Origin of the sequence: Pelagicoccus sp. SDUM812005 (assembly GCF_031127875.1) — a bacterium.
Taxonomy (GTDB): domain Bacteria; phylum Verrucomicrobiota; class Verrucomicrobiia; order Opitutales; family Opitutaceae; genus Pelagicoccus.
This window is the reverse complement of record NZ_JARXIA010000008.1, coordinates 1-57,671: the sequence shown is the minus strand read 5'-3', so window position 1 is coordinate 57,671 and position 57,671 is coordinate 1. Positions and strand designations below refer to the sequence as shown.

37 protein-coding genes and 1 pseudogene (1 of these 38 running past the window's edge) are annotated in these 57,671 nt (G+C 60.7%); 14 read left to right on the top strand and 24 right to left on the bottom strand.

From position 1 onward, the window contains the following. From QEH57_RS11050 to QEH57_RS11025, 6 genes are all read right to left on the bottom strand, one after another. Positions 1-567, bottom strand: partial view of a hypothetical protein gene (locus QEH57_RS11050; protein ID WP_309006787.1) — the 5' portion only. Its footprint begins 48 nt before the window's first position; the window shows 567 of its 615 coding nt (coding positions 1-567); its start codon is at positions 565-567; its stop codon lies beyond the left edge, outside the window. Between the two features lie 269 nt (positions 568-836). Further along, positions 837-1,934, bottom strand: a complete 1,098-nt coding sequence (locus QEH57_RS11045; protein WP_309006786.1) for a PepSY-associated TM helix domain-containing protein — start codon at positions 1,932-1,934, stop codon at positions 837-839. A gap of 80 nt (positions 1,935-2,014) precedes the next feature. After that, on the bottom strand, positions 2,015-4,174 hold the full coding sequence (locus QEH57_RS11040; RefSeq protein WP_309006785.1) for a TonB-dependent siderophore receptor: 2,160 nt from the start codon (positions 4,172-4,174) through the stop codon (positions 2,015-2,017). Positions 4,175-4,531: 357 nt separating this feature from the next. Then, complete coding sequence (locus tag QEH57_RS11035) at positions 4,532-5,452, bottom strand: hypothetical protein (protein ID WP_309006784.1); 921 nt, start codon at positions 5,450-5,452, stop codon at positions 4,532-4,534. Then, positions 5,437-6,117 (bottom strand): Fe2+-dependent dioxygenase, encoded by a 681-nt coding sequence (locus QEH57_RS11030; protein ID WP_309006783.1) that lies wholly within the window; start codon positions 6,115-6,117, stop codon positions 5,437-5,439. Before QEH57_RS11030 ends, QEH57_RS11035 begins: the two co-directional genes overlap by 16 nt. A 121-nt stretch (positions 6,118-6,238) precedes the next feature. Beyond that, the gene (locus QEH57_RS11025; RefSeq protein ID WP_309006782.1) at positions 6,239-8,389 is read right to left on the bottom strand and encodes a TonB-dependent siderophore receptor; all 2,151 of its coding nucleotides are present in this window, start codon (positions 8,387-8,389) and stop codon (positions 6,239-6,241) included. Positions 8,390-8,661: 272 nt separating this feature from the next. Here QEH57_RS11025 and QEH57_RS11020 point away from each other — a divergent pair, with 272 nt between their 5' ends. After that, on the top strand, positions 8,662-11,430 hold the full coding sequence (locus QEH57_RS11020; protein WP_343224770.1) for a bifunctional aconitate hydratase 2/2-methylisocitrate dehydratase: 2,769 nt from the start codon (positions 8,662-8,664) through the stop codon (positions 11,428-11,430). Between the two features lie 106 nt (positions 11,431-11,536). Here the strand turns inward: QEH57_RS11020 and QEH57_RS11015 are convergent, their stop codons facing one another. Beyond that, on the bottom strand, positions 11,537-13,705 hold the full coding sequence (locus tag QEH57_RS11015) for a TonB-dependent receptor (protein ID WP_309006780.1): 2,169 nt from the start codon (positions 13,703-13,705) through the stop codon (positions 11,537-11,539). 242 nt (positions 13,706-13,947) lie between these two features. On the opposite strand from QEH57_RS11015, the gene QEH57_RS11010 reads away from it, so the two are divergent. From QEH57_RS11010 to QEH57_RS10990, 5 genes are all read left to right on the top strand, one after another. Continuing rightward, entirely contained in the window at positions 13,948-14,418 is a 471-nt protein-coding gene (locus QEH57_RS11010) for a redoxin domain-containing protein (protein ID WP_309006779.1), read from the top strand. Between the two features lie 105 nt (positions 14,419-14,523). Continuing rightward, positions 14,524-17,250 carry an aconitate hydratase AcnA gene (acnA, locus tag QEH57_RS11005; RefSeq protein WP_309006778.1) on the top strand — a complete coding sequence of 909 codons (2,727 nt, stop codon included), beginning with the start codon at positions 14,524-14,526 and terminating at the stop codon, positions 17,248-17,250. Between the two features lie 52 nt (positions 17,251-17,302). Then, positions 17,303-17,815 carry an STAS domain-containing protein gene (locus tag QEH57_RS11000; RefSeq protein WP_309006777.1) on the top strand — a complete coding sequence of 171 codons (513 nt, stop codon included), beginning with the start codon at positions 17,303-17,305 and terminating at the stop codon, positions 17,813-17,815. 183 nt (positions 17,816-17,998) lie between these two features. After that, on the top strand, positions 17,999-19,441 hold the full coding sequence (locus tag QEH57_RS10995) for a SpoIIE family protein phosphatase (protein ID WP_309006776.1): 1,443 nt from the start codon (positions 17,999-18,001) through the stop codon (positions 19,439-19,441). Between the two features lie 46 nt (positions 19,442-19,487). Next, complete coding sequence (locus tag QEH57_RS10990; protein WP_309006775.1) at positions 19,488-20,573, top strand: hypothetical protein; 1,086 nt, start codon at positions 19,488-19,490, stop codon at positions 20,571-20,573. Positions 20,574-20,610: 37 nt separating this feature from the next. On the opposite strand, the pseudogene QEH57_RS10985 reads toward QEH57_RS10990, so the two are convergent. The 4 genes and pseudogenes from QEH57_RS10985 to QEH57_RS10970 form a co-directional block, all read right to left on the bottom strand. Next, positions 20,611-20,973: pseudogene (locus tag QEH57_RS10985) on the bottom strand (GNAT family protein); the annotation flags it as partial. 221 nt (positions 20,974-21,194) lie between these two features. Continuing rightward, positions 21,195-21,560 (bottom strand): hypothetical protein, encoded by a 366-nt coding sequence (locus QEH57_RS10980; RefSeq protein WP_309006774.1) that lies wholly within the window; start codon positions 21,558-21,560, stop codon positions 21,195-21,197. A 66-nt stretch (positions 21,561-21,626) separates the two neighbouring features. Beyond that, positions 21,627-22,064 carry a DUF1801 domain-containing protein gene (locus QEH57_RS10975; protein ID WP_309006773.1) on the bottom strand — a complete coding sequence of 146 codons (438 nt, stop codon included), beginning with the start codon at positions 22,062-22,064 and terminating at the stop codon, positions 21,627-21,629. Between the two features lie 77 nt (positions 22,065-22,141). Then, the gene (locus QEH57_RS10970) at positions 22,142-22,870 is read right to left on the bottom strand and encodes an energy transducer TonB (protein WP_309006772.1); all 729 of its coding nucleotides are present in this window, start codon (positions 22,868-22,870) and stop codon (positions 22,142-22,144) included. A gap of 106 nt (positions 22,871-22,976) precedes the next feature. On the opposite strand from QEH57_RS10970, the gene QEH57_RS10965 reads away from it, so the two are divergent. After that, positions 22,977-23,258 (top strand): Smr/MutS family protein, encoded by a 282-nt coding sequence (locus tag QEH57_RS10965; RefSeq protein WP_309006771.1) that lies wholly within the window; start codon positions 22,977-22,979, stop codon positions 23,256-23,258. Between the two features lie 39 nt (positions 23,259-23,297). On the opposite strand, the gene QEH57_RS10960 is transcribed toward QEH57_RS10965, so the two are convergent. Beyond that, complete coding sequence (locus QEH57_RS10960) at positions 23,298-23,909, bottom strand: response regulator (RefSeq protein WP_309006770.1); 612 nt, start codon at positions 23,907-23,909, stop codon at positions 23,298-23,300. A gap of 283 nt (positions 23,910-24,192) precedes the next feature. On the opposite strand from QEH57_RS10960, the gene QEH57_RS10955 reads away from it, so the two are divergent. The 3 genes from QEH57_RS10955 (at position 24,193) to map (ending at position 27,082) form a co-directional block, all read left to right on the top strand. Next, on the top strand, positions 24,193-24,867 hold the full coding sequence (locus tag QEH57_RS10955; RefSeq protein ID WP_309006769.1) for a metal-dependent transcriptional regulator: 675 nt from the start codon (positions 24,193-24,195) through the stop codon (positions 24,865-24,867). Further along, entirely contained in the window at positions 24,864-26,234 is a 1,371-nt protein-coding gene (gene rmuC / locus QEH57_RS10950) for a DNA recombination protein RmuC (RefSeq protein ID WP_309006768.1), read from the top strand. Before QEH57_RS10955 ends, rmuC begins: the two co-directional genes overlap by 4 nt. A 62-nt stretch (positions 26,235-26,296) precedes the next feature. Further along, a complete protein-coding gene (map, locus tag QEH57_RS10945) occupies positions 26,297-27,082 on the top strand; it encodes a type I methionyl aminopeptidase (protein WP_309006767.1) in 786 nt (261 codons plus the stop codon). A gap of 78 nt (positions 27,083-27,160) precedes the next feature. On the opposite strand, the gene QEH57_RS10940 is transcribed toward map, so the two are convergent. The 5 genes from QEH57_RS10940 to QEH57_RS10920 all read right to left on the bottom strand — a co-directional run bounded on the left by QEH57_RS10940 (position 27,161) and on the right by QEH57_RS10920 (position 39,477). Beyond that, complete coding sequence (locus QEH57_RS10940; RefSeq protein WP_309006766.1) at positions 27,161-34,603, bottom strand: cadherin-like beta sandwich domain-containing protein; 7,443 nt, start codon at positions 34,601-34,603, stop codon at positions 27,161-27,163. 438 nt (positions 34,604-35,041) lie between these two features. Further along, positions 35,042-35,902: an MYG1 family protein gene (locus tag QEH57_RS10935; RefSeq protein ID WP_309006765.1), complete on the bottom strand. Its 861-nt coding sequence runs from the start codon at positions 35,900-35,902 to the stop codon at positions 35,042-35,044. 132 nt (positions 35,903-36,034) lie between these two features. Further along, positions 36,035-36,874: a hypothetical protein gene (locus tag QEH57_RS10930; RefSeq protein ID WP_309006764.1), complete on the bottom strand. Its 840-nt coding sequence runs from the start codon at positions 36,872-36,874 to the stop codon at positions 36,035-36,037. A 230-nt stretch (positions 36,875-37,104) separates the two neighbouring features. Continuing rightward, the gene (locus tag QEH57_RS10925) at positions 37,105-37,710 is read right to left on the bottom strand and encodes a hypothetical protein (protein WP_309006763.1); all 606 of its coding nucleotides are present in this window, start codon (positions 37,708-37,710) and stop codon (positions 37,105-37,107) included. Positions 37,711-38,034: 324 nt separating this feature from the next. Further along, positions 38,035-39,477: a hypothetical protein gene (locus QEH57_RS10920; RefSeq protein ID WP_309006762.1), complete on the bottom strand. Its 1,443-nt coding sequence runs from the start codon at positions 39,475-39,477 to the stop codon at positions 38,035-38,037. A 346-nt stretch (positions 39,478-39,823) separates the two neighbouring features. Between QEH57_RS10920 and QEH57_RS10915 the strand changes: the two genes are divergently transcribed. Further along, a complete protein-coding gene (locus QEH57_RS10915) occupies positions 39,824-41,908 on the top strand; it encodes a TonB-dependent receptor (RefSeq protein ID WP_309006761.1) in 2,085 nt (694 codons plus the stop codon). Positions 41,909-41,948: 40 nt separating this feature from the next. Here the strand turns inward: QEH57_RS10915 and QEH57_RS10910 are convergent, their stop codons facing one another. The 6 genes from QEH57_RS10910 to QEH57_RS10885 all read right to left on the bottom strand — a co-directional run bounded on the left by QEH57_RS10910 (position 41,949) and on the right by QEH57_RS10885 (position 51,404). After that, positions 41,949-43,859 (bottom strand): ATP-binding protein, encoded by a 1,911-nt coding sequence (locus QEH57_RS10910; RefSeq protein ID WP_309006760.1) that lies wholly within the window; start codon positions 43,857-43,859, stop codon positions 41,949-41,951. Continuing rightward, positions 43,856-44,416 (bottom strand): YfiR family protein, encoded by a 561-nt coding sequence (locus tag QEH57_RS10905; protein ID WP_309006759.1) that lies wholly within the window; start codon positions 44,414-44,416, stop codon positions 43,856-43,858. The genes QEH57_RS10910 and QEH57_RS10905 overlap by 4 nt, the downstream gene beginning before the upstream one ends. A 119-nt stretch (positions 44,417-44,535) precedes the next feature. Further along, positions 44,536-45,531, bottom strand: coding sequence for a PmoA family protein (locus QEH57_RS10900; protein WP_309006758.1), 996 nt, complete (start codon positions 45,529-45,531; stop codon positions 44,536-44,538). A 64-nt stretch (positions 45,532-45,595) separates the two neighbouring features. Then, positions 45,596-47,155 carry a TolC family protein gene (locus QEH57_RS10895; protein WP_309006757.1) on the bottom strand — a complete coding sequence of 520 codons (1,560 nt, stop codon included), beginning with the start codon at positions 47,153-47,155 and terminating at the stop codon, positions 45,596-45,598. Next, positions 47,152-50,223, bottom strand: coding sequence for an efflux RND transporter permease subunit (locus tag QEH57_RS10890; protein ID WP_309006756.1), 3,072 nt, complete (start codon positions 50,221-50,223; stop codon positions 47,152-47,154). The genes QEH57_RS10895 and QEH57_RS10890 overlap by 4 nt, the downstream gene beginning before the upstream one ends. Before the next feature lie 8 nt (positions 50,224-50,231). Then, complete coding sequence (locus QEH57_RS10885) at positions 50,232-51,404, bottom strand: efflux RND transporter periplasmic adaptor subunit (RefSeq protein ID WP_309006755.1); 1,173 nt, start codon at positions 51,402-51,404, stop codon at positions 50,232-50,234. 171 nt (positions 51,405-51,575) lie between these two features. Between QEH57_RS10885 and QEH57_RS10880 the strand changes: the two genes are divergently transcribed. Next, positions 51,576-52,652, top strand: a complete 1,077-nt coding sequence (locus tag QEH57_RS10880) for an amidohydrolase family protein (protein WP_309006754.1) — start codon at positions 51,576-51,578, stop codon at positions 52,650-52,652. Positions 52,653-52,688: 36 nt separating this feature from the next. On the opposite strand, the gene QEH57_RS10875 is transcribed toward QEH57_RS10880, so the two are convergent. Then, on the bottom strand, positions 52,689-53,939 hold the full coding sequence (locus QEH57_RS10875; protein ID WP_309006753.1) for a GTP-binding protein: 1,251 nt from the start codon (positions 53,937-53,939) through the stop codon (positions 52,689-52,691). Between the two features lie 145 nt (positions 53,940-54,084). Between QEH57_RS10875 and QEH57_RS10870 the strand changes: the two genes are divergently transcribed. Both QEH57_RS10870 and QEH57_RS10865 read left to right on the top strand, forming a co-directional pair. Continuing rightward, positions 54,085-56,913, top strand: coding sequence for an insulinase family protein (locus QEH57_RS10870; RefSeq protein WP_309006752.1), 2,829 nt, complete (start codon positions 54,085-54,087; stop codon positions 56,911-56,913). A 122-nt stretch (positions 56,914-57,035) separates the two neighbouring features. Next, entirely contained in the window at positions 57,036-57,320 is a 285-nt protein-coding gene (locus QEH57_RS10865; RefSeq protein ID WP_309006751.1) for a hypothetical protein, read from the top strand. Positions 57,321-57,671 lie beyond the last annotated feature (351 nt).

The following is a 57,671-nucleotide window of genomic DNA, read 5'->3' as shown; positions in this document are numbered from 1 at the left end:
TGAGCAAAGGTCGAGTGGGGCGAGCTGGCGGGCGATGGCTTCGAGGTCGTCCATGCCGCGGCTGGGGCCGGCGTGTCCTCGGGATGCGGTCATGCCGCCTTGGAAGCGGAGGTGGCCGTCGGGATCGTAGGCGATGGTGGCTCCGGAGACGTGGGTGCCGAGCAGGGAGGCGAGTTCGCCGTCGATGTCGGCCACGGCGCGGGCGTGGGGCATGGCTTGCAGGCGTTTCCAGTAGCTGTTGTCGCGCAGCTCGGCGTCGGGAGCGCTGCGAACGAGGCCGACGACTTGGATGGAGTCGGGGTTGCGGGCGATGAGGCGGTCGACTTGTTCGAGGCTGGCGCCGGTGCAGGGGCAATCCGGGTGTACGGCCATGAAGAGGGTGAGCGGTTTTTGGGGGGAAGCGAAGGGGGCGAGTTGCGCGGGAAGGGCGACGGGGGCTTCGTTGGGCTGGCCGGCGGCGAATTCATGGTCCAAAAGCGCGAGGGAGCCGGCTCCGATGCCTCCGAGCCACAGGGTGGCGACGAGCAGCAGGGCGCTCTTGGGTTTCCTCTTCGATTCTTCGGTCATGACGTGGCGTTCTTGTCCGGCTAGGCATGCCTACTTTTTGGCGCTCAGTAGCTTGACGGATGTCGTCGAAACAAGGCCTCCCCGGGTTTTTGGAATCGGTGTCTACGGCCCGAAATTTAGCCGAATTTGCCCCTTCCTAGGGGCATTACCTGGCAACTGGCCTTGAATAAATAGGCGCGGCTCGAAATTTCGGCGAAAGGGCGAGGTGCGGGCGCGAAAAAGGCGTCCCTTTTGGGGGGACGCCGTGAAGCTGGGATCTTCGTTTGGTTTCAGCCTTGCGGTGGTATGCGCTTCTTTTTGCGGCGGCCGCGCTTGAAGAACATGATGGTGCCGGTGAGGGAGAGGGCGGCGGGGCTGAGTCCGGCGAGGCACCAGAGGACTTGCGAGCCGAGGCCGGCGAAGCTGCCGAAGTGCAGGGGTTCGAAGGAGTCGAGGACTTGGGCCCAGAAGCCCGCTTGGCTGAGGTCGGAGGAATGGGTGACCTCGCCGCTCTCGGCTTTGACCCAGACGGAGCTGCCGTAGGGGCTGTTGAGGACGCCGGCGCCGGGGTGTTGGCCGTAGAGGTAGAAGGTGGGATCTTCTGCGGTGGGGAAGTAGATGTAGTTGAGGGAGTAGCCGGGGATGCTGTGGTCCGCGATGGAAGCGAGCGCGTCGAGCTGGTCGGCCCGGCCGGGATATTCGCTGGCGTTGGCGTGCTCGTCCTCGTGGTCGTGCTCGATGAGGTCGTGCAGTACGTGGCTGATGTTCCAGTAGGCGCCGGTGATCCCGAAGATGAGGTTCATGGGAATGGTGGCGATGCCGATGGCCTTGTGGAGGTCGGAGCAGAAGATGCGGGCGCTGGCGCCCCAGCGGAGCTTGAGGAGGTTTTTGAAGAAGGGGCGGTGCAGGTAGATGCCGGTGATCGCTAAGAAGAGGAAGCCGAGGGCGAAGATGCCGGCGATGGCCATGCCGAAGTGGTCGGCGAAGAAGGTGTAGTGCAGATTGACGAACCAGCCGTAGAGGGTTTCGTTGTAGCCGTAGGGGCGCTCGGCGGTTTCGCCGGTGTAGGGGTCGACGTAGAGGATGTGCCACTCGTCTCCGCCGCGTTCCATGAGGTAGGCTTTGTCGCGGTGGGGGGACTGGTGGTTGAAGAGCCAGCCGCGTATCCAGAAGTTGGGGAACTTTGACTCGACCGTTTGGGTGAGCTGGCTGACGGGGAGGCGTTGGACGTCCGGGCTGTAGTTTTGGTTGAGGGTGGTCTCGGGGGCGAGGGCGTCGGAGATTTCCTGGTGGAAGACGAGCACGCTGCCGGTGAGTCCGATGACTGTGAGGGCGAGGGCGCAACAGAGGCCGATCCAGGAATGGAGTTTCCAGATTCTTTTTTTCATGCGTTTTCGGAATACAGAAGAGTCCACCCGCGGAGGACGCGGGTGGACTTTTTTTGATCAATGAAGGTGTCGCGAGAGGGCTAGTACTTCCACTTGAGGGAGAGCAGCAGGTTGCGCGGCTCGCCGAATTGCGGGTAGTCGAGGTTGGCGAGGTAGATTTCGTCGAGGGCGTTCTTGGCGCTGAGGGTGGCGGAGAATCGTTCGTTGATGGCGTAGTTGAGGTGGAAGTTGAGCAGGGTGTAGGCGCCTTGGCTGATCTCTACGTTTCCTTGGCCGGGGATGTATTGGCTGCCGATGATCTCGCTTTGCCAGGTGGCTCCGCCGCCGATGGCGAGGCGGCTCCACTCGCCGGGGAACTGGTAGTGGGTGGAGAGCTGCACGAGGTCGTCGGGAAGGTTGGTCCAGATGGGGTCGCCTTCGTGGCGGCTGGTATCGTTATGGGTGTATCCAAAAATCATGGACCAGTCGTCGGTGACCTTGCCGCTGAGCTGCAGCTCGAGGCCTTCGGCCTTGGTGCCGTCGACTCCGATGCTGGGGAACTTGCCGCTTTCGAGGGGATCGGGGTTGAGCGGGTCGGCGACGGCGAAGTTGTCTTGCTCGGTTTGGAAGAGGGCAGCGGTAAAGGTGGCGCGGCCTTCGGCGAAGCTGGACTTGAGGCCGATCTCGTAGTTGTTGCCTTGGACGGGATCGAGGATGTTTCCGAGCGCGTCCACGCTGTCCTGCGGTTCGAAGATGGTGGTGTAGCTGCCGTAGAAGGTGAGGTTTTGATTGAGGTCGTAGGTAAAGCCGACGTAGGGGGTGAACTCGTTTTCGATCTCGTATTGGCTGTTCAGATACGCGGTTGCACCGGTATCGTCGCGGGCGTAGTCGATGGTATCCCATTTCGTGATACGGCCGCCGAGGATGGCGGAGAAGGCCTCGGTGAGGCGGAGGCGGGTGGAGGAGTAGAGGCCGGTTTGCTTGGTGCGGACGACGCCTTGGCCGGGGAGGTAGGCGAGTTCCATGGCGGGCTCGGCGCTGCCGTCCCAGGTATAGAAGTTGTCGATAGCGAAGTTCCAGGGAGTGCCGGAGAAGCCGGACGCGGTGTTGAGGGCTACGCTTTCGTAGTCGGCGTGGCTGGCGCCGAAGACGATGTCGTGCTCGCGCTCGAAGAGGTCGAACTTGCCGTTGAGGTAGAGGTCGAGGCTGTTGCGTTCGTCGGAGCTGTCCCAGGAGTAGCCGGTGATGATGACGCCGGAACCGTCGTCCTTGTTGAGCCAAGTGGCGGCGTAGGCGTTGGCGTAGGTGCTGAGGCTTTCTTCGTCGCCGGTGGTGTGGTTGACGGCGGCCTTGAGTTGCCAGCGCTCGTTGAGGGCGTGCTCGAGATTGACGAAGGCGGTGCTGGAGTGACGGTGCCAGTAGGCCCAGTCGGTAGCGAAGTTGGTGGTGTGCGGAAGCTCGGAGGGGGTACCATCGGCCGCGAGGGGCGGGATGGTGCCCCAGACGGAGGCGGTGGGCTCGTTATCTTGGCGTTGGAAGCCGAAGGTGAGGGTGGAGTTTTCGGCGAGGTCGGCGGAGAAGGTGGCGAGGTAGGCGAGCTTGTCCTCGTGGTAGCGGTCGCGGAAGCTGTCGCGGTCGGTGAGGGCGGCGACGAAGCGGCTACGGAATTTGCCGTCCGCGGTGATGGGGGCGTTCACGTCCACTTGGGTGCGGAAGTAGTCCCAGGAGCCGACGGTTTGGGTGACGGAGGCGGCGAAGGTTTTGCCCGCTTGCTTGCGGTGGAGGTTAACGGTGCCGGAGGGCTTGCCGGAGCCGCTGAAGAGGCCGTTGGCGCCGCGGAGGATTTCTACGCGTTGGTAGAGGGCGGTGTCGAATTCCTGGTTGGTGTCGCCGCTGTAGGTGGGGATGCCGTCGACTTGGAAGTCGGTGATCTGGAAGCCGCGGGAGAAGTAGAGCGGGCGTTGCGTGTCGTACATGGATACGTTGACGCCGGTGACGTTGCGCATGACGTCGTCCATGTTGTACATGGATTCCGCTTCGAGGCGGGAGCTGTCGATCAGGCTGATCGTTTGGGGCGTTTCGCGGTCGGAGAGGGGGAGGCGAGTGGCGGCGCCGATGGAATCGTAGTGGTCGCCGAAGACGGTGAAACCGCTGAGCTCGAAGGCTTGGTCGCCGGTGACGGGCGTATCGACGCTGTTTTGGGCGCTGGCGGCGGCGAGGCCGAGGGCGCTTCCTGCGAGGAGAGTATTCAGGTAGTTCATTTCTGTATCCGGTTTGGGTTTGCGTGGGGCCGGCGTCGCTGGCGCGCGCAGGCTTCCACGTGGCGGGAGGATAGCAGAAAGGGAGGCTGGCTTGCCGCCCCGTCAGGGATTCCGAATGCTCCGAGCGGGATTTTTAAGAGTCGGTAGTTGGCGCAGGGTGCCGTCGTGACTCCTGCGCCTACCGGCTAGCGGGAGCGGATTTGCGCTGGGGGGCGCGAGTGGTCGTCGAGGATGCCGTTAAGGATGCAGGTGGCGATGACGGTGGGTGAACGTTATGAACGAGTTGAATCCTTTGCGGAGCTTGCGGCCTTTCTAGGCGGGTTGGGATGGGCTGTTGCCTGGTATTGTTGTTCGGTTCTAGAGGGTGGGGAGCTCTTGGTGGAGCTCTCCGAGTTGTTGGGAAAGGGCGGCGAGCTGGTCTTGCTCCTGTGGGGTGGTGCCGGCGTTGCGGGCAGCGAGGCTGATTTGAGTGATGGCGCTCTTTATGGCTTCGCGAGCGGTTTCGATAAGGTGGATACGAATGGATTCGTCTTGGAGGTTTTGGAAGTGGCTGACGATTAGGGCGGGAAGGTTCTCGGGGCAGTGGGTAGCGAAGAGGAGGCAACCGAAGTGGAAGAGGCGTTTGCTCGCTTCGGCGAAGGGTTCTTGGTTGAGGTAAGGACGAAGGGCTCGGATGTGGACGAGGGCTGTTTGCAGGTGGAATCCGGCTTGCTGGGCGAGGGGTTCTTGCTCGTGGGCGGGGAGGGTGGGAAGCAGCTGTCCGGCGGCGTCGCAGTAGGCGCGGGCGGCGAGGACGGCTAGCTCGGTGTCGGTGGGATCGGCGAGGCGTTCGAAGCGATTGGCTTCGATGGCGGTGTTCGCGGCTTGGAGGGCGGCTGGGTGTTGCTCGAGGTCGAGGAGGAGGTTGGCCTGGTTGATGAGGGAGCCGACGCGGTTGCGGCGGGGCCAGGGAAAGCCGGGGGCATCGAGCTTTTCGAGCAGGTTTGCGGCTCGCTGGAAATCGCCTAGGGCAAGGTCGGCTTGGGCGAGGCCGTGGAGTTGATGGCGGAGTTGCCCGCGGTTTGAGAGGGCGGCTCCGAGGGAGTTGGCGGTTTCGGAGGTGCGAGGCAGCGTATCGAGAATTTGGATAGCCTTGGAGTAGGCGGCGATTGCGACGTCTAGGGAGTCGCTAGCTGCGGACGCGGCGAGGCTGTGTCCGCGGTTCATGGCGGATTTGGCGCGTTGGTAGGCGCTGTTGGGCTGCTCGTGGCCGCGCGGTTCGTTTACATCTCGGCCCATTGGCGGAGGAGGTTGTGGTAGACTCCGGTGAGCTGGACGTTGGAGGGGTGCTCGGGGTGGTCGGCTCCGAGGCGTTGGATGGCTAGGTCCATGTCGAAGAGCAGGGAGCGCTGGGTGTCGTCGCGGAGCATGCTTTGTATCCAGAAAAAGGAACAGAGGCGGGTGCCTTTGGTGACGGGGGTGACGTGGTGGAGGCTGGTGGAGGGGTAGAGGATGGCGTGGCCGGCGGGGAGCTTGACGCGTTGGGTGCCGTAGGTGTCTTCGATGCAGAGCTCTCCGCCTTCGTATTCGTGGGGTTCGGCGAAGAAGAGGGTGCAGGAGAGGTCGGTGCGGATTTGCTTTTGGGTGCCGGGGATGACGCGGATGGATCCGTCGACGTGGGTGCCGAAGGTTTGGCCGCCGGAGTAGCTGTTGAACATGGGCGGCAGGATGTGCAGCGGCATGGCGGCGGACATGAAGAGGGGATTGCTGCCGAGGGCGCGGAGGATGAGGTCGCCGACTTGCTGGGCGGCGGGGTCTTCCGGGAGGAGCTGGGCGTTGTCCTTGACTTTGGCGCCTTGGTGGCCGGCGGATGCTTTTCCGTCTACCCAGTTGGCCGCTTCGAGGATGCGGCGGGAGTGGGTGACTTGTTCGGGAGTCAGGAGGTTGGGAATGGAGATGAGCATGTGGTTGGGGAGGTAGGGAGGCGGGTCAGGTTAAAGAACAGGATGAGGAGCCGTGGGGATGAAAGGGGCGCCCTGAAGGATCAGGGCGCCCGGAGCTTTCTCAGATATGAATTTGTACAGCCTAGAACTTGTAGTAGGCGGTGAGTTTGGCGGAGCGGGAGGCTCCGGGGACGGAGCGGTTGGAGCTGCCGCGCTCGATGTATTTCTCGTCGGCGACGTTGTCGACGTTGAGGCGGAAGGAGAGCTGCTCGTTGAGCACGTAGCTAGCGGTGAGGTCCATGAGCCAGAAGGAGGCGTCGGCTGGAGCTTCGACCGTGGAGCTATAGGCTTGCGAGCCGGAGTAGCTGGCTCCGCCGCCGAAGCTGAGCCTGCTGGTGGCTTGGTAGTCGAGCCAGAGGTTGAAGGACTCGGAGGGGGAGTAGCTGAGCTCGGCGCCGACTTCGTCGAGGTTGGGCGAGTCCTTGATCTCGGTGTCGAGCTGGCTGTATCCACCGTACACTGACAGGCGATCGGTAATGTTGCCGGAGAGGCCGAGCTCGAATCCTTTTACGGTTTGCTTGCCGAGGTTGGTGTATTCGGTGCCGCGTCCGCCGAGGCTTGCTCGGGCGTTGTTTTTGTCGGATTGGAATACGGCAGCTGCGAAGGAGGCGCGGCTTTCGAAGAGGTCCCACTTGGTGCCGAGCTCGAGGGTTTTGGTCTCTTCTGGCTCGAGGTTCAGGCTGGCGCTGGAGGTTTCGCTGTCGCTGAGGGAGAAGTTTTCAGCGGTCGGGTTGAAGGAATTTCCGGCGCCGAAGTAGATACTGCCTTCGCGGACGGGCTTGTAGACGAGTCCGAAGCGGTAGCTGGTCATTTCTTCCTTTTGGGAGAGTTCGGAGGTGGCGACTCCGTCGGTAGCGTCGACGTAGTCGGAGTCGAAGCTTTCCCAGCGAAGGCCGGCGTTGACTTGCCACTTTTCCCCGATGGAGAGGGTGTCGAAGGCGTAGAGGGCGACTGTATCCGATGTTCCGCTACGGACGCGACCGCTACGTTCGTCAGCAGAGAAGGTGAAGGGACCGTCGGAGTAGGGATCGATGGCGTTGCGGACGGGATCGGGCGAGATGGAGTTATGGGAGTAGTTGTCCGCTGTCTCTGTGTTGAGCTCGAGTCCGGTGGAGAAGGAGTGGGTGAGTTCGCCGACCTTGAAGGACCCGGAGAGGGTGGTGTGGTTGGCGATGTTTTCGTTGTACTTGTCCTTGGCCTTGTCGCTGGTGCGGATGTAGCCTTCGGGGGTGCTGTCGTTGGGGCCGGCGGGGGCGGTGTAGATGGCGTCCGACTTGGAGGTGTAGTAGGATGAGACGTTGCGCAGGGTGAGTCCGTTGGCGAAGTTGTGTCCGACGGAGAGGGTGGCCCGGTCGTTGTCGACTTCTGCGAAGTCGCGTTCGGGGTAGCCATAGAAATTTGAATACGAGACGAGCGGGTTGCCGAAGAGGCCGGTCCACATGCCGTAGTCGCCCATGTCGTCTTGCTTGAGCTTTTCGTAGCTGAGGGTGACTTGGGTGTCCTGGCCGAGGCCGAAGGAGAGGCTGGGGTTGAGGGCCCAGGAGCTCTTGTAGACGAAGTCGCGTCCGGCCACGTCCTCGTCGGTAGCCATGCCGGTGAGGCGGAAGGCGATGCCCTTTTCGCCGTCGATGACGGAATTGGAATCGAAGACGAGGCGCTTGTGGTTATGGGTGCCGATGGAGAGGGAAGCGGTGTCGGTTTCGCTGAGGTTGGCTTGCTTGGTTACGAGGTTGACGGAGCCTCCGGTGGAGCCGCGGCCGTAGGTGGCGGAGGCGGGGCCTTTTGAGACCTCGACTTGCTCGAGGTTGTATGCGTCGCGTGAATACTCGCCGCGGTCTCGTACGCCGTTTACGAAGATGTCGTTGGCTGCGGAGAAGCCGCGTACGAAGAGGTTGTCGCCGGGAGCGGCTCCGCCTTCGCCGGCGCGGAAGGTGATGCCGGGGGAGTTGCGCAGGACGTCCTGTAGGCTGGTGGCGCCTTGGGCTTCGAGGATTTCTTCGGGGATGACGTTGATTGTCTGAGGGGTGTCGCGGAGGGCGACGGTGAACTTGGGGGAGGAGAGGGCGAAGTTGTCGCCCTTGACGGCGAAGGGGTCGAGCTCGACGGCGTCGGTGTCTTCGACGGCTGCGTTCGACTGGGCGTTGACGCTACCGGCCACGAGGAAAGTCTGGGCGATAGCGGCGGCGCGAAGTCCGAAGTTTTGAGAGGGAGAGGATGGTTGGGTTGAGTTCATAGGATCTGTCATCTGCGGGGCCTTTCAGAGGGAAGGCTTGTCCGTTGGATTAGGAGTCGGACTATAGGGCGATTTGCGGAAGGGATCCGCCCCGAACGGGATTTTGGGCGCTCCGAGAGGGATTTTTGGAAACGCGGTTGGGAGCTCGGCGGAGCGGTCGATGTTGGCGAGCTCTTTGCGCGGTGGGGGACTGCCTCGGTTCTCCCCTGCGTGATCCCTCTCAGAATCTTCTTGAAATGACTGAGCTGCAGGAGCCATTTTTCCTACTAGATATGAGCTTGTATTCAGACTACTTAAAAGAGATCGAAGAGCGTAAGGGCCAAGGCTTGAGCCCAAAGCCGATAGATGGGAGCGATCTCCTTTCCGAGATTATCTCGCAGATCAAGGATCTCGGGCACAAAGACCGTGAGGATTCTCTTAAGTTTCTCATTTACAATACCTTGCCAGGGACTACGAGCGCGGCTGGCGTTAAGGCGAAGTTTCTCAAGGAGATCATCCTTGGGGAATCGGTGGTGGAGGAGATCTCTCCGGAGTTCGCTTTCGAGTTGTTGTCGCACATGAAGGGGGGGCCTTCGGTGGAGGTTTTGCTCGACCTCGCTTTGGGCGAGGATGCGGCGATCGCGAGCTCCGCGGCGGAAGTTCTGAAGACGCAGGTGTTTTTGTACGAAGCCGATACGCAGCGGCTGGAAGAGGCCTACAAGGCGGGGAACGAGGTCGCGAAGGACCTGTTGGAGAGCTACGCGAAGGCCGAGTTTTTCACGAAGTTGCCGGACGTCGAGGAGAAGATCGATGTCGTCACCTATATCGCCGCGGAAGGCGATATCTCGACCGATTTGCTGTCGCCGGGCAACCAGGCGCACTCCCGCTCCGACCGCGAGTTGCACGGTAAGTGCATGATTTCCGAGGCGGCGCAGAAGGAAATCCAGGCTTTGCAAGCGGCCCATCCCGGCAAGCGCGTGATGTTGATCGCCGAGAAGGGCACGATGGGGGTGGGTTCCTCTCGCATGTCCGGCGTGAACAACGTCGCTCTTTGGACCGGCAAGCCTGCGAGCCCGTACGTTCCTTTCGTGAACATCGCTCCGATCGTAGCTGGCACCAACGGGATTTCTCCCATCTTCCTGACGACCGTGAGCGTAACGGGAGGTATCGGGATCGACCTGAAGAACTGGGTCAAGAAGCTCGACGCCAACGGCAAGCCGGTGCTCGACGACAATGGCGACCCCATTCTCGAGCAAAAGTACTCGGTCGAAACGGGCACGGTACTGACCATCAACACCAAGACCAAGAAGCTCTACAAGGGCGACGAGGAGCTGGTCGACATTTCTTCGGCCCTGACGCCGCAGAAGCTCGAGTTCATCAAGGCTGAAGGCTCTTACGCGATCGTATTCGGAAAGAAACTACAGAATTTCGCGGCCCAAACTTTGGGGGTTCCCGTGGCGCCGGTTTACGCGCCTTCGAAGGAGATCTCTCACGAAGGGCAGGGGCTGACGGCGGTCGAAAAGATCTTTAACAAGAATGCGGTCGGCGTGACGGACGGCAAGGTCTTGCACGCGGGATCGGACGTACGCGTTAAGGTGAACATCGTAGGTTCGCAGGACACGACCGGCTTGATGACGGCCCAGGAGCTGGAGTCGATGGCGGCCACCGTGATATCTCCGACGGTCGATGGCGCTTATCAGTCCGGCTGCCACACTGCCTCGGTTTGGGACAAGAAAGCTCAGGCGAACATTCCGAAGCTGATGCAGTTCATGCATGGCTTTGGCCTGATCACCGCTCGCGACCCGAAGGGCAAGTATCATGCCATGACGGACGTTATCCACAAGGTTCTGAACGACCTGACGGTGGACGAGTGGGCGATTATCATCGGCGGCGATTCGCATACTCGCATGTCCAAGGGCGTGGCCTTTGGCGCGGATTCCGGCACGGTGGCGCTGGCCCTGGCAACGGGCGAAGCGACGATGCCGATTCCGGAATCGGTCAAGGTTACCTTCAAGGGCGACCTGAAGGACCACATGGACTTCCGTGACGTCGTTCACGCGACGCAGGCCCAGATGCTGCAGCAGTTCGGAGACAACGTTTTCCAAGGCAGGATCATCGAGGTGCACATCGGCACCTTGCCAGCGGACCAGGCCTTTACCTTCACGGACTGGACTGCGGAAATGAAGGCCAAGGCGTCTATTTGCATTTCCCAGGACGAGACTTTGATCGAGTCGCTCGAGATCGCGAAGAGCAGAATCCAGATCATGATCGACAAGGGCATGGATAACGATGCCCAGGTGCTGCAGGGATTGGTCGACAAGGCGAACAAGAGAATCGCGGAAATCAAGTCCGGCGAGAAGCCTGCTTTGACTCCGGACGCGAACGCGAAGTACTCTGCGGAGTTCGTGGTGGATCTCGATCAGATCGTCGAGCCGATGATCGCCGACCCGGACGTGCACAACGAAGATGTATCCAAACGCTACACACACGACACGATTCGTCCAGTTTCCTACTACGGTGGGGAGAAGAAGGTCGACCTCGGTTTCGTCGGTTCCTGCATGGTGCACAAGGGCGACTTGAAGATCGTCTCCCAGATGTTGCGCAACTTGGAGGAGCAGCAAGGAAAGGTGGAGTTCAAGGCTCCGCTCGTGGTTGCGGCTCCGACTTACAATATCATCGACGAGCTCAAGGCGGAAGGAGACTGGAACATGTTGCAGAAGTACTCCGGTTTCGAATTCAACGACGAGGCTCCCAAGGGCGCGGCTCGCACGGAGTACGAAAACATGATGTACCTCGAGCGTCCCGGCTGTAACCTCTGTATGGGCAACCAGGAGAAGGCGGCCAAGGGCGACACCGTGATGGCGACCTCGACCCGCCTCTTCCAAGGGCGCGTGGTGGAGGACTCCGAGCGCAAGAAGGGCGAGTCCCTGCTCGCATCTACGCCAGTCGTAGTGCTTTCGGCAATACTGGGACGGACTCCAACCATGGACGAGTACAGGGCCGCAGTGGAAGGCATCAGCTTGACGAAGTTCGCCCCGCCTCGCGAAGCGATGTTGAGCTAAGGCTTCTAGATAATTACAACAAAGTCCGCGGCACCTTGGTTGCCGCGGACTTTTTTTGCGCTCCGCCCTGCGTTGGGGCGAGCGGTCGCGACGGGAGGGGGCTCGACTACCAGTTCAAGCCGGCCCGGAGGACGAAGCGACGGGGGTATCTCGGACCGTAGAAGTAGGTCGTATCTCGTTCGGGGCCGGAGGTGAGGTCCGGCTGGCGGTGGTCGAAGAGGTTCTTTACCCCTGCCATGAGGTCGATGTGTAGTTGTTTTCCTCCTACGGTGCGGTGGAGGTGTTTAGTGGCGGTGATGTCGAACACGAAGAACTCCTGGGTGGAGGGGTTGAGGCTGCCTTCCACTTCGCGAGCGGCGATCATGGGGCCGGTGTAGACGAGTCCGAAGAAGAGGTCTAGGAAGTCGTCGTTCTCGTATTTGAGCTGGGCGACGCCGCTCCATTGCGGGGTTTCGAGGTAGCGGCTTTCGAAGATCCCCGGCAGGACTTCTTGGGGGGCGTCGAAGGTTGCGTCCACATGGGTGAGGCCGATATCGGCTTTCCAGCGTTGGCTGAGGCGGTAGGCGGCGTTCAGCTCGAAGCCTTGCACGGTGGAGCCGCCGGAGTTGACCCGTTCCTTGTAGGCGTTGCCATGGGAATCGGTGTATACGATATCGGATACGTTGAAGGTATCGCGCAGATCGGTGCGGTAGAGCTCCCCTTCGAGCTGGAAGCGGCTTTGCTGTTCGGGCGAGGGGGTCCAGACGAAACCGGCGGAGTAGGAGGTGGAATTTTCCTCTTTGAGGTCGCTGGCGTTGCGGGTGCGGGTGGGGTCGTCGAGGATTTCGATATGGAAGTCTTCGTCGAAAATTTCGGGGGCGCGGAAGCCGGTGGTGATGGAGGCTCGCCAGGTCCAAGCCGGGCTGGTGGTGTGGCGCAGGGCGATGCGGGGCGAGAGGATCCAGCTTGAGAGTTCCGAATGCCGGTCGGCGCGAAGGCCGGTGATCAGGGTGGTGGACTGCTGGGGCATCCATTCGTCTTGGAAGAAGAGCCCGAAGTTCTCGAAGGCGCCGTCGGCGATGGGGTCTTGTCGGCTGAAGGTGGCTTGGGAGCCGTCGGTGCGAAGGGCTAGGCCGCGCTCGTTGCGCTTTTCGTCGAAGACTTCGTCGACTTGGAATTGGGCTCCCCAGGAGAAGTGGTGTTGGCCGACGCTTTTGGAGAAGAGGGAGTCGAGGTAGTAGCGCATCGTATCCGAATATCCATACAGAAGCTTGGAGTCTTCGAGAGCGGCTTGGTAGGCTACGGGGTCGTAGTCGGGGCTTTCGGGCAGGGCGACGGCGCCGACTCCGCCATAGTAGCTGTCGCGGGTGACGTAGGAGGCGGAGGCGCTGAGGCGGTAGTCGACCTCGCTGGGGAGGGAGCTTTCCCAAGCGATGCCTCCGCGGTGCCAATGGTGCTCGAGCTGTTCGGTGGTTTGGGATTCGTGGGGGAGGAGGTGGAGGGCGTTGCCTCCGCGTCGCTTTTCCCAGCTGTAGGAGTAGTTGGCGCTGAGCTTGCCGTTTTCGGTGGGGTAGATCCAGCCGTTGGCTCCTGCGGTGTAGAACTGCTTTCGCGTGATTTCGGTGAAGCCATCGCCATTGAGGTCGACGGCGTCGTTGTCGTTGAATTGTCCATACAAGGAGAGGGCTAGGTCGCCGGTCGGCGAGGACCAGTCGCGGAGCAGGGAGGCGCTGCGGAAAAGCTTGCCGGAGACGCTTTCCAGCGAGCTGTCGTAGCGTTGCTTGTCGACGACCGGTTCGTTGGGGAGGATGTTGATGACCCCGGCGACGGCGCCGGGGCCGTAGAGGCTGGAGGCGCCGCCCTTGACGACTTCGACGCGGGAGATGAAGGCGGTGGGGATGTGCTCGATGCCGTAGACGGAGGCGAGTCCGGAGAAAAGGGGCTGGCTGTCGAAGAGGAGGCGGTTGTAGCCGGAGCCCAGGCCGAGCATCTTGATCTCGGAGGTGCCGCAGTTTTGGCAGTTCGCCTCGGTGCGGATGCCGTTCATGTACTCCAGGGCGGAGGCGAGGTCGCGGGCGCCGGATGCTAGGAAGAGGTCGGCCCCGAGCAGTTCGGTGCGGATGGGTAGCTCGCGGGCGAGGCGTTCGGTGCGGGTGCCGGTGGAGACGACTTGGAAGGCGTCCAGATCCACGACCCGCTCCGGGGAGGCGTGGGAATGCGAGTCGGAGGCGAAGCCGCCGGTGGAAAGGGCGGCGGCGACGCTTGCTGCGAGGGTTCTAAAAACTTTGTTCGTCATTTCAAATACTAGACTTTGATCAATCAAAGTAAGAGGAGCGAAGGTCAAGCTTGGATTTGCGGCGAGGTCTTGGGGCGGGGCGCTATCGGTTCTGCTAATGCGAAACCCTTGGGTGATTCGGTTTCGCCGAGAAAACCGGCGGATTTAGCTGAATTGGGCCCACTTTCGATTTGCCCCGATTGGGGATTGTACAATGCTCGTCGGCTCCTCGTTAAACCATCCAAGGAAAACACATCAAGACTATGGCAATCGCGACTGGCACCAAGGCCCCTGATTTCACTTTGAAGAGCAAAAACGACGAAGGCTTGGCTGACGTCACCTTGAGCGCGAACTACGGTTCTTCCGCGACGGTGCTCCTCTTTTTCCCGCTCGCTTTCACGAGCGTTTGCGAGTCGGAGCTTTGCGGCATCCGCGACTCGCTTTCCGAATACAACGATCTAGACGCCAAGGTTTACGGCATCAGCGTCGACAGCCCCTTCGCGCAGGAAGCCTTCGCGAAGGCGAACGGCTTGAACTTCCCGTTGCTGAGCGACTTCAACAAGGAAGTTTCCACGGCTTACGACGTGCTTTTCGAGGACCTGATTGGCCTCAAGGGCGTTTCCAAGCGCGCTGCCTTCGTCATCAGCAAGGACGGCGAAGTGATCTATTCGGAGTCGAGCGACGATCCGAAGCAGTTGCCGGACTTCGGCGCGATTAAAGCTGCCCTCGCTTAGTCGGGGCTTTTGTTTTCAACCGGGTCGGTCCGCTTCCGGGATCGGCCTGTTTTGTTTGGCCTACGTCAGTAGAACCAGTTTCCGGAAAGACAGATACGTATAATTATGAGCGAACTTCCGAATCCGTTGAACTCACTTAGGACTTTCGACTCGGGCCTCGAGGGAGAGTCGTATTATTACTCGCTGCCTTCTCTTGAGGAGAGCGGAGTGGGTCCGATATCCAAGCTTCCGGTATCCATCCGGGTGGTACTCGAGTCCGTCTTGCGCAATTGCGACGGCAAGCGGGTCAAGCAGGGTGACGTGGAGGCGCTCGCGAACTGGAAGGCCAAGGACCCGGCCAAGGTCGAGATCCCCTTCGTGCTGTCTCGCATCGTGTTGCAGGATTTCACGGGAGTGCCGCTTTTGGTGGATCTGGCGGCCATGCGTTCCGCGGTAGCGGACCTGGGCAAGGACTCGTCCATGATCGAGCCGCTGGTGCCGGTGGACTTGGTGGTGGACCACTCGGTGCAGGTCGACAAGTCCGGCACGGCGGATTCCTTCCTGCAGAACATGGCCATCGAATTCCAGCGCAACATGGAGCGCTACGAGTTCCTCAAGTGGGGCCAGCAAGCTTTCGACACTTTCCAGGTGGTGCCTCCGGGCATCGGCATCGTGCACCAGGTCAATCTCGAGTACTTGGCCAAGGTGGTGCACGCCAAGCCAGTGGCGGGCGGCAACGTCTTTTATCCGGATACCTTGGTGGGCACCGATTCCCACACTACTATGATCAACGGCCTCGGCGTAGTGGGCTGGGGCGTGGGCGGCATCGAGGCGGAGTCCGGCATGCTGGGCCAGCCCGTTTATTTCCTCACGCCGGAGGTGATCGGCGTTAATCTTACCGGTGCCCTCAAGGAAGGGGTGACCGCCACGGACCTGACCCTCCGCATCACGGAAGTCTTGCGCGAGAAGAAGGTAGTCGGAAAGTTCGTGGAGTTCCATGGCGAAGGCGCTCGCAAGCTCTCTCTCGCGGACCGTGCCACCATCGCCAACATGGCTCCCGAGTACGGCGCCACCATGGGTTATTTTCCGGTCGACGAAAAGTCGCTGCAGTACCTCGAGGCGACCGGTCGCGAACCGGAGCACGTGGCAGCGGTGAAGGCTTACCTCGAGGCCCAAAACCTTTTCGGCATCCCTGCCGCGGGCGAGCTCGAGTACACCGACGTGGTGGATCTCGACATGAGCAGCATCGAGCCGAGCGTAGCGGGCCCCAAGCGCCCGCAGGACCGGATCGTGGTGAGGGAGCTGAAGAGCTCCTTCAACGACCTGTTCACGCGCGCCACTTCCGACGGCGGTTTCGGCCGCCCAGCGGCGGAGCGGGCGACCCAGGTTACGGTCGAGTCGGACGACGCCATGAACGGCCAGCAGATCGGGCACGGTTCCGTGCTCATCGCGGCGATCACTTCCTGCACCAACACTTCCAACCCGAGCGTCATGCTCGCCGCCGGCTTGCTGGCCAAGAAGGCGGTCGAGAAGGGGCTTTCCGTCAATCCGACGGTCAAGACTTCACTGGCTCCCGGCTCGCGCGTGGTGACCGACTACCTTGCGGAGACGGGATTGCAGTCGTCCCTCGACGCGCTCGGTTTCAACCTCGTCGGCTACGGTTGCACCACTTGTATCGGCAACTCCGGCCCCTTGGCGGATCCGATCGAGGCGGCCATCGCCGAGGGCGACCTAGTGGCGGCGTCGGTACTTTCCGGCAACCGCAACTTCGAAGCCCGCGTGCACGGCTCCATCAAGGCGAACTTCCTGATGTCGCCTCCTTTGGTGGTCGCCTACGCTCTGGCCGGCCGCGTGGATATCGATCTTTTGACCGATCCGCTCGGCGAGGACCGGGAGGGCAATCCCGTCTATCTTAAGGACGTCTGGCCCAGCAACGCCGAGATCGAGGCTGCCATCGTCAAGGGTCTGAAGCCCGAGATGTTCCGCCGCCAATATTCCGACGTGGCCAGCGCCAATCCCGAGTGGCTTAAGATCGAGTCCTCCACGGGGGACCTCTACGAGTGGGACGACAGCTCTACCTACATCCACCGTCCGCCTTTCTTCGACGGTTTCTCCATGGAGGTCGGGTCGATCCAGCCGATCGTCGGCATGCGTCCGCTCGCCATTCTCGGCGACTCCGTCACTACCGACCACATTTCGCCCGCCGGTTCCTTCAAGCCCGAGACGCCTGCTGGCCAGTTCCTGCAGTCCCGCGGGGTGGAGCCGAAGGACTTCAATTCCTACGGCAGCCGTCGCGGCAACGACTTGATCATGACCCGCGGCACCTTCGCCAACGTTCGGGTGAGGAACCTCATGGCCGACGGCAAGGAAGGCGGCTTCACCAAGGTCATGCCGGAAGGCGAGCCCGCGACCATCTTCGACGCCTGCCAGGTCTACAAGGAGCGCGGCACTCCGCTGATTATATTCTCCGGCATCGACTACGGCATGGGCAGCTCGCGCGACTGGGCGGCCAAGGGCACCAACCTGCTCGGCGTCAAAGCCGTGGTGGCTCGCAGCTACGAGCGTATCCACCGTTCCAATCTGATCGGCATGGGCGTGCTTCCGCTCGAGTTCCTCGACGGCCAAAGCGCCCTATCGCTCGGCCTGGACGGCAGCGAGATCGTTTCCTTGCCGGGGCTCGGCGACGACCTCAAGCCAGGCCAGTCGCTCACTGCAGTGATCGAGCGCGCCAACGGGGAAACCGACGAGGTGGAAATGAAGGTGCGCGTTGATACAGATATCGAAGTAGAATATATTCGCAACGGTGGTATTCTCCCTTATGTTTTGCGGGATATCATCAAGTCTGCGAAGTAAACCGTGGCCTATCACAATCCAAGCGTCATCCTTTCAAGCGCGTTCCGAAGTCATGTCTGAAGACACTCCTGTTTTTTTAGTCGATCCTTATTCCAATCCCGTCGCAGTGCGGATCGCTGGTCGTGCCTCCTTTCAGAACGTCGTGCCGCTCAAGGAATTCCTCAAGAACTCCTACGCCGCCGGCAAGCGGGACTTCGTCTTCGACTTCAGCCAGTGCACGGGGATGGACAGCACGGTGCTCGGCGTCTTGGCCGGCTGCGCCTTGGAGTTGCGACGCTTGGAGCCTAAGGGCTCCCTCGTTCTTTCGCGCCTCAACGACCGCAACCTCGAGCTGGTCAAAAACCTTGGCCTGCACCGCATCGCGACGGTGGATGCCGGTGAGGAGACCTTGGCATCTGGGGTCGGCGCCACCACGGCCCTGAACGCCAAGCAGCTCAACGAGCTGGAGAACGCTCGCCTTTGCTTGGAGGCCCACGAGAACCTCGTCGCCGCGGATTCCGACAACCAGGAGAAGTTCCAGGACGTCATCGCCTACCTCAAGAATCGGGTAGAGGACGAGGGCTAAGCCGAGGGGCTATCGCGTCGCCTCTTTCGAAACATCCGTCATGAGGGGTCTTGCCGCAGAGCCGTTTGCGAGCCCGAAACGGGAGGAATTGAGCCTTCGGGCATCCATCGACACGCTGGGCCCGCCGTGGCTGCGGCCTCTCGAGCGACGATCCGCCGCTCCCTAGCCGTTGTCCCTTGCCCCATGAGCCTGCTGTTTCCCCTCGTATTGCTGTTGGTCGGATGCCTCTTCGGTTGGCTCTATTTCCGAGAGGTGAAGCGCAGTTCCGAATACTTGGAGCGGGCTCAGCTCGCCCACCAGGAAAAGCTGATCGTGGCCGACTTCATGCACGACATGGTGCAGGCCTTGGGCGACGAGCTGAGCAAGGAGGCGCTCTTCCAGCGGATCGTGCATGCGGCGGTGGTGAGCACGGGGGCATTGAGCGCCTGCGTATTTGAAAAGACGGAGCAGGGAACGCTGAGGAGCGTCGCCGTGGAAGGCCTCTTTCCGCCGCACCGCCCGCTGCCGCCCGACGTGCAGGACCAGATTGCCACTCGGGCCAAGTTCATTGAAAGCGTGCTGAAGACCGAAGAGTTTCCGCTCAGCGAAGGAGTGGCCGGCGAGGCCGCACGCAGCAAGAGACCGATCCTTGTCAAGGACGGGAGAACGGATCCGCGTATCGTGCGGCACAGCGATTCCGCGCTGCGGGTGACCACCACGATCTGCGCTCCGATCCTCTTTCGCGACGAGGTGCTAGGCGTCTTGGCGGTCTGCAATTCGGCCGACGGGGCGCCCTTTACGGAGACGGACCAGTCCGTGGTGCAATCCTTGGCGGAGCAGGCCGGCATCGCCATCCGCAACAACACCTTCCTGACCCTCATGCTCGAGCGCAAGCAGATCGACATCGACCTCGGGCTCGCTCGCAGCATCCAGCTCATGCTGCTGCCCCAGCAGTTGCCGCAGATCGAGGGGCTGGAGATCGACGCCCAATACGTGTCTTCCCATACGATCGGCGGCGACTTGTACGACGTGATTCCCTTGGGCGAGCGGAAGCTCGGCGTTGCCGTAGCGGACGTATCGGGAAAAGGGATACCGGCTTCCATCGTGATGGCGATTTGCCGTACCAACCTGCACCGCATCGCCCAGGTCGAAGATTCCCCATACGAGGTGCTTCGCGAGTTGAACCGAGTGGTGGCGGACGAGATCAAAGGTGATACTTACGTGACGGTGCTCTACGCAGTCATCGATTTGGACGCAGGGCAGATCACCTACGCCCGAGCGGGCCACGAGCGTCCCTTGCTTTGCTCCTACGATAACGCCCGGGGCGTTTGCCAAGCCAGCTTTCCGGACAGCGACGGCTTTCCTGTGGGCATGGTTCCGGACGAGGCGTTCAAGGAATTCTTGGAAGAGAAGACGGTTCCGTTCCGGGAAGGGGATGTCTTCTTGGCCTTTACGGATGGAGTCATCGAAACGTCGAACGCGAGCGGCAAGGAATTTTCCGCAGCTCGGGTGGCCGACTCCGTCAAGTCGAACCGCAAGGGAAGCGCGGCGGAAATCAGCCAGCGCCTCCTCGGGTCGCTCCGCAGTTTCAGCGGCAAGAAGACTTACGACGACGACTTGACGCTGGTCACGGTCAAGCGGGTTTGAGCTTTCTGAGGTTGTGCCCGCAGCCTGAATACCTCAGCAATTGCCTATGAAACGAGTCTGTCCACTCTTCGTTGCAGCAGCATTAGCAGGCGCTCCGATCGCCTTCGCCCAACAGCAGGCGAACGGGATCGAGCCGGAAGCCACCACGCCGGACCCGCCTTCCTGGAAGGACGTGGTGCGCACCTACGAGCCCTTGTACGTCGGGTACACCTTCGACGAGGGAGACCAAGCCTACCTTGACTTCTCCCTTTCCGTCATCACGCCCTCTTCCATCCTTTTCCCCTGGGAATCGTGGAATCCCAGCAACAAGTTTCCGGTGGAGGGGCGGGACTACGACACCCCCAAGCTTTTCCCCTACCAGCCGCGCCTCTACCTCGCGTTTAGCGGTCGGGCGGGGCAGTACATGGGCACCCGCGAGTCCTCGCCAGTGGTGGGCAAGCGCTTCAATCCGCTGCTCAGCGCCCGTTGGTGGCAGAAGCGCCGCGACCTTACTTCCTCGGCGGAGCAAGGCTACAGCTTGCACGACTACTTCGAGTTGTCCTACGGGCACGAGTCCAATGGCCAACGCATCGGAGACCTGGAGGATCCGCAAACTCCCGAGGAGGCGGCCTTGGGGCGGACGCGTTTCGAGGCTTTGCAGGCGGAATATCTTTTGGTGGACGGGGACGCCAGCATCGCTCGCGACGAGCTCAGTCGCGGCTGGGACTATCTCGGTGCCCGTTGGTCCAGTAGTTGGCAGCTCGATACAGGGAAGGTTTTCCTCATGTTCGACGGACGGTATTACTTGAAGGACGGGCTTCTGCAGAACGGGGCGGAGGAGTATAACCTCTGGGAAGAGGACAGGGATTGGCTCGCTGAGTACGACGGCGAGATTCGCCGCAACAAGGTCGACGGCCTGCGAGCCAGCGTGCGTTACCAATCCAAAAGCTTGGACTGGTTCTTTGACGCGAACGAAATCATGCTAGAGCTTCGCACCGGCTACAAGGATCCCTTCCAGCGTATCACGGCCCGCTTGGAGCTCGGCTTCAAGTATACCTCGCTGTGGTACCGTTATGGATACAACAGCGACCTAGTCGACTACTACCGCAAGGATAGCTCCTGGGGCGTGGCCATCAAGATCCGCTCCTTCTAGTTCGCAGCATAAAGGGAGGCTGGGGGAATGGACGTCGTTAAGCGGAGCGGCGGCGTTCCCAGTTTTCCCGCGTTATCTCGAGCTGGTTTTCTTCCACCCAACGACCGTTCTTTTTGAAGCCTTCTGGGACGTGCCGGACGAAGCTCAGTCCGTTGCGCTTCAATACTTTCTCGCTGGATTTGTTCCAGAGAGCGTGGCAGGCGACGAGTTTGGAAGCGTTGAGTTCGGCGAAGCAAAATTCGATCACTCGGGCGACGCTCTCGCTCATGAATCCTTGGGATTGGTGCGCTGGGTGGGTCCAGAAGCCGATATCCCATATCTGTTCACCCGGTTGCTTGCGGGTCGCGATGCGTCCGATGAACTCGCCTTTTTCTTTCGATTCGATAGTGAAGGTGTAGCTGAGCCCTTCGTTCCATGCCTCACATTTCGCTCAAAGGGTTCCTGTAATTCGTCTTCGCTTTGCGGCGGCTCCCAGAGCATGCCGTCGTTGAATCCCTCGTATCGGGTCGCGCTGAAGATGTGAGGTATGTCCTCTTGGGTGATGAAGCGCAGCAAGCACCGCTCCGTTTCAAGCTTGATGGTGGTGGGGATCTTCATGGAAGGCGGGGCGGCCTTTCGCCGCTAGGGGGCGAGGGTTTTGAGGTCTGTGGCGATCCAGTAACCCAGCAGGCCCATGCCGATCGACAGCAGGTTTCCGATGAGGTAGACGTTGTCGGAGGGGGACACCCTTGATTGCTGGGCCCTCCAGCCAACGGCAACCTTCATGGCGAGGTAGACGCCGATCCAGGCGGGGTGCCCCATGAGCAGGGCGGTGGTATAGGAGGCCCGTTCAAGGATACCCAGCAGAAGGGAGAAGGATAAGGGCTTTTTCCCGCCGCCTTCTTTTTCCATCATCTTCCACAGGACCTTGTCGATGACGAGCCACAGCAAGAGGGCGCCGCCGAGCGTAGAGGTCGCGTAGCCGATAATGATTGAGCTTAGGTTCATGTCCGATCGAGCGTGGTTGCGAGTGAGGGCAGGGGCGTGGGCCAGCAGGATCGACGGGAAAAAGGCTTATCGGTTCTTTGCGGCGCCAAGTAGGGGAAGGTTTTTTATGCGATGATAGGAATGCGCGAGTTCGAGGCAGTGTTCTAGTTCTTTTGCAGGGATAGGGTCGTTTTTATGAAATCGGATCTCTCGATTTCCCACGAAGGTGAAGCTCTTTGGATACAGCGCTCGAAAGGTGCGGACCAGCTTGGTCTGGCAGTGGAAGTAGAGGCTGATGGTTTCGGGTGATTTCCTGTCCCAGCCCAAGCGAATCGAGCTGCCTGAAAGGCACGAGTAGCTTGGCTGTCCCCATTTGAGCGACTCCTCTACGGCGACGATCCCATCGATGCGTTTTCCGACTGCTAAGATTAGGCTTCTCAGCTCCAGGAGGCGCTGCCGCGGTTCGGGGGGATATGAATCGAAGACCGCTGCGACCTCGGGATTATCGATATGACGAGAAGTCATTTTTATGCTGAGGGCGCGGTAGCGGGTGAGGGAGTGCGATTAGCGTTATTCCGCCTGTGTCGGTGGGTGCCCGAGCTTTAGGGGGAGAACTGGATGGGCATCATGATGGAAACGTAGACGGGTTGGCCCTGGACGCGGATGGTGTTGTACTGGATGTGGGCGATGGCTCGCAGAGCGGCTTCTTCGAAGCCGGGGGTGGAAATGGATACGATGCGGGGATTGATGACGTTGCCGTCGGGGTTGACGATGAACTCGACGCTGACGGCGGCGCTTTTGCCGGTGTTGGCGAATTCTTCGGGGTAGAAGGCGTCGAAGGCGGGGATGAACTTGGGCATGGGGGCCTGGTCGAGCTCGAAGGAGGGGGTGACGGGGACGTCGATCTCCTTGAAGACTTCGCGGCCCATCTCGACGTTTAGCTTGTGCTCGAAGGCGATCTTGAAGGTGAAGGGGATTTTGACGCGTACGGCTACGGGGACTCCGTTTTTGGTGGCGGGTTCGAAGATCCACTCGGAGGCGGCGAGCATGGCGGCGAGGCCGAACTCGTCGTGGGTGGCCCGGTCGACGACGGGATCGAGGGCGGTGCCGAAGACGTCGACGGAGACGATGATGATGGCTTCGCCTTCGATGCCGCGGGCGTAGAGCTCGGCGGGGTGGGTGGGGTCGATCTTGTAGATGGCCTCGGGCGGGATGAGCTCGTCCTTTTCCTCGGCTGCTGGGGGCGTGGGTTGAGCGGTCGCGGCGAGGCTGAATCCTAGGCTGGCGAGGAGGCTGAGGGCGACGGTGATGCTATGGCCGAGTCGGTACATGGGTGGGTTGGGCAGGGAGTTCGCTCCTTACCTACTGGGTAATTCGGCCGCGAGTCTAGCGGTTTTAGTGGATTCGTAGGGGGAAAGGGGTTGTTTTACGAAAATAATGGAAGACGAGCCGATTGAGTTCCCGATATCTGACGAGTTGGACCTGCATACCTTTCGCCCGAAGGAGGTGAAGGAGCTGTTGCCGGACTACTTCGAGCTATGCTTGGAGAAGGGGATCACGCGGGTGCGGGTGATCCACGGCAAGGGCTCCGGGTCGCTGCGGGAGCTGGTGCATGGCCAGCTGCGCAAGATCGCCTGCGTGCGGGACTTCGGCCTGTGCGACCAGACGGGAGGCGGCTGGGGCGCGACTTGGGTGGAGTTGGAGAAATGCGGAGAGTGAAGGCGCGTCAGCTCTGAGCGACGAGAGTCCTGATGGGGGCTAGTCGGTGGAGGCGCGGGATTTGTCCTTGAGGGACTGCTTGTAGGATTCCATTTGGGGACGGACGTGGGTGTCCATGCAGCTAGGGCAGATGGAGTGGGTGAAGTCGGCGCCGGTGCGTTCGTTGACGTATTGCTCGATCTGTTCCCAGAGGTCTCCGTCGTTGCGGACCTTTTTGCAGTAGCAGCAGATGGGGATGAGGCTTTCGAGGCGTTGGACTTGCTTGTTGAAATTGAGGATGCGTTCGGCGACGCGGAGGCGGTTCCAGATCTCGTCGGAGCTGATCGGCTTCTTGAGGAAGTCGTCGACGCCGGCGTTGATGGCGGCTTCGAGGTTGGGGCGGGAACGTTTCTGAGCGGTGACGAGGACGAAGTAGGTGTAGCTGTCCTTCATGCTCTCGCGCAGCTTGCGGCAGAGCTCGAGCCCGTCCATTTCGGGGAGCATCCAGTCGCTGATGACGATTTGGGGGCGTTCGATCCGGAAGGCGTCCCAGGCTTGCTGGCCATTCTCGTAGGATTTGACGTCGTAGCCCAGCATGCTGGTGACGTTTTCGAGGAGGCGGCGGGTGGTTTTATCGTCTTCGACGATATGGACTTTGAAGTGGTGGCTCATTACGACTGTTCATTGCTTTTATCGGATGGGGCGGCCCTGAGTGAATCCCTCTATGCCGTTAAGTGCTGTTCGCGCGGGAATTGACATTTGTTTTACGGGCGGAGCCACGATCCGGGCGCTACAAAAGGCTTTGCAATCGAGGCCCGATGGGTCAGCGATAGGGAGTGTCTATTGCCCCGTTGCTCCTTGGTCGCGGGCTTCTGTCGGGACGGGCTTTCATTGCCGTCTTTGGCGAAGCCGGTCCTCCTTTTTCGACGTGCGGGGTGGCGAAGGAATTTAGATCATGGCGACCAGTACGGTAGAAAACTACATCAAGAATATTTACACCTTGCAGTTCGAGCAGGGCGAGGGGGGGAACGTGAGCATGGGCGATCTTTCCACCTCGCTGGAGGTGACTCCCGGGACGGCGACCACGATGGTGAAGTCTTTGGCGAAGACGGGGCTGGTGGGCTATACGCCGCGGGTGGGGGTGCAGCTGACGGATCAGGGCAAGGAGCTGGCTTTGCTGGTATTGCGGCGGCACCGCATGATCGAGCTGTTTTTGGTCAAAGTGCTGGGCATGGACTGGCACGAGATCCACGACGAGGCGGAGGCCTTGGAGCATGTGATTTCGGACCGGGTGCTGGAGCGTATCGACGTCCTGCTGGGGCATCCGGAGCTGGACCCGCATGGGGATCCGATCCCGGACAAGAGCGGGGCCATTGCGGTGCGCGACTTGCTGCCGCTGGTGGACTGCAAGCAGGGGCAGCGGGTGGTCGTGGGCCGGATCGAGGACCAGGAGGACCAGTTTTTGCAATACTTGGAGAGCAATTCTCTGACGCCCGGGCAGGGTTTGCTGGTGTCGGGCCGGGACGCGCAGGCCGGGGTCGTTTCGCTGGAGTTTAGCGACGGAGCGAAGCGGCAGCTTGGTTTCGAAGCAGCCCGCAAGATCAGCGTGGAGCTGGAGGGCGGCAAATGATCGAGCAGTGGGCTTGGTTGATCGCTTTGGTGGCGGGATTCGCGGCGGCTTGGTTTATCCAGGCCTACCGCTTGCGCACGCCCAAGGGCTTGCCGGAGGAGGAGCGGATGGAGCTGGAGGGGCGTTTGGCCATGGCCGCCCAGGAGAACGCGAAGCTAGAGGAGCGTTCCCGCTCGGGCGAGGCTTCGCTGGCGGAGGCGAAGGCCGAGCTGGTCCGCTTGCGGGAGACGAATGCGGGCTTGGGGGCGAGATTGGCAGCTGCGGATGAGCGTATCCAGTCGATGGAGACGCGGATCGAGGAGCAGAAGAAGGAGGTGGCGGAGCTGCAGCAGAAGCTGACGGCGGAGTTCGAGACTTTGGCGACGCGGGTGCTGGACGCGAATTCGGAGAAGTTCGTGGCTCGCAACAAGGAGAGCTTGGACAAGCTGCTGGTGCCGTTGGCGGAGAAGATCACGGATTTTCGGGTGCGGGTGGACCGTACCCATGACCAGAGCGTGAAGGACCGGGCGGAGCTGGTGGCCCAGCTGAAGACCTTGGGCGAGCTCAACCAAAAGATGAGCACGGAGGCCCGCAACTTGACGACGGCTTTGAAGGGGCAGACCAAGACGCAGGGTAACTGGGGCGAGCTGGTCTTGGAAACGGTTCTGGAGAAGTCGGGGCTGGAACAGGGGCGCGAGTACCGTACCCAGGCGAGCTTCACCTCCGAGGATGGCAAGCGCCAGCAGCCGGACGTCCTGGTGAACTTGCCGGAGGGCAAGCACTTAGTGATCGACGCCAAGGTGAGCTTGGTGGCCTACGAGCGCTGCGTGAACGAGGACGACGAGACCAAGCGGGAAGCGGCCTTGAGGGAGCACATCCAGAGCGTGAAGAACCACGTGCTGGAGCTGAGCAAGAAGCGCTACGACGCTTTGTACGAAATCCAGTCGCCGGACTTTACGCTGATGTTCATCCCGGTGGAGCCGGCCTTCGTGATGGCCATCCAGGCCGACGATACGCTCTTCGACTTCGCCTTTCGCCAGAACGTGGTGATCGTGACGCCTTCGACCTTGCTGGCGACCTTGCGTACGGTTGCGAACATTTGGCGGCAGGAGAAGCAAACCCGCAACGCGATCGACATCGCGGAGAAGAGCGGCCTGCTCTACGACAAGTTCGTGGGCTTTTTCGAGGACATGCAGAAGATCGGCGAGCAGATCGGGCGCAGCCAGCTGGCCTACGACGCGGCGATGAACAAGCTGTCGAACGGGCGGGGCAATTTGGTGAACCAGGTGCAGCGCTTGAAGGACCTGGGAGCCAAGGCCAAGAAGGCGCTTCCGCAGGAGGTGGCGGAGGTGGCCTCCGAGACGGACGGGCAGCTGGAGCTGGAGTGAGGCTCAGGTTTTGCGCTTGAAACCGATTATCTATTGCAGAACAAAGTTCGATAGACTGAGACATGATCGTACGGAACGAAGAGCAATATAAGGCCATCAAGGAAGCCGCCCAAGCAGCAGCCACTGTGCTGGACCGCATGTGCGCCTTGGTGGTGCCCGGCATGAACACTTACGATCTGGACCAGGCGGGGCGCCGCTTCATGGAGGAGATCGGCTGCGAGAGCGCCTGCTACCAATACAAGGTAGGGTCCCGCGTTTTTCCTTCTTGGACCTGCCTTTCGGTGAACGACGAGGTGGTGCACGGCATCGGAACTCTGGAGCGCGTGCTCAAGGAGGGCGATGTGATCAGCGTGGACGTTTGCACCCGCTACAACGGCTATATCGGCGACAATTGCCGTACCATCCCGGTGGGCCGGGTGGATCCGGAGCTGCAGCGCTTGCTGGACGTGACGGAGGAGTCGATGTACGAGGGCATCAAGAATGCGGTGGCCGGCAACAAGGTCGGCAAGATTTCCAGCGCGGTGCAGAAGAAGGTGGAGCGAGCGGGCTTCAGCGTGATCCGCGATTTCGTGGGTCATGGCGTAGGCAAGACTTTGCACGAGGAGCCGCAGATTCCGAATTTCGGACGTCCCAACGACTACCAGCGGCTCAAGCGGGGCATGGTGCTCTGCATCGAGCCGATGGTGAACATGGGCAAGCACAAGATCGCCATGGGCGAGGATGGCTGGACGGCGCTGAGCGCGGACGGCAGCCCCAGCGCCCACTTCGAGCACACGGTGCTGGTAGGCGAAAAGGGTCCGGAGATCTTGACCGTGCCGGAAGGCAAGACCGCTCCGGTTTTGGTGTAGCGGGATCTGAGTTTTTTTGAAGCTCCTGCTCTGTGCGGGACGAGGATAAACCTCGCGCCCCGCGTTTCGCGATTTGGTTTACTTGAGCTTGATGCGCAGGAAGATCGGGGCCTCGCTGGGTGAGCTGAGCTCGAATTCGCTGGTTGTGGAGTCTCCCGCGCTGGGGACTTCGGGATCAATCGGGACCCAGTCTTCTAGATTGTTCGATTGCTCGATGATGTAGCTGGCTCCCGATTCGGACTGCCAGGTTAGGCTCAGTTTCGGGGGTGTCCCGCTGGTTAGCGAGGACGTGTCGATACTGATTTTGGGAGTCTCGGTACTGGTTATCGATAGGATGTAGCTCTGGGTGGTGGCCCCGTCTTGAGCGGTCACGGTCACATTGATAGTGTTGATGCCCAGTCTGAGGGGGATGGGGTCGCTCGTGGAGCCGGAAGAGACAGCGGTTCCGTTTACGGTTACGGTTGCGTTTGGATTTTGGGCCGTGGGAGTGAGGGTGATGGCCCGCATGGTGTCGGCTAGGCTCGTGCGGTAGCTCGTCGATTGGCTGCTGAAGGGAAGGGGGCCGGTTTCGAGGTCAATATTCGTACCCAAGCTCGCGAGCGTCGCGTCGGAGCTGAGCTCCCTTTGGATGGCGATAGTGTAGGTTTTGGTAGTGCCGTCTTCGGCGGTGACTTTCACGGCTATGACGTTTTCGCCGAAGGACAGGTCGAGGGCTTCGCTGATTTCGCCCGCGGCGACGCTTTTTCCGGCTACGGTGAGGGTCGCGAGCGGGTGGGCGGCGATGGGTCCGATCACTATGCTATCGACTTCGGTGGGCACGCTGGCGGTGTAGGCGACGGTATCGCTGTCGAAGTCTGGAGAGAGTGTCGCTACATCGTCCGGCACGGTGATCAAGTCACTGAGATTCGCGTTGGAGTTCATCGCTCGGGTGACGGTGTAGCGGTAGCTCTCGATGGTGGTTCCGTCGGCAGCTGTCACCTTGACGTCAATCGTGTTGGCGCCGGTTTGTAGCGGGAGGTTTTCGATGGCTCCTTCGGAAGCGACGGTAGCGAAATCCCCGCCGTTGATGCTGACTGCGATCTTCGAGAGTTGATCGGCGGCGTTCAGTCGCAACTGAGCGAATGCAACATCGCTTCCGACGCTGGTGGCGACGGTCGTTTCGCCTGCATCGAAGGCGCCAAAGTTGGAAAAGACATTCAGGCCTGCGTAGGAGCTCGGAGCTTCGTCGCTGGTGTTGGCGAGGTAGATGTCATCCGAACTGGATACATCGCTGTCGGCAAGATTCGTGGCTTTCGACTGAAAGACGATACAACGCCCGTCGGCAGAAATCGAGGGAGCGGTCGATTCGCCGTTTGATTCAATTCCACTTGTGGGGGTCGATTTGCGAACGATAACGCCGGTGAGCATGTCGCGGACGAAGATGTCCGTTGTTCCATTCGTATCATTTTCGACCAGAGTGCTGGAATTAGATTGGAAGGCGATGTAGCGCCCGTCTTGGGAAATGGATGGGTGGGTCGCGTTTCGGAACGGATCGTCGATATTGTTTATACTTTTGGATACACGTTGGGTGACGCCGGTTTCTCGGTCGTAGACGTAGACGTGCGGTTCGCCTTTGGTGTCTGCGAAGACGAGTTCGTCGAGTTCGGAATCGAAGGCTATATATCGCCCATCGCCCGAGATGCTAGGATTGCTGGAATCTGCGGCGTCGGCTGGAACCCCGGAGATCGTGCCGGTGACGCGTTCGACGGCTTTGGTTTCGCGATTGAATAGATAAATATCCCGGTAGCTATAGGATTCGTTGTTTTGATCTATATTTCTGCTGACGTGGAATTCGAAGGCGACGAATTTGCCGTCGGATGAAATAACGGGATTCAGGGACGCCTGGTTTGATAGTATATCTTCGAAGGGAACGGGGATTCCGATAATAGTATCTTCTTCGCGATCGACCAAGTAGACATTCACCTCGCCGAAATTGAAATCAGGAACGAGGTTGTTGGCGCCGGAGGCGAAGGCGACATAGCGTCCGTCGCCTGATAGGGTAGCTTCTTGCGAGGCTTGGTTGGATTCGCTTCCGTTGCTCCGGAGCGAGACGCGTTCGATGGTATCGAGCTCGAGATCGTAGACGAATATATCCTGCCCGGCTGAGCGGTCGGGATTTCCGTTTTCGTCGTTGGGGACAAGGTTGGTCGCTTCCGATTCGAATGCGACGAAGCGTCCGTTGGAGGAGATGGAGGGATTGGATGATTCGAAGTTTCCTTGGACTCCAGACTGGCTTATAGAGACACGTTTCGTAGTATCGTTGGCGCGGTCGTAGACGAAGACGTCCTCTTTGTTGTTGGTATCGTTGTCGACAAGGTTGGTGGCGCGAGACGAGAAGGCGATATACCGACAGTCGGCAGAAATGGAGGGATTGAAGGAGCGATCGTTGCTGCCTTCGCTGACCCTTTCGAGTCCGTCGACTGTTCTCGATACCGTTATTTTATAGGTTCTGGTGGTGGTGCCGTTCGCGGCGGTGGCTCTGACTTCGATTAGATTAAATCCAGGATTCAAGGCGATGGCGTTGCTTGCCTGTCCTGATGTGAGAGGACTGAAGTTTCCTTCGTTCAATCGGATTTCGGCGCTGGCGCTGGCTTCCGCGAGCGTCGGCGTAATGGAGATTGATTCGGTGGAGTTTTCGAAGACGAGTTTATAGAAGGTTTCGCCGGGACTGAAGGCGGGTGAAAGTTTTCCAAGTCCTGTGGCGAGCGCGCTCAGGTTTGCGTTTGCAAGGGCGGGGGGCGCTCTCGTGACCGCTAGTTCGTAGGTCGCAGTGGTGAGGTTGCCATCGCTGATCACGCGAACGTCGAAGAGGTTTTTTCCTGCGTCCAAGCTAAACGCATTAGAGGCAACTCCGCTGGCGAGGCTTGTGAAGGCTCCGAGGTTTTTGCGGATTTCCAGCTTTGAACTTTCGTCGGCTGGCATCGCGGTGATGGCGACTGTATCCACTTCGTTGGGAGCGTAAGCTGCGTACGACAAGTCGTTCGCGTTGAAGATCGGAGCGATGGTATCGAGGCTAGAGGCAAGCGAGGCGAGTCCACCGTCGCGCACGGGCACTGCTTCGGGAAGCACGTTGATAAGGTAGGATTGCACCGTGACGAGGTTCTGGGCCGTGACCTTTAGCTCGATGGTACTGGTTTCGGAATTTATAACGAAATCTGCCGAGGCGGCTTTTGAGTTGAGCTGGCTGAAGTCTCCGTCGTTGAACTTGATTTCGATGTTTTGGTTGCTGTTGATGGGGCTGCCCGCTCTTACCGCAAGGGAAGTCTTCCCATCGGGGAGAGAGGTTTTGTATTCATATGTTGAGGACCGGAAGCCTGGATAGATAGGGCCAGCGCTGGTCGTCACCCAGAGGAGGGAGGCATCGGCCTGCAGTTGCGCTTCGATTGCTCCGAGATCGGGAGCTCCTCCGAAGGTACGGGCGTCGCCGTTTTGATCGAGGGACGGGGTGTCCTCTGAAACGATCGCGGCGTCGAGGGCGGGAGATCCGGGCTTCGGGGCGCGTTGGATGTCCAAGTTGACGCGTTCGAGGTGGGGGTCTGCGCTGATGGGGGTAGGACCGCTGAGTATGCTGCCGTCATGGGTTTCGACAATGTTCGCGCCGACTGCGGTTAGGTTCCCTTGGTAGTCGATTGGGCTGTTCGATGTATCAACGTTGCTGGCGACGATGGAGTTTTCGAGGGTGAGGGTTGCTGTATTCGCGTTGTAGATACCGCCACCTACGTTTCCGGTGGTGGTGACGTGGCGTAGGGTGAGGCTTGCCGTTGAGTCGTTGTAGGCTCCGCCGCCGAACGAGGAGCTTGCTCCGTTTCCTTGCAAGGTGCTGTTCTCGATTAAGCCTACTCCTGTACCAGCGTTTGCGATTGCTCCGCCGCGCTCGGCGCCGTTTCCGATGGCTCCGACTCTATCGAGTTCGAAGCTTGCTCCGGAATTATAGAGGGCTCCCCCGTGTTGCACGGCTTGGTTGTCGAGAAGCTTGGAGTCTTTTATTATAAGCGAGCCGTCGTTGGCGTTGTATATACCGCCTCCGTTTTGGGTGGCTTTGTTTTTTGTTAGTCGCGAGTGGAGCAGGGTTACGGTACCGCCATCGTTATAGATGGCACCGCCTGATTGACTGGCTTCGTTTTCGCGGAGGGTGCAGGCTTCGAGCGTTAGGTTGGATTCGTTGTTATAGATCGCTCCACCGAGATCGCTGCGGCCTGATGTTAGTTTGAGGCCTTTTAGGGTGACGGTTGCTCCCTCTGCGATTTCAAAGATACGAGCGTTTTCTGCGGCGATGATGGTAACCGGCGTATTCAGATTGCTGGCATCAAGGATGAGGTCACTGCCTAGAAGGATTTGGCCGTTGGCTTGATCGAGCGTGATGCTCTTGCCTGCTAGGTTGGAGGCGAAGCGGATGGTTTCGCCCGGGACTGCTTCGGCGATGGTTTCTCGTAGAGAATCGCCAGCGCCTTGTCCGATAAGGGGGTCGTTCTCGTCTAGGAGGGTCGTTACGATAAGGTCGCCGCGGGTGGTGACGCTTTGGATGGGGCCTTTATAAGTGTTTCCGTTTATTATGGTATCGATACGCCAGAAATACTCCGTGCTTTTTTCCAGCGTTTTATTCAGTTCCCAAGATTGCTCGGAGGTTTCTCCCTCGTCTGACGGGGTACCGTCGGCGGAGGTGAGGAATACTTTTTTGTAGGTGGCTTCGTTTACGTTGCTCCAGGAGAAGGTGTCGCCGGAGATAGAGAAGGAGGTGGATCGAGGGGCGATGAGTTGGGCGGGCCCCATGGATTCGAAGGCGCCGAGGTCGTTGACGGAATCGACGTTGGCTATGCGTAGGATGGGATTGCCTTCCGCGTCCTTGCCGCGCTGGTCGGTGGTCAAGGGCGAGGCGCTTGCGGAGGCGATGGCTGGCGATCCGTATTGAAGGGCGAATGTTTTGGTGGTGCCGCCGTTGTTTGCGAGGGGAGAGAGCTGGGGATCGGCGGTGATGGCGGCTGGACCGCTGAGTCGATCGCGATAGTGGCTGGTGATCAGGTTGGCCCCGGTCGCATGGTAGTCGCCGAACAGGGCGACGTTGTTATAACCGTAGGTGGCGACGATTGTATTTTCGAGTTCAAGTCGAGTCGCGTTCAAGCTGTAGATAGCGGAGTTTTTCCAAATGTCCTCTTTCTGGGGAGCGACGGTGCAGGAGCGCAGCGTCATGGTTCCCGTATTAAATACGATTGGCCGTTCTTCGGTGGTATGGAAGAATCGAGCCATGGTGATGGTTGAGTTTTCTGCGAGCACGGTTCCGCCGAGATTCAGCACCGCATGCACGCTTGGGTTCGTGATTATGGTACTGTTTCGCAGGGTAAAGTTAGTGTTTGGGCGTACGTAAACGGCGGCGTTCAGTTTGCCGGCGTTGGACGGAATGGCGGTTCTCATTTCCAAGTTGAGATTGTCGACAGTGAGGCTGCGGCCGCCTTCGATGAGAAAGATTCCCTGTTGGTCGTCTGAACTGGTATCGCCGACGATGGTAAAGCCCTCGGTCAGTTTGGGGCCGGGCTGCCCGTTGGGTAGCAGCGGGGAGTAGCCGGCGATTTCGGTATCTTCCAAGTAGACGACGAGGGGCCCGGAGGTGAGGGTGAGGGTTTTGCCGTTTACGGCTGGGAGGAAGGTGATGCGTCCGCCTCTAGCGATTGCGGCGCGGAGCGAGCCGGGGCCGCTGTCGTTGGTGTTCTCGACTACTTGGAATACTTCGTTGAAGAAAGGTTTTGATTTGGGAGGAGTATTTCGTGTGTCGTGGACTTGGAATAGATGGTAGCCGATCCGCCTTTCGTGTCCGAAAAGGGGGGGATTGGTAGCGTGAAGAGGAAGCGTTCCGCCATCGGGCGGGTTGCTGTTTTGAACCGTGTAGGCGAGGGTCTCTCCTCTTTCCGTGACGTACACGGATTCGGCGACCCAGTCCTTTGCTTGTTCGAGCGGTCCCATGTTGTAGGGGATTGATCCGTCGAATGCGCTGGCGAAGGTGAAACCTTCCACCTCGGATGCACCGGGGCCGTTGTCTGCGGTTACGAAAGACATGTTGCGAAGCGTTCCCGATCGAGCGCGACCGTCCGCGAGTTGGTAGCTTTCGAAATCGTCTCCATGTTCTCCGGAGGTGTAGAAGGCGGTAGAAGGGGGAGAGGCGATTTTCTCCCAGTCTTCGATCTTGGGCGAAAACGAGTCAGAATTCGTTTCCCAGGTTGTGTAGTAGTTTGCTTCGTTGAACCGTCCGCCCGCGTTGATGCGCCATTTGCCTGTTTCATGGATGTAGGCCAAGCTTACTACGCTTATCTGTTTGGCATGCCCGCCGCGACCTGAGCCGTCTGTGCCGTTGAAGTATTCGATGGATGGCAGTTCGAGGTCCGAGGCGCTCATCATTCCCCAGTAGGCGGGTTTGGCCGGGTCGCGGATATCGTAGAAGAGAAGCGCGTCCTCGGATTCTCCTCGTTGGTAGGGATTGCTGGTGTCGTTTGAGCAACCGATGCCGTCCAATCCGATGCCTTCGCTCCAGTTTTGGGCAACGACGACGAGGACGCCGCCCATAACCGCCATCTTTGCGGGGTGGTTCCAGTTGCCGATGCGGTTGAAGTTGCCGTTTTCCTTTCCGGTGAAGACGTCTTGCCAGATAACTTCGCCGACGGGCACGGCGACTCTGGGATCCGAATCGGGGGCGAATACGCGGTCGGTAGTTTCGTCGAGGGCGTTTGGATACGTCTCGACCAAAGTGATGTAGCCATTGTGAGCGCGCGACTGGGCGATCATGAAATAGGCTTTGCCGTCCTTGTTCGGCAGTCGTTTGACGTGCTGCGGATGGTAGAGGGCTTCTCCAACGCAGGACTCGAACCAAGCCGGGAAAAACTTGGTTCTATCTTCGTCGAAGCGGAGAAGGTCTACTTTGGCGGTGATTCCCGCGTCGAGACGGCCCCATTCGCCTGAGTCGTAGGCGATGCGGTTGCGAGGTTGGGTGAGGCGTTCGTCGATCGCCGTCGCGAGGCGCGGTTTCTTGTCGTCGGCGTGTATCGTGTAAGTGTAGTGGCCTCTCGCGTCTTTGGTGAGGGTGTCCTGGTAGAGGTTTGGAGTGGTCGCGAGCCAGAGGCCTCCGTCGTTGCTGAACATGAAGACAACGGAGTCCTTGTACGCAAACAGGCTCGGGCGCAGGCGGAAGGAACCGTTTTCGCCGTCGCATCCGTTTCCTTGCACGCGGGCGATCCAAACGGTGACTTGTCCGCCTGGAGCGACGGAGCCGTACTTATCGGTATCGAGGGGTGAATCCGTGCAGTCGGCCTCGCTAATGAGGAAGTTCAGCGTCTCGTGGGTGTCGTTCTTCAGGTAGAGGTTGAAGGTTCTGGCTCCATGCTCGTCGGGTTCGAGGTCTTGCCTCGGGTTGTCCTCGGCTCGCAGGTCCGCTACCGATAGGAAGGCTAGCGTGGCCGTGGCTAAAAGCAGCGCGGCAGGTCTAGTTGTTGGAGTCATCGAAGAATGACTCGAACTGAGGAGGGCTGATCGCAGAGCAGCGACGATCGAAAAGGAGACGAAGGGCCGTAGGAGGTTCATAACGCGTAATGGGCTAAGAACCGTACCGGCGGGCAATCAGCGTCAGGACTCTAGCGAACGATACGGGTACCTATCAACGCCTATAAAATGAATAGATACGTAGGACGCCTAGACGAATGACCGAAATGGCGTCGCTGCAGGTGGGTGGGCTGTCTACGTACCGCTTGGGCAAAGAAAAGGCGGATTGCCTACCCCTAAGCAATCCGCCACTTGTTTTCTTTGTTACCCCAAATAAGATCTCGCTAAGCGATGATCTGCTAAGAAAGACGAAGCAGAGCGGAATTTGTTCAGACTTTTTTGGACTTTTTTTGAGTTTTGTGGGGATTGCGCCGCTTTCGGAGCGGGGCGCGGAGGCTTTTAGGCCTCGGCTTTGATGCCCTGAGCGGCGAGTTGCCGGAGGCGGTCGGGCTCGGTAGCGGTGGTCTTTGCGACGAAGCCGCTTTTGTGGGCGAAGTGTACGTCGGGCTCGTTTTCGATCTGGGTGTAGTCGAGGGCGGGATGGTCGTTGTAGCGGAAGATGCCGTAGCCGGTATTGCGGCGGTCGGGATAGACGGTGCCGGCGATTTCTTGGTCGAGGCCTTTTTCGCGGAGGTAGTGGCCGATGCCGGAGGAGGGGTCGTCGATTTCGGATTCGACGCGGGGGAGGTAGAGGAACTTGAGCGGGCCGCACTCCCAGATTTGGCTGTGGGCGGAGACGAAGTCGATGCGAGCCCGGGTGCTAGCGAGGTAGTCGACGAGGTCTTCGCCGACGAGCTTCATCATCTCCCAGACGGCTTCGCCGGGCTGGTGGAGGGGGGAGGCGGCGAAGCGGCGCAGGAGGGTCATGTCGATGGGGGAGTTGAGCTTGCCGATGACCTCGCGCTCGACGCCCAGCCATTGGGCGGTGTGGTTGGGGCCGCGGCAGTCGAACCACTCGGCCGGCTCGAGCCATTCGCAGAAGGCCTTGGCGTCCTCGTAGAGGCCGTAGTGCCGGAGCACGAGGGAGAGGGCGCAGGTGGGGGGCGTGTCGCGGGGAAACTGGTGGTGGTCGAAATTGCCGCGCTCGGGCTGGTGGTGGTCGCCGACGTCTACCACGGCGGTGTGGGGATCGGCCAGGTCTTCGGGGGTGGGTTCGCGTCGCTGGATGGGGACGGGATTTTTGGCGAGCAGGACGCAGCAGGCGAGCAGGTCGTCCTTGTGGGCGGATCCGGGGTGGGTGAGGAGGGTGTTAAAGCTCATTTCGGTAAGGTCGTGGGTGTTGGCTAGGGGAGGAATGATTGGAAGTCTTTTGGGATTTGGAAGGCGAGAGGGGCACGAAAAAGCCGACTTGTGTCAAGTCGGCTGATGAAAGGGACGGGCCTAGGGCCGTGTTTATTGGGCGTCGCGCTGGGCGTTTTCGTTTTCTTCGGCCTCGTACTTCTTGAGGAGCTCGAGCTGCTCTTGGGAGTGGCGGGTGATTTGCTCGAGGCCTTCGCGGACCTGGCTGGGCGGCGTCTCGGCCCAGGACTTGGCGAGGCGCCAGGAGAGGTTGTTGATGAGGCTGAGCGGGGTCTTGAGTCGCTCCACCAGGATGGAGGAAAGGGGGGCGTGGCTGCCGGTGCGGAGCTGCTGGTCGCTTTCTTCGAGGGCGGTTTCGAGCTCGCGGTTGGCTTGCTTGAGTTCGCGGCGCAGGAGGAGGAGCTCCTTCTCGAGCTTGGCGACGGCGCTTTGCTCGGCGATGACTTGGGAGTCGCTCTTTTCCTTGGCTTCGGTGACGGCTTTGAGCTGGCCTTGCAGGGCGTCGAATTCGTCGGGGGTGACTTTGGAGAGTTCGGTGATGCGCTCGATTTCGCCTTCCATGCGGCTGACTTCGTTTTCCAGGTCGGCGGAGCGCAGGGCTTGGCTTTCGATGAAGTGCTTGAGATGGTCTTCCTCGAAGTTCTTGCTCTTCTTCTTGAAGGCGATGGAGGCGGTGCCGAGCTTGGTTTGGTTGACTAGCTCCTCGGTGGGCTCGACGAGATGGGAGCCGATGCGGCGGAAGAGAAGGAAGTTCAGGACTAGGAGCAGTCCGAGCAGTGGTATCCAGAGGGCGGATACGGGAAGCTGGATCAGTTCGGAAAGTTGCTGGCGGTAGGGCTCGAGGGGCGGCAGGGCGATGGCCACTACGATGAGGACTTGCAGCGTCTGGATCAGCAGGGCGTGGCGAGCGAGGATGGACTTGGACGTTTTCACTTACTGTTGGTTGGCTGTAAAGTTAGTTGCTGGGCCTTCGCTAGTGCAAATCGGCCGCAGGTAAAGGTCAAACGGGAGGGCCGGGCGGCTCGGATCTGCCCGAGGACTACGTTGCGGCGGCGACGCGTGTACTGGGGACAGGGGGCGTGGGGCGCTGTTCCAAGCGGCTTTCTCGGGGGCGCTCCTGCGGGAGCGGCTGCGGGTGCCGAAGGGTGAGGCCTAGGGGAATCCTATTGTCCGCCTAGGTAGATGGAGGCGTCCTTGTCGCGGGTGCGCAGGGTGTGCAGCTCGCGCTCGAGGGCAGCGATCCGGGAGCTTTGGTTGCGGTTTTCCTGGCGCAGGAGGCTGAGGTCGTAGTTGAGCTCGTTGCGGATGCGTCCGTAGCTGGTGACGAGGTCTTCGAGTTCCTCGACTTTGCGAAGGTGGCGCTCGGCGTTTTTGCGAGCGGAATAGAGTTCTTGCTCCATGCGGGATATTTGCTCGGCCCGGGCGTTGGCTCGGTCTTGGGTGAGACAGACGAAGTCGCGGATGATGCGCAGCTCCTTGAGCTGGCCGTAGGCGGTGTCGTGGGCGACGGTCCCGAGGGCGCACTGCTCGCTGAGCGACTGGGTGGGGGAGCAGAGCTTGTTTTTCAGTTGGAGGGAAAGGGCGAAGAGAAGGGAGAGCGATAGGGGGGCGACGAGGATCCAAAGTTGCTTCGGGGCCAGGCCAAGGGTGGCGCTGAGGGCTTCGCGGTAGGGAGCGAGGGCGGGGAGCAGCATGCCCGTGAGGGTGACTGCGATGACGATGGCGCAGGCTAGGAAGTGGGCGTTGATGGTGGATCGGTAGGTCTTCACGGCGGTCGGTTTCGGAGCTCTACATGCGGCAAATTGCGCGCCAAGCTTCTCGGGCGCTCAAAAGTTGGATGCTCCCTATTCATAGGCGGTGGCAGGGGGCTTGCGAGCTGTAAGCAAGTGCCTTACGTCGACTTACGAAGGCGTTATCCGCCCGCTCCTGGCCGGACTTCGAACCCTAGGGTTCGGAGCGGGAAAAGGGAGGGGAACTGGGAGCGGCGGGCGGTGGTAGCCCTAGCGAGTGGCCGCCGCGGGCGCGGCGGCGGCCTAGCGACTGGCATGGTTTGGTCCGCTTGCGGGCGGGGCTTCAGCTAGGAGCGGCGCCGTTTATTTGCTGAGGGCGAAGACCTTGGTGGAAGGGAGGCGCAGGAGGGTGACGTCGACGATGGTGGTGCGGAAGCTCTGGATGAGGGCTTGGATTTTGGTGGGAGTGAGCTTGATGCTGAGAGGGGCGAAGGCGATGTCGTCGGACTGGTCTTCGTGGGCGGTGATTTCGAGGTGCACGGTGGTGACGTTGTCGAGCAGCTCGGTCCATTTCTTGGAGCGCTTGTTGAACTGCTGGGTGCGCAGGTAGAAGGTGATGATGCCTTTGGTCTTCTTGTTGAGGTGCTTGTCCTCGATCATGCTTTCCAGCTTGTTTCGGGAGGTGTTGAGGGGGGTGGACTTGATGGTGATGTCGAAGTCCTCCACGGGGGCTCCGAATTGGTCGCGCAGGCGGAAGATGAGCTGGGCGTGTCCTTCGTACTGGCATTGCTTGTTCCACTCCAGGGCGCTGGAGCGGAGTTTGGCGGCTCGTTGGAAGGTTTTTTGGCGGGCGGCTTCGAAGGCGAGCACGGCGGCGGAGTAGTTGGTTTGCGAATACGGAGTGGCGATGGCCCGCTTGACGAGGGGTACGATTTCGTCGCGGTTTTCGGAGCCGGTGACGATGCCGATCTTGTCGCCGAAGTGGGCGGTTTCGAAGGCGATGGAGAAGGGGACGGCTTGGCGCTCGGAGGCGACGTCGCTGAGGTCGAACTGGTAGATGTCGCTGGTGTCGAGGATTTCGTTCTCTTGTCGCTTTTCGATGAGCTCCTGGAGTTGGTCGACGCTGAGGCTGAAGGCGTCGGAGGTGGGGGCCACGCGCAGGAGGTTGTAGTTCAGGTTGCCGGCGGAGGTGCGCACGGTATTGTCGGAGGAGTCTTCCTTGACGTAGCGCACGGGGATGTGGCGCATGGCGGGGAGGGTTTGGGAGCCGATGATGCAGAATTCCTGGACTTGGTAGTCTTGGTACATGTCGTTGCCGGTCTCGGTGAAGTGGCTGTGCAGGTCGATGGTTTTGCTGGCGCCGAACTCGAGTTCGTCGAGGACTTTGACGCCGCGGCCGGTACCTTGGAAGAAGCGGGCCCAGCGGGCCAGTTGTCCGCGGCCGATGTGGGCGAGGCCGCTGCCGAAGTTGGCGCCGGCGAGGTGGACAAGGTTTTGGATGGGGCAGGGCTTGGGGCTAAAGCGTTTGATCCAGTTTCTCACTACGAGGGCGCCGGTGCTGTGGATGATGACGTGGAAGCCGTCGGCAAGGGTGTCGGCGTGGGCGGCGAGGGCCCGGTCCATGGCGAAGCTGATGTCGTCGAGGGAGACTCCGTCGCTGAGGGAGATCCAGCGGGAGAGGTTGATGTCGAGGGTTTCGGCTCCGAATTCCTTGCGGAGGGTGGCGGGCAGGGTGCCGTAGATGTCTTGGGCGGTATTGTCGGCGCCTTCGGAGGAGTAGCCGTGGATGAGGACGATGGGTAGCATGTGGCGTTGGGTTGGATTTAGGAGGAAGGTAAGACGCAAGGAATAGGGCCGCGGGCCACGGGTGTCGAGTTTTCCCCGTGGCAGGTGGCGCCGGGTTGCCTGAGATTATAGGGGCTAATACTTGGTTAGGCTGCGTTTTTTGGCTAGTGGGATTGCTTGCCTTAGTTTCCGTGTTGGAAAGGATGGGTTTGGGTTTGCATGACCGTGTGTATCAGCGCGTTTGGTACCTAGTCATCACCTGCAGCTTCGCGGCTGGCGCTTGAAAATGTTCCGGCATTGATTCTGATATGGGGTATCTGCCCCTTATAACTTTTTCTTCTACGTTCTCCCGATGATTTTTAGCAACTTGAACAAGTCTCTGGTATCCCGTTTTGCTGCGCTCGCCGCCTTGGGAGGTGGCAGCTTTGGGTGGGCGGAAAGCTTGGATGTGGCCTCGTTGTCCTTGGACGAGCTGATGGAGGTGGAGGTGACGACTCCGGGCAAGGTTCCGGAGGCGATCCGCGATACGCCGTCGAGCGTTTACTTGATCGGGCGCGAGGATATCGAGACGTTTGGCTACACGACTTTGACGGAGGTTTTCGAGAACGTCCCCGGCTTCTACAACATCGACAACTACACGGGGGTGAGCGGCAACTTCGGGATTCGCGGGTACTGGAACGGGCGCTCCCAGAACAGCAGCGTGGCGATATTGGTGAACGGGGTGCCGCAGATGCGGCAGGACTTGTTCGCGACCCCGATGGAGGGCCTTGGAGTACCAGTGGAGGCGATCGACCGGATCGAGGTTTCGCGTGGGCCGAACAGCGTGATTTACGGGAACGGGGCATTTTTCGGGGCGATCAACATCATAACCGACGGTTCCTACAGCGACGATTTGTTTAGCGTGTCGTACGGCTCTCGAGGCACGACCCGCATGGCGGGCCGCTGGTCGGAGTTTGGCGACGACTACCATGTGATTGTCAATGCGGGCTATTCGGAGACGGATGGCTACGATCACGACCTGCTGGACATGGTGGGGCCGGAGCGGGCGGCTTTGCTGCCGGCCTTTGGGGTAACGCCGGAGAACAGTTCCTTGGCGGGGCGCTTGGAACAGCGTTCCGAGTTTCTGCAGCTGTCGGCGGCGTGGAAGCGTTTCTATTTCGAGTACAGCTTGAACGAAGCGGACGTGGAGTCGTATTCCGGTTTTCCTGCGGTGGCGGACGGAAACCTCCGCTCCAGCGAGAATGCCCGTATCGTAGCCGGCGTGGAGGTTCCCTTCGGCGAGGACTTCAGCTTGGATACGCGTTTGACCTACAACTCTTTCTACAGCGAGGAGGACTACGACGCCTTGTTTCCCGGGTTTGAGGGGATCAATACGCGCGATTTCGACAACTGGGAATGGGAGTCCTTGCTGACTTATTCTCCGGGTTCCAAGCTGCGGGTGCTGGCCGGCGTGAACTGGCAGCGGATGCAGAACTTTTTCGAGTACACGCACGTGCCGGCGGTGGGCTTGCTGCATGAGGCGGTGGTGATCGACGAGCGCGATATCCACTCCATCTTCGGGCAGGTGAGCTATCAGCTGAGCGAGCCATGGAGCGTGGTGGCGGGCTTCCGCGAGGAGGAGATGAGCAGCTTCGACCGTTTCGTGTTCATCGACGAGCCGATTGACGGAACGCCGTTGCCGGGCGGTGCGAAGGGAGGCTTCAAGAACGGAACGCCGCGCGTGTCCCTGATTTTCCAGCCGAACGAGTCGCAGGTGCTCAAGTTCATGGTGGGAGATGCGATCAAGATCCCGAACTTCAACGACCCGACCTTCGAGTCGGAGCGAATTCGCACCAGCGAGATCAACTATACTTGGTCTTCCGAATCGATGGTTTTGAGCGCCAGCCTATTCCATAATTCCTTGAACGACTTGTTGATCCAGGCTCTCGACGTCGAGGCTTCCGGTATGATCGACACGGATCTTTTGCGTGGTGGAGAAGTGGATACGGACGGTTTGGAGCTCTTGTTGATCCGCGATTTTTCGGATGCTTTCCGGGCGGAGCTGGGAGTGACGATGCAGGAGTCGGAAACGGTGGAAACACCGGATGGCCGCTTGAGCTATTCGCCCGACTTTTTGGCTCATCTCAAGCTTTCCTACAAGAGAGGCGACCTATCTATGGCATTGCTGGGGCGTTACGTGGACGATACGCTGGCGTTCTACAATGTGGACGAGGAAGCGACTCCGCTTTTCAAGGATGGCTATTTTGGGGAGTCGGCGGACAGTTACGCGCTAATGGACTTGAACCTACGTTGGGAGCAGGTGTGGGAAAACGTGTACCTGAATCTGCATGTGAAGAATGTATTCGATTCGGAAGTACGCTACCCGAGCAATCCGATCAATGGCTTGCTGCTGGACCGTGGAAACATCGGTCCGGGGCGGGGGATCACGCTCAAGGCTGGAATCCAGTTCTAGTGTTCGGCTAGGCCAGCTGGCTGGCGGCCGCGAGCGCGCTTTAGGCGAGCCACTTGTGGATGATCTGGTTGAGGCGCTCGGTGTTGAAGGGCTTGGACATGGAGTCGTCCATGCCGGCTTCTAGGCATTGTTCGTTTCCGCGGGAGGTCACGTGGGCGGTCATGGCGATGATGGGGGTGCGCTTCCCGTTGGTTTCGAGCTTCCGCAAGGCGCGGGCGGTTTCGTAGCCGTTCATCTTGGGCATTTTTATGTCGAGGATGATGAGGTCGAAATCTTCTTTTTGGGCCAGTTCGACGGCTTCCGCGCCGCTGCGGGCGCAGCGGACTTGGTGTCCGCTGTCGACGAGCATGGTTTCGCCGAGCTCGAGGTTCACCATCTGGTCGTCGACGAGCAGGACCTTGCACTTTCGTTCGGAGCGAGCGGGTGAGAGGGCGCTCGATTCAATGGGGTCGGGGTCGGCGTCTTCGGAAAAGTCGACGGGGATTTCGACCCAGAAGGTGGAGCCGACGGATTTTTGGCTTTCGAAGTCGATGCTGCCGCCCATGGCGTTGACGATCTTTTGGGTGATGGCGAGGCCGAGTCCCATGCCGCTGTACTGGCGGGTCAGGCTGACGTCGATTTGGGAGAAGGGTTTGAATACGCGGTCGCGGTCTTCTTCGCTGATTCCGATTCCGGTATCCTTAACGCTGATACGCAGGAGGGCATCGTGGCCGCGGGCGGCTTTTAGCTGGGTGCGGATCTCGATGCTGCCGGAGGGGGTGAACTTGAGGGCGTTGGCGACGAGGTTGAGCACGACTTGCTGGAGCTTTACCTTGTCGGCGCTGATGGCGCTTGGGGGGCTGAGGACCTCGCTATTGTCTTGGTGCGCGTAGCTGAGCGCGACGCGTTTTTCCTGGGCTTGGGGGAGGAGGAGGTTGACGACGTTTTGGCAGAGGCGTTGGTAGTCGACGGGCTCGAGGTTGAGGCTGATGGCTCCGCGTTCGAAGCGGCTGTAGTCAATGACGCGGTCGATGAGGCTTTGCAGGTGTTCGGCGTACTGGCGCACGAGGCCGAGCTGCTTGCGGTCTTCGGCATCCCTGTTCTTTCGCAGGAGGATTTCGACGTATCCAATGATTGGATTGAGGGGGGTGCGCAGTTCGTGGCTGATGACGGAGAGGAAGTCGTCCTTGGCGCGGCTGGAGGCTTCGGCCCGGTCGCGGGCTTGCACGAGGTCGTCGGATCGGCTTTCGATCTCGGCCATCATTTCGTTGAAGGCGTCGACGAGCTGTCCGATTTCGTCGTCGCTGAGGCGCTCGTGGCGGGTGGAGAAGTCGTGGTCCTGGGTGATGCGCTCGGCAGTTTGGGCGAGTTCGACGATGGGGCGGGATACGTGGTTGCCGAGCTGTTTGGCGAGGAAGACGGCGGTTCCGAGGGAGGCGATACAGAGCGAGACGAAGATGAGGGTTCTGGCTAGGATGAAGTCGTTGAGCTCGCCGAGTTCGGCTTGGAAGACGAGGTATCCGTCCAGGTTGCCTTTGGGGGAGATGGCTTGGTTGACGGTGATGTAGTTGCCGGAGATGCGGGTCACGGAGTCCATGCCGGGGAGCGCTTGCTGGGTATCGAGTTCCTCGCGGTGGAATTGGGCGAGGATGGTGCCGTCGAGCAGATAGACGGCGGCGCAAGTGATCTGCTCGCGCTGGGAGAGCACGGAGATCATGTCTTGGGCGTCGTAGCCGTCGCGGAAGCTGACGGATGACTCGAGGTTGCTCGCGGTCATGCGGGCGGTGGCCTTGTATTCTTCGAGCAGTCGGCCGCGGAAGGAGGTCATCTCTATGAAGAAGGAGGCGAGCATGGAGATGACGGTGACGATGCCTGCCACTGCGGCGATGAGCACGACCAGCTTCTTGCGGATGGAGAGGTTTTGGTAGCGCTGGAAGATCGGGCTAACGTTGCCTGGTTGGGGTGAGCTCATTCTTGCACGATCCGGGTTGCGAGTCTCAGGAGCTTGGCGCGGTATTCGATGCCGCGTCGCTTGGAATTGCCCAAATGGATTTCGAATCCGAGACGTCTCTGTTTCTTGACGAGGTTTACGAGGCCGCCTTGTTCGAGAAAGCCTTCGAAGGAGCCGACCAGCACGATGGGGCGTTCCTCGAGTTTCTTGATAAGGCGGGGGATTTCGGTTGGATCGGGCTCGCTGAAGACGAGGACGTCGCAGCGATACAGGTCGCCGTGAGGCGTCTGCGGGGTGATGCGGGTAACAAGAAAGCGGTCTTTGAAGCGCGGGTCGGCGAGGAGGGATTGGTAGGCGAGGTAGGTTGCCTCCGAGTTTACGATGCCGATGGTTTTGGGGGCGGCCGGGTCTTTGGCTTCGTCTGCGGGCCATTCTGTGAATCCAAGGAGCTGCAGGGTCATGGCGGCTTCAATGGTGTCTTGCTCGATGGGTTCCGCCAAGGCTCGCATTCCCATCAAGCCTGACAGCAGGCAGGCGAAAATGCAGGTGGCCTTGATTCCACGCGGAAAGAAGTTCATCGGATACGACAGGGCGAGAGCAGGAGTTAGGCTGCTCTTTCTAGCGATGCGTTCCCCCAAGTCGATAGCGAAGAAACCCTAGGGACCGGAGAATTCGGGCTTCCGCTGGGGCGGGAGCCTTAGCGCGAGTGAGTCGCGGCTAGCTTCTGCCATTCGGCGTCGATCTCGTGGGCCGAGATTTTGCCGGAAAAGACGATCATGCGGTAGCGCAAGCGGTAGGTCTGCCCCGGCTCCAGCGTCCAGTCCTGGGTTTTGGTGGGGGCGAGGTTGATGAAGGTTTCGCCGTTTTGGTTAGCTTTGGCCCAGACGCGTAGGGGGCTAGGGGAATTGTAGTTGCTGGGGTGTGACAGGATGGCGATGCCGGCGGTTTGGCCGGCGAGGGGGCCTTGGCCGAGAACCCAGCGGGCGCGGCTGCCGTCGGCGCTCTCGCGGGTGTTGCCTTCGGAGGTGAGGAGGCTGCTGTTTTCGTGGTTCCAGCTGGCGGGACCGCGCCAGCAAAGGCCGCCGTAGCGGTATTCGACGATGGTGAAGGGATCTTCGGTGCCGCAGCGGTATTCGCTAACGATGTCGAGGTAGTAGCGGTCGGGGTGCTCGGAGGCGCTGGCTTGGATGCGCTGCGTTTCCAGCAGGGCGACGGTTTCGCTGCCGTCTTCGTTGAAGGCCACGTGCTCGTGCAGGACGGTGACGGCGGCGGAGTCGGGGCTTTGGCTGAGCTGCTGGAGTCCGGCGAAGCGTACGGTGCCTTGCTTTTTCTTGAGGTTCCAGAAGTCGATTTCTTTGCCCCGGAAGGAGGTGCGCGTCCAGGGATTCCAAATGCCGTAGTGGTGGTAGTGGTCGTCGGGCTGGATACGGGTGAGCTGCTGTCCGGCGAGCGAATTCACGGGATGGATAAAGCCGCTGCGGGCGAAGGCGGGATCGACCCCTGCGGGAGCGGGGTAGGTGGCGTGTTGGTAGCTGAGCAGGGGCTTGCCGTCGGCGGTGACGAAATCGTAGCGACCGTCTTGGTCGGCGATGGTGACGAAGCTTTTGGGCTGCGGGGTGGCGCAGGAGGCGAGGAGGAGGAAGGAAAGGTGAAGGGTGAAAAGTGAGAGTGAAAGGGGACTGGGGTTAGGCATGGGTGGGGTGTAGGTGGATGAGGGTGATGGGTGATCGGGGGGGATGGATGTGAAGACTAAGATTTCATAGGGAGAGGCCGCGGCGTTCCAGGAGGCTGCCTTCGGCGAGGTAGAGGTCGATGAGGGCGAGGCGGTAGGAGACGAGAGCCTCCACTTCTTGGATACGGCTGGCGAGCAGGTCGCGGCGGGCGGCGGCGACTTGCAGGGCGGTGCTGGAGCCGACCTCGAGGCGTTCGACTTCGCCTTGCACGGTTTCTTCGAGGTGTTTGCGGATTTGTTCGGTGGCTTCGATTTGCTGGCGGGCGCGTTCGACTTCGTTGGCGGCGAGTCGGACGTCGAGGCGGACGATTTGTTCGTGGTTGAGGACGGCGTCGGCGGCTTGCTCGCGGTTGGCGCGGGCGATGAGGTCGCGGCCGCGGGCGGCGGAATTGCCGAGGGCGTGGCTGAAGCTCAGCCCGGCGGTGACGTCGTAGCTGTCTTCCTGGATGTTTTCGAAGGATTCGAAGAAGGTGTCGGCGTAGCCGGTTTTTCCGAGGGTTAGGAAGAGGTCGAGCTGGGGGAGGAGTCCGTTTTTGGTGACGATGGTTTGCAGTCGATCTTGGGCGAGGCGGAGGCGGGCTTCGTTGAGATCGGGGCGCTTTTTGAGGGCGAGCTCGATACGGGCTTCGATTTCGTGGAGGGGCTCGTGGTCGACGTCGGGCTCGCTGCTGGCCTGGATTTGGAAGTCGAGGGAGCCGTCGAGGTTGGCGTTGAGGAGGCGGGCGAGGCGGTAGCGTCGCTCGGCGAGGTCGGCTTTGGCGTCGATGAGGGCGCTTTCGCGGCGGGCGACTTCGCCTCGGGAGAGGGCTCCGTCGGTTTGGGAGAGGGAGCCGACTTCGATGCGGCCTTCGATTTCGTCCCGTTCGCGGCGGGCTAGTTCGAGGGAGCTTTGGAAGATGGCGATTTCTTCGCGGGCGAGCACGTATTGCCAGTAGGCGGTTTCGACTTCGGCGACGAAGGCTTCGGTGTAGCCGCGCAGTTCGTATTGGCTGGCGAGCGTATCCAGTTTGGCCTGACGGATGGAGGCGAGGTTGACGGCGGGGCCGTAGCCTTGGAGGAGGGACTGGGTGATGCTGAGTCCGAGGCGGGCTTCTTGCTGCTCGGAGGTGCGGTTGGAGATGGAGCGGTCTTGCTGGATGGAGAGGTCGATCTCGGTGCCGGTGGCGAGGCTTTGGCTGATGCCGATCTCGCCGCTGGCGTCGCGGCCGGTGACGCTGAACTGTTCGCCGGTGGCGCGTGAGGTTTCGGAGACTTCTTCTTCGCCGGCTTCCAGCTCGGCGTAGAGCTCGGGCTGGAATTGGCCGCGTTCGATGAGTTCGAAGGCGCCGGCTTTGACGGGCTCCAGGGTTTGGATACGCAGCTCGCGGTTACGTTCGAGGGCGGTGTAGATGGCTTCTTCGACGGAGAGGGTGAGCAGTTCTCCGGGGCGGGCGAGAGGTCGGGGCTTCCACTCGATGTAGGGGGTTACGCTCCGGTCTGCGACGGTGGGAGCGAGGGTCGCCGGGTCGAGGGGTGGCGTTTTGGATACGGAGGCGCAGCCGCCGAGGAGGGAGCTTGCGAGGAGGATGGAAAGGGTGGGTTTCATTGAGCGTCGCTGCTGCTGCGCTTGCTGTGGACGATGGAATAGACGACGGGTGTAAGGAGCAGGGTGATGGCTGTCGAGCCCACGAGGCCGCCGATGACGGCGCGGGCGAGGGGGGCTTGGGCGTCGGCTCCTTCGCCGATGCCGAGGGCGAGGGGGAGGAGTCCGAGCACGGTGGTGAGGGTGGTCATGAGGATGGGGCGCAGGCGGCGTCGGCCGGCTTCGGCAACGGCGTCGCGGGCTCCGGCGCCTTCGAGGCGGAGCTGGCTGGCTTGGTCGACGAGCAGGATGGCGTTGTTGACGACGATGCCGCCCAGCATGATGCAGCCGATGCCGGACTGGAGGTTCATGGTGGTGCCGGTGAGGATGAGGGTGAGGATGACGCCGATGGCGGCCATGGGGACGGCGACCATAACGATGGTGGGGTCGCGCAGGGACTCGTATTGGCAGGCGAGCACCATGTAGACGAGCATGATGGCGAGGCCGAGGGCGATGCCGAGTTCGTTGAAGGTCTTTTGTTGTTCTTCCCAGGCGCCGGTGATGCGGAAGGCGTAGCCGGAGGGGCGTGGGATTTGGTTGAGGGCGGCTTCGATTTCGGTGGATACGTCGCCGAGGGCTCGCTTTTCGAATTCGGCGTCGAGGGTGACGAGGCGTTGCTGGTCGCGGCGTTCGATTTCGGAGGGGGCGCGGCCGAAGTCGGAGGTGACGAGGTTGCGCAGGGCGACGAGTTCGCCGGAGGGGGTGCGGAGGGTGAGGTCGAGCACTTCGTCGATGGAGAGGTGTTCGGCGTTGGCCATCTGCACGAGGATGCGGTAGGAGTTTCCGGAGGTTTGGTAGTTTCCGGCGGTGGAGCCGGCGATGGCGGTTTGCAGGACTTCGGAGACGTCGCGGGCGGAGAGGCCGAGGTCGGCTACCTTGTCGCGGTCGATGGTGATTTCTTGGCGTGGGGTGCCTTCGTCGAAGCTGGTGTCGACGTCGGTGACGCCTTCGATTTGCTCGATGCGGGCTTTGGCGTCGAGGGCGAGCTTTTCGAGGGTGGGGATATCGGGGCCGCGGACTTCGACTTCGATGCCCTGTCCGCCGCCGCCGAGGAGGCGGTTGAGGAGGTTTTGGCCGCGCGGGGCCCAGGCTCCGGCTCGCACGCCGGGGATTTTTCCATCGAGGAGGGTGCGCAGCTCTTCGGCGATTTCGGCGTTGGAGCGGCTGCGTTGGCTGGCGGGCACGAGGTTGAAGCTGATATCGGCTCCGTCGCCGCGGACGTTGGTGACGTGGGAGATGGCTTCGGGGACGGCGGGGATGGCGATTTCTTCGATGCGTTTGGCCAGCGTATCCACGATTTCGAGACGGGTGGAATTTTCGGCGCGCATCCAGGCTCCGACTTCGCCTTCGTCGCTAGGCGGCATGAATTCGCTGCTGATCATGGGGGCGAGGAAGAAGCTGAGCACCAGGGTGGAGCCGGCTCCGACGAGGACCCAGCGGCGGTGGCGCAGGGCTTTGTTGAGCATGCGCTTGTAGTTGCTCTCGAGGCTTTGGAACCAGCGTTCGGAGGTTTCGGAGAGGCGGCGGAAGGGGCTCTTTTTCTTCTCTTCCTGGGAAATTTGGGCTCTGAGCAGCTTGGCTGAGAGCATGGGCACGAGGCTGAGCGATACGACGAGCGAGCAGACGAGGGAGAAGGATACGGTGTAGGCGAGTTCGCGGAAGAGGATTCCGGATACGCCTGGCACGAAGATGAGGGGGAGGAAGATGACGAGGGTGGTGATGGTGGAGGCGATGATGGCGGTGGCGACTTCGCGGGCTCCGCTGGCGGCGGCGACTTTTGGGACTTCGCCTTCTTCGTCGCGGCGGCGGAAGATGTTTTCCAGGACGACGATGGAGGAGTCGACCATCATGCCGACGCCGAGGGCGAGTCCGCCGAGGGACATCATGTTGAGGGTGAAGCCTCCGAAGTAGAGCAGGGCGAAGGTGGAGATGATGGAGATGGGGATGGCGAGCGAGATGACGAGGGTGGAGCGCCAGTCGCGCAGGAAGAAGAGCAGTACGAGGATGGCGAGTCCGCCGCCGTAGAGGACGGAGCGGGAGACGTTTTGGATGGAGCGTTCGATGAAGTTGCCCGAGTTGGAGACGGGCACGATGTTGATGAGGGGGAAGTCTTTGTTGGTGCGTTCGATTTCCTCGAGGATGGCTTGGGAGACTTCGACGGTGTTGGCGTTGTCTTGCTTGCGGATGGCGACGCGGATGCCTTGCACGCCGTTGACGCGCACGATGCGGGTCTCCTTTTCGTGGGTGTCCTTGACGAGGGCGACTTGCTCGAGGGTGACGGTGGTGCCGTCTCGCGTATCCACGACGGTGTTACGGATTTGGTCCAGGTTTTGGAATTGGGCGGGGGCGCGGAGGGAAATTTCGTAGCGGCCTTCTTGGATGGAGCCGGAGGGGCGGTCTAGGTTGGAGTCGCGCAGGGCTTGCAGGATTTGGTTGAGGGGGATGCCGAGGGCTTGCAGGCGTTGGCGGTCGATCTCGACGCGGATTTCGCGGTTGTAGCCGCCCCAGAGGTCGACCTGGGCGACGCCGGGGACGCGGGAGAAGCGGAAGCGGATTTCGTTGTTGATGATGTCGGTGAGCTCGACGGGGTCGATGTCGCCGGAGACGCCGAGGATGACGACGGGGAAGGAGTCGACGTCGAACTTGGAGACGCGGGGGCGTTCGATGCCGTCGGGGAGTTCGTTGATTTCGTCTTCAAGGGTGGCTTGGAGCTCGAGGGCGGCGGCGTTGATGTCGGTACCCCAGGAGAAGCGCACGCGCACGCGGCTGTTGCCTTCGCTGGATTCGGAGGTGACTTCTTCGACGCCGGGGACGGTGGAGATGATTTCCTCGATGATTTGGGTGACGAGGGTTTCGATGACCTCCGGGCTGGCGCCTGGGTAGCTGGTTCGGATGCTGACGGTGGGCAGCTCGATGCTCGGGAAGAGGTCGATCTTGAGTCGGGCGAGGGAGACGGAACCGAGGACCACCACGATGAGGGTGACCATGGTGGTGAAGATGGGGCGTTTAACGCTGAAGTCGGAGAGGCTCATGGCTCGGATCAGAGGGGGCTGGCGTCGGGGATGGTGATGGAGGAGCCATCGTCGAGGAGGTGTTGTCCGAGGACTACGACCCGTCCCTTGAGCGGGGGCTCGAGGACTTGCACGGATTCTTCGGAGCGGATTCCGGTGGTGACGGCTTGCCAGCGGACGGTCTTGGCGTCGTCGGAGATGAGGAAGACGCCGGTTTCGGTTCCGCGTCGGGAGAGGGCGGCGTAGGGGATGACGGTGGTGTCTTCGACGCGGTCGAGGGTGATGTTGGCTCGGACGAACATGCCCGGCTTGAGGGAGTGGTCGGGGTTGGCGAGGGAGAGCTCGACGCGGGCTTGGCGGCTGCTTTCGCGGAAGACGGGGGAGATGCGGTCGATTTTGCCTTCGAAGGTTTTCTGGGGGAAGGCGTCGGTGGTGAAGCGTGCGGTTTGACCGGGTTGGAGGAGGCCGTAGTCGCGTTCGGTGACGTAGATGACGGCGGTGATGGGGTCGAGCTCGACGATCATGAGCAGGGGTTCGTTGGCGGAGACGGTTTCGCCTTCGTCGACGTAGCGTTCGGCGACGACGCGGCGGTCTTCGTCGCCGGACCAGTCTGCGGTGATGCGGGTGTAGCCGAGGCGGATGCGGGCGGACTCGAGGGAGGACTCGGCGCGGATGACTTGGGCTTCGGCGACTTTGACTTGGGCTTGGCGGGCAAGGAGCTCGGCTTGCACGTTGTCGTATTCGGTTTCGGAGGCGATGCCGCGTTCGCGCAGGGTGGTGGTGCGTTGGTCGGCCCGTTGGGTGATCTCGAGGGCGCTCTTGGCTTCGGCGAGGTTGGCTTGGGCGACGGCGAGGTCGGCTTCGGCTTGGCGGACGGCTTGGTCGAACTCGGCGGCGTCGAGGATGGCGACGGCGTCGCCGCGGCTGACCACGTCGGAGATGTCGACGGGGATGTCGTGCACGCGTCCGGCGACCTTGGGCGCGACGACGAACTTGGAGTGGGCTTCCAGGGCGCCGCTGAAGACGCGTCGCAGTTCGATGGCTCGGTGCTCGACGGGGGCGACGGCGACGGCTGCGGCTCGGTTTCGTTGCTTTTCTTCCGCTTCGTCGCCGGAAGGTTTGAGGAGGAAGTAACCGAGAGCGGCGAGGCCGGCGAGGGCTAGGATGGCGAGGGGTGCTTTGGATCTTTTATTGGAGGACATGATGAAGAGGGGCGCGGGATCTCCCACACATGTGGGACTTACGGCTGCGAAAGGTGTATGAATGCCGCTTTTTAGCGAGGATTGAAAGGGGGTGGAAAGCGGGAATTCTCGGCGGGGCTGGCTTCGGCTTGCGGGCTTGTGCGCGGAGGCGTTTGGGGATTGGGTGGTGGGATGCTTTTCCTCTTGTTGTTTTTGGGTGCGCTGGGGTGCTTGGCCTTGACGCGGGCGCTGCTTTGGAAGGGCCCGATGGGGCCGGTGGCGGAGGCCTTGCCGGAGGGGGTGGTGGACATGCATTGCCATACGGCGGGAATCGGGGCGGGCGGGAGCGAGGCTCGGATCTCGGCGGCTTTGCGGGCGAGCTGGCGGTTTCGGGTGTACTTGAAGATCTTTGGCTGTAGCGAGAAGCTGCTGACGCAGCATGGGGATTGCTTTATCATGGATGGGATCAACCGGTCTGTCGGGGAGTCGAAGCGGGTGCGCGCGGCGGTGATTTTGGCGATGGATGCTCCGTATCGGGACGACGGGTCGCTGGACGAGGATGCGGTGGAGGTGTGGGTGCCGAATCGTTTCGTAGGGGAGGCGGTGGCGGCCTACGAGCACTTGCTTTTCGGGGCGAGCGTGCATCCGCTGCGTCCGGACGCCTTGGAGGAGCTGGAGTGGTCGAAGGCGAAGGGGGCTGTATTGGTAAAGTGGTTACCGAATATCCAGAACATAGATCCGAGCGACGAGCGCTTGGCGCCGTACTACCGCAAGCTGGTGGAGCTGGACTTGCCTTTGCTGACGCATACGGGGCACGAGGATTCGTTTTCGCGGACGGACAATCGCTTGGGGGATCCGAAGCTGCTGGAGTTGCCTTTGAGCTTAGGGGTGCGGGTGATCGCGGCCCATGTGGCGAGCGCAGGGGAGAACGAGGGGCAGTGCAATGTGGAGCGGCTGCTGGAGTTGATGCCGCGGTTTCCGAACTTGGTGGCGGATATTTCGACGCTGACTCAGTTTAACCGTAAGCGGTTTTTGCCGCGGGTGCTGAGGGAGGAGCGTTTGCGGGGGAGGCTGCTCTACGGGACGGATCACCCGTTGACGAATACGCCGATGGTGTCGGCCTGGCTGTATCCACTTCGTCTGACGCTGGGGCAGATGTGGCGGATTTCGCGGGTGGGCAATCCGTGGGATCGGGACGTGATGCTGAAGGCGGCGCTGGGCGTGCCGGCCGAGGTGTTCGAGAGAAGCGGGCGGTACTTGGGCGTTTAGGCGGCCTGACTTTGGCGATCGACGGGGCGAGCTTGACTAGTCGACGAGGCAGGCGTCGAGTTCGGCTTGCAGGCGTTCGCGGTCGAGCTTGAAGCCGATGAAGACGAGCTCTTGGCGTCGGTCGCCGTGGGGGGATTCCCATTTCTTTTCGACTTCGCCGGGGATTTGGGAGCGGTCGATGTTGCCTTTTTCGAGGGCGGTGATCCACCAGGAGCCGATGAAGTCGCAGCGGGTGGTGGAGCCGGCGATGGAGAGGAAGCCGACTTGTTGGTCGTTGCCTTCGATCCAGCAGTAGCCTTTGGCCCGGAGGAGGCCGGGGATGGAGGTGTTGATGACGTGGGCGAACTTGTCGGCCTGGAAGCGCTTGCGGGAGCGGTAGACGAGGGTGACGAGGCCTTGCTGGGCTTTGGCGATGGGGTCGAGCGCTTTGGAGATGCTGGGGAAGAAGAGGCTGCTGGGGGAGTTGGGGACGGGGCGGAAGAGCGGGGGCGTTTCCTTGTCGTCGATGGGGTCGGCGGGGCCGGCTTCTTGGTCTTGCTTGTTGAGGCTTTGCAGCCAGCTGGCGCCGGAGAGGGTGGCGTCGAGGTCGAAGGAGCCGTTGTGCAGGATGGCGGAATTGGGGAGCTGGCCGTTGACGCACTCGTGCTTGGTGGCGCGGCGGTTGAGCTCGTCGAGGATGACGCGGACTTCGGTGAGCTCGCCTTCCTGGAGCACGTCGGTCTTGTTGAGGACGAGCAGGTCGGCGCACTCGATTTGCTCGATGACGAGCTCGAAGACGGGGCGTTCGTCCTCTTGGCGGAGGAGTTCGCGGGAAGCGCCTTTGGCGGCGTTGGCTTTCCACTCGCGGAGGAAGAAGGCGGTGTCGACGACGGTAACCAGACTGTCGATACGGACGACTTCTTCGAGGGACTTGCCGTTGGGGCCGGGGGTGAGGAAGGTGTGGACGATCTGGGTGGGCTCGGCCACGCCGGTGGACTCGATGACGATGTGGTCGATGTTGCCTTTTTTGGCGAGGTCCATGACGGCGAGGGCGAGGTCGCCTTGGATGGTGCAGCAGATGCAGCCGCCGGAGAGCTCGACGACCTCGTTTTGGGGCTGGCCTTCGAGGGTGCGGACTTCGCTCTGGATGAGGGCGGCGTCGATGTTGACCTCGCCGATGTCGTTGACGATGACGGCGATGCGTTCTCCGTTGGCGTTTTTGAGGAGGTGATTGAGCAGGGTGGTTTTTCCCGCTCCTAGGAAGCCGGAGAGGATGGTGACGGAGAGCTGTGGTTGGGATTCTGGCATTGCGGGCTCCGTTTTTAGGGGCGGAGCGGGGAAAGGGAAGGATTTGTTTTTTGGGGGCGAGGACGGGGTGCGGGGGATTCTGGGCGGAACGAATTGCTAAATCGTTTTTCTAGGCCAAGGGTTGTTCTCTTCGTCCCCTTGTTAAATGCAGTTCCTATCCAAGCTTGTATCCGCTTTTCTTTTAATTGCCCTCCCGGCTGTGGCCTGGACCCAGCTTCCGGAGGATTTCGACATGTCGGCTCCGTTGCCGGTCGATCCCGAGGTGCGGGTGGGGGAGCTGGACAATGGGCTCCGCTACTACATCCGGAAGAACGGGCGTCCGGAGAATCGGGTGTCGCTGCGTCTGGTGGTGAATGCGGGGTCCTTGCAGGAGGAGGACGACCAGCGCGGGATCGCCCACTTCCTGGAGCACATGGCGTTTAACGGAACCAAGAACTTCGAGAAGCACGAGCTCGTTAACTTCTTGGAGAGCATCGGGATGCGATTTGGCCAGCACTTGAACGCGAGCACGTCCTTCGACCAGACCATCTACAAGCTGGAGGTGCCTTGGGACGATCCGGAGGTGATCGAAAAGGCGTTTTTGATTTTGGAGGATTGGGCTTCGAACATTTCCTTGGATCCGTTCGAGATCGAGGCGGAGCGCGGCGTCGTGGTGGAGGAGTGGCGTTCCGGCCAGGGCGCGGGGCAGCGGATCCGCGACCAGCAGTATCCCTTGATCTTCTTCAATTCCCGTTACGCGAAGCGCTTGCCGATCGGGTCGATGTTTGTGGTGCAGAATGCTCCGGCGGAGCGTTTCGCCGACTTTTACCGGAAGTGGTACCGTCCCGACTTGATGGGGGTGATCGCGGTGGGGGATTTTGATCCCGACGAGATCGAGCGCCAGATCATCACTCGGTTTTCGCGGCTCGAGAATCCGGAGGACGCCCCGGAGCGGGTGGAGGCGGAGGTGCCGGACCACGAGGAGACCCTGTTTTCGATCGTTTCCGATCCCGAGATTACGAGCATGTCGGCCCGGGTGTACCTGAAGCTCGACCAGGACGAGGACGAGACGGGGGAGGACTACCGTCGCCACATGATCGAGCGGATCTACTTTTCGCTGCTGAACAAGCGCTTGAGCGAGCGGACCTTGGAGGCGAATCCGCCCTACATCAACGCCAGCGTGGGAGCCACGGGGCTGGCTCGGACCAAGCGGGCCTACGTGATGTCGGTAGGACTGGTGCAGGGCAAGGTGCAGGAGGGGATTTCGCTTTTGATGGCGGAGGTAGCCCGGGCGAGCCGAGAAGGCTTTAGCCAAAGCGAGCTGGATCGCGTGAAGGCGGACTTGATTCGCGGCATGGATCGGGCCTACGAGGAGCGGGAGAATACGCAGTCGAGCGTATTTGCCAGCGAATACACGCGAGCGTTCACGGTGGACGAGCCGATTCCCGGTATCGCTTTGGAGCGGGCCATGCACCATGCCTTCCTGAAGGACTTGGACGTGGAGGAGGTGAATCGGGTCGGCGACGTTTTCCGCAAGGAGGAGAACCGGGTGATCCTGTTTACGGCGCCGGAGGCGGAGGGTTACGAGCTGCCGAGCGAAGAGACTTTGCTGGCCGCATTGGAGGCTGGCCGGGCCATGGACTTGGGCGAGTACGTGGACGACGTGTCGGACGAGCCCTTGCTGGCGGAGATTCCGGAGCCAGGCGAAATCGTGCAGGAGCGCTTTCACGAAGAGGTGGAGGTTTACGATTGGACCTTGTCCAATGGGGCGCGGGTGATCGTGAAGCCAACCACCTTCAAGAACGACCAGATCCTGATGTCGGCTTACAGCGAAGGTGGCAGCAGCTTGGTTTCGGACGACGAGTTCATTCCGGCGATGACGGCGACGATGTTGCTGGGCGAAGCGGGTATTGGTCCTTTCAATACAATTCAGCTCGAGAAGAAGCTGGCGGGCAAGACGGTGCGGCTCTCGCCTTCGATCGGGTCCACTTCCGAGTCGCTGAGCGGTTCGACGTCTCCGCAGGACTTGGAGGACTTTTTCAAGCTGGTGTACTTGCAGATCACCGATCCGAACGAGAAGGATTTGGACAAGGCTTACGAGTCGGTGAAGTTTCGTCTTTCGGAGATGGTGGCGAATCGCAGCAAGTCGCCGGGGGCGGTTTTCCAGGACGCCATCGAGGAGGCCTACTATGGCGACCATCCGCGTCACCAGCCTTTGGACATCGATCGTCTGCAGGAGATGGAGGCGCGGCTTTCGCTGGAGATCTTCAAGGATCGCTTTCAGAACGCGGGCGACTTCACGTTTGTCTTCGTGGGGTCGATCGAGGTCGATTCCTTCCGCGAGTACGTGCGCACCTACCTGGCCAGTTTGCCGACGCGCGAGGGGCCGCCGGAGAAGGCGCGGGAGCTGGGCGACAAGCCGAAGTCGGGCCGCCTGTCGGTGGACATCAAGAAGGGCTTGGAGGAGAAGACGACGGTACGGGTCTTTTTCAACGGGGAGGCGGAGTGGTCTCCCGAGAACCGGTACGCTTTGGCCTTCGCTCGCGGCTTGCTGAACATCCGCATGCGCGAAGTCTTGCGCGAGGACAACGGCGGAGTGTACGGGGTGAGCGTTTTTGGGTCGCTGGGACGTTTGCCGAGCGGCTCCTATTCGTCCGGCTTCGGGTTTTCCTGTGATCCGGGGAACGCGGAGAATCTGGTGCGCCTCGGCTTGCTGCAGATCATCGAGCTGCAGGAGGAGGGTCCGCGTCCGGAGAACGTGCAGAAGGTGCGCGAGCTGCACCTGCGCGAGCACGAGCGCGGGCTGAAGGAGAACGGGTTTTGGCTGAACAATTTGGTCGGCATGGTGGCCGAAGGGCGAGACTTCGAGGAGATCCTGAGTTTCCCGGAGCGGGTGAAGGCTTTCGATGCACAGGCGGCCCAGGAGGCGGCGGTTTTATATTACGATATGCGCAATCTATTGGTCGCCTATCTTCGTCCTGAATATGAGGAGTGATGAATGGACCCCCACCCCTAGGCCCGCCCCCGATCCGAGTTTAAGGTATGATAAATCCGTGAACTCTGTTAGTTTTAGCGGGTCGTTAATTGCGACTTATCAAAACCTACAAACGCCAACCAATGACCGATACGACCACATCCCGTGACCTCGCTAAGAAGATCGAATGGATCGGCTTGCGAAACCTGTCTTACTACGAGAAGGAGCGTGTACGTAACGAACTTGTCGAAGTGAGTTGTTACCTGCCCCGTCTTTTGGCTTTGGCTCTCTGGAGCTACTATGGCCAACGTCCCCCTGAGTACATGATCACCCGCGGCTCGGAAAGCAGCCTGCAGACCTACCGCGAACGAGAGAAAACGAAGACCTACATCCGCGAGTTGATGGCGGACTACAGGGAAGAGGACTGAAACCGATTTTTGCGAAAGACCGCCGGAAGGCGGTCTTTTTTTGTGAACCGGGTTAGGGCTGGGGTGACGGGGGATTGGGTTTTGCTTTTTTGGCCCGCAGATTACGCGGATCTTTTTTGGTTTCTTGGGGGTGGTGGCGTGAAAGGGATCGCTCTGATGAGCGAGGAGGCCGGGCGCAAAGGTGGTGGTGGGATGCGGTTGTGTATTGTTTTTTTAAGCACAGATCGAGTCTGCGTCAGGTCGGTTGACCTAGAGCGTTTTCGTTTAGTTAGTCGTACTGTGTGATGAGGGAAACGCGGCGTGCCCGGCGGTCCCGCCCTACCTTATGCGAATGATCAAACGAAAAATGCT

Coding starts and splice junctions, on each gene's coding strand:
- QEH57_RS11045 (WP_309006786.1), bottom strand. CDS start 1,934: ATGAAAAAAAGAATCTGGAAACTCCATTCCTGGATCGGCCTCTGTTGC.
- QEH57_RS11040 (WP_309006785.1), bottom strand. CDS start 4,174: ATGAACTACCTGAATACTCTCCTCGCAGGAAGCGCCCTCGGCCTCGCC.
- QEH57_RS11035 (WP_309006784.1), bottom strand. CDS start 5,452: ATGGGCCGAGATGTAAACGAACCGCGCGGCCACGAGCAGCCCAACAGC.
- QEH57_RS11030 (WP_309006783.1), bottom strand. CDS start 6,117: ATGCTCATCTCCATTCCCAACCTCCTGACTCCCGAACAAGTCACCCAC.
- QEH57_RS11025 (WP_309006782.1), bottom strand. CDS start 8,389: ATGAACTCAACCCAACCATCCTCTCCCTCTCAAAACTTCGGACTTCGC.
- QEH57_RS11020 (WP_343224770.1), top strand. CDS start 8,662: ATGAGCTTGTATTCAGACTACTTAAAAGAGATCGAAGAGCGTAAGGGC.
- QEH57_RS11015 (WP_309006780.1), bottom strand. CDS start 13,705: ATGACGAACAAAGTTTTTAGAACCCTCGCAGCAAGCGTCGCCGCCGCC.
- QEH57_RS11010 (WP_309006779.1), top strand. CDS start 13,948: ATGGCAATCGCGACTGGCACCAAGGCCCCTGATTTCACTTTGAAGAGC.
- acnA (WP_309006778.1), top strand. CDS start 14,524: ATGAGCGAACTTCCGAATCCGTTGAACTCACTTAGGACTTTCGACTCG.
- QEH57_RS11000 (WP_309006777.1), top strand. CDS start 17,303: ATGTCTGAAGACACTCCTGTTTTTTTAGTCGATCCTTATTCCAATCCC.
- QEH57_RS10995 (WP_309006776.1), top strand. CDS start 17,999: ATGAGCCTGCTGTTTCCCCTCGTATTGCTGTTGGTCGGATGCCTCTTC.
- QEH57_RS10990 (WP_309006775.1), top strand. CDS start 19,488: ATGAAACGAGTCTGTCCACTCTTCGTTGCAGCAGCATTAGCAGGCGCT.
- QEH57_RS10980 (WP_309006774.1), bottom strand. CDS start 21,560: ATGAACCTAAGCTCAATCATTATCGGCTACGCGACCTCTACGCTCGGC.
- QEH57_RS10975 (WP_309006773.1), bottom strand. CDS start 22,064: ATGACTTCTCGTCATATCGATAATCCCGAGGTCGCAGCGGTCTTCGAT.
- QEH57_RS10970 (WP_309006772.1), bottom strand. CDS start 22,870: ATGTACCGACTCGGCCATAGCATCACCGTCGCCCTCAGCCTCCTCGCC.
- QEH57_RS10965 (WP_309006771.1), top strand. CDS start 22,977: ATGGAAGACGAGCCGATTGAGTTCCCGATATCTGACGAGTTGGACCTG.
- QEH57_RS10960 (WP_309006770.1), bottom strand. CDS start 23,909: ATGAGCCACCACTTCAAAGTCCATATCGTCGAAGACGATAAAACCACC.
- QEH57_RS10955 (WP_309006769.1), top strand. CDS start 24,193: ATGGCGACCAGTACGGTAGAAAACTACATCAAGAATATTTACACCTTG.
- rmuC (WP_309006768.1), top strand. CDS start 24,864: ATGATCGAGCAGTGGGCTTGGTTGATCGCTTTGGTGGCGGGATTCGCG.
- map (WP_309006767.1), top strand. CDS start 26,297: ATGATCGTACGGAACGAAGAGCAATATAAGGCCATCAAGGAAGCCGCC.
- QEH57_RS10940 (WP_309006766.1), bottom strand. CDS start 34,603: ATGACTCCAACAACTAGACCTGCCGCGCTGCTTTTAGCCACGGCCACG.
- QEH57_RS10935 (WP_309006765.1), bottom strand. CDS start 35,902: ATGAGCTTTAACACCCTCCTCACCCACCCCGGATCCGCCCACAAGGAC.
- QEH57_RS10920 (WP_309006762.1), bottom strand. CDS start 39,477: ATGCTACCCATCGTCCTCATCCACGGCTACTCCTCCGAAGGCGCCGAC.
- QEH57_RS10910 (WP_309006760.1), bottom strand. CDS start 43,859: ATGAGCTCACCCCAACCAGGCAACGTTAGCCCGATCTTCCAGCGCTAC.
- QEH57_RS10905 (WP_309006759.1), bottom strand. CDS start 44,416: ATGAACTTCTTTCCGCGTGGAATCAAGGCCACCTGCATTTTCGCCTGC.
- QEH57_RS10900 (WP_309006758.1), bottom strand. CDS start 45,531: ATGCCTAACCCCAGTCCCCTTTCACTCTCACTTTTCACCCTTCACCTT.
- QEH57_RS10895 (WP_309006757.1), bottom strand. CDS start 47,155: ATGAAACCCACCCTTTCCATCCTCCTCGCAAGCTCCCTCCTCGGCGGC.
- QEH57_RS10890 (WP_309006756.1), bottom strand. CDS start 50,223: ATGAGCCTCTCCGACTTCAGCGTTAAACGCCCCATCTTCACCACCATG.
- QEH57_RS10885 (WP_309006755.1), bottom strand. CDS start 51,404: ATGTCCTCCAATAAAAGATCCAAAGCACCCCTCGCCATCCTAGCCCTC.
- QEH57_RS10880 (WP_309006754.1), top strand. CDS start 51,576: ATGCTTTTCCTCTTGTTGTTTTTGGGTGCGCTGGGGTGCTTGGCCTTG.
- QEH57_RS10875 (WP_309006753.1), bottom strand. CDS start 53,939: ATGCCAGAATCCCAACCACAGCTCTCCGTCACCATCCTCTCCGGCTTC.
- QEH57_RS10870 (WP_309006752.1), top strand. CDS start 54,085: ATGCAGTTCCTATCCAAGCTTGTATCCGCTTTTCTTTTAATTGCCCTC.
- QEH57_RS10865 (WP_309006751.1), top strand. CDS start 57,036: ATGACCGATACGACCACATCCCGTGACCTCGCTAAGAAGATCGAATGG.